The following is a 55,793-nucleotide window of genomic DNA, read 5'->3' as shown; positions in this document are numbered from 1 at the left end:
CCGCCGGGAACAACTCCTCCACCGCATCCCAATTAACAAACAAACCCCCCTCACGCTCAGTCACCTGACAGTCCAGCCACACCTGCGGAGTCTGGGACATGGTCCAGCCGGGTTCGCCGAAGCAGCCGCGTACGTCGGCGCCGAACAGCTCGCCCAGGCTCAGCGCGCTGGTGAAGACGACGGGCGCGGTGACGCCGCGGCCGGCTCCGCTCCTGGCCAGGTCGCGCAGGACCTCGACGCCCGAGTACGCGCTGTGCCGCATGTCGCTGGTGAAGCGCTCCTGCAGCAGCCTGGCCCGCTCGGCGAAGCCCAGCTCGCCCTCCGCGTTCACCTCGAGCAGGAGCAGGTTCGTGAAGTCGCCGACCAGATCGGCCGCCTCCGGGTGGATGGGCCTGCGGTCGTAGAGCGGCAGGTTGAGCACGAAGCGGTGGTTGGTGCTCCAGGCGGCCAGGACCTCGGCGAACGCGGTCAGGAACACCATGGACAGCGTGACGCCGTGCTCACGGGCGCGGGCGGACAACTCCTCCCACTGCTGCGCCGACAGCCAGTGGAAGCGCCTGCCGACGGCCGGGCGGGTGATCTGCGCGGGCGTCTTGTCCAGGGGCAGCTCGGGGCCGGACGGAAGCCCGGGCAGGCGTTCGCGCCAGTAGGCCATGGCGCTGTCGCGGCCGGCCGGCGGGTTGGCGGCGATCGTGGCCAGGTAGCTGGGGTAGTCGATGGAGACGGGCGGCAGCGACTCGCCCCGGTAGGCGGCGGCCAGGTCGGCGAGCAGGACGCGGAAGCTGTGCGCGTCGGCCACCAGCATCTCGATCTTGACGTGCACGCGACAGGTCTCGCCGGGCAGCAGTGACAGCGAGACGTCGAACACCTCGCCCCTGCCCACGTCGAGGCGGGTGTGCGACAGCTCGTCCCGGATCTGCGCCAGCACGCTGTCCACCTGGTCGGCCGGCAGCCCGCGGAGGTCACGCGTGGTCAGGCCGCGCCAGGCCGGCTCGGCCATGATCTGCTGGGTGCCGTCGTCCAGGAAGCGGCAGCGCAGCATCGGGTGCCGGGCGACCAGCGCGGCGACCGCCTCGCCCAGGCGCGCGGGATCCACGTCACGGCCGTCGAACTCGTTGTAGAAGTGCGCGCCGACGCCGCCGAGCACCTGACCGTCCGTTCTGCCGACCCAGTACGCGTGCTGCATCGTGGCCAGGGGGAACGGCTCACCCTGCGCGGCGGTCACGATCGTCGCCTGTTCGGCGGCGCCGCCCGGCGCGCGCACGAGCTGCCACCACTCCCCGAGCGTGCGCCGCTCCATCAGCTCGGCGAACGTCACCCCGGAACCCGCCTTGCGCCACGACGCGGCCAGCCTCATCAGGCTGATGGAGTCGAGCCCGAGCCTGAGCAGGTCGTCGTCGTCGCCTACGGCATCGGCCGCCAGGTCGAGGGCGTCCGCCACGTCGCCGCGCATGCCGTCCAGCGTGAGATCGGTCATCGTCATCCCCTGGTCTGTACGTCGCGGCGGCGGTAGCCGGGACGGATCGAGCGGTCGGCGAACCCCAGCAGGTCGAGCTTGTCCAGCCCGTCCCTGACCTTGGGGGTGAGCAGTCCGATGTTCCCCAGGGACGAGACGACCTTGGAGAAGATGGCCTGCCGGTATTTGATCATCAGGGCGTCGTGCGCGGCGAAGTCCATGCCTTCCTGCGGATCGACCTCGATGCGCTCCCAGACGTCCTCGAGCAGGAAGCGGCGCCGCATCAGCGACGCGGAGGTGAGCACCATGTCCTCGCGGTCGGCCAGCTCGGCCGAGGTCATCTCGCCGTACACGCCCTGCAGCGACATCACGCCGAACGTGACGTGCCTGGCCTCGTCACGCGCGACCAGCCGGGTGATGTCGCAGATGAGGTCGTCGTGGAAGGTGCTGTTGGCCAGCCGGAAGGCGGCCATGGCCAGCGCCTCGACCACGATCTGCATGCCGAGCGCGGTGATGTCCCAGCGGGTGTCGGCCAGCAGGTCGGTCAGCAGCTCGCGCAGCGGCGCGGTGATCGGGTAGGAGTGCGGCAGCTTCTCGCCCAGATACCGGGAGAAGACCTCGACGTGTCTGGCCTCGTCGGCGGCCTGGCTGGCGGCGTAGTACTTGCTGTCCAGATCGGGCACGACCTCGACCAGCCGCGCCGCGACGACCATCGCTCCCTGCTCGCCGTGCAGGAACTGGCTCACCATCCACGACTGCAGCTCCCAGCGGAACGCGTCCCACATCGGCCGGCCGAAGCGCGCCATCGGGGAGGCGGCGAACGAGGTCATGGCGAAGGTCGAGTCGTCCGGCAGCGGCGCCCCGAACGGCACGTCAATCGACCAGTCGACATCCGTGCTCGCGTTCCACTGCGCCTGCTTCGCCCGCTCGTAGAGAGCGTGTATCGCCGGGGACTCGGACTCGTATTTCCACGTAAGTCTCGCGTCCACCGGCACGTTGACACTGAGACCCGACATACGACTCAGGTTAACGACAGAACCAAGAAGACACTAGCCCTCTATCTAGTATTTGCCTGTCTTGTATGTTGTGGGTGTGACTACCCTCCAGGTCCCCGCATCGATAGGTCAACGGCTCCTGGCGATGATCGGCCACTACCGCCCGGACCACGGCGCGCTCAACTGCCCCGTCCTGTGCGCGCTGCGCGGCCCGCTCGACACCGGCGCGCTGCGCGCCGCGCTCGACGGCCTGACCGCCACGCACGAGGCGCTGCGCACCTCCTTCACGGGGCGGGGCCGCAGGCTCACCCAGGTCGTCCACCCCCCGTCGCCGCAGCCGCTCGCCGAGGTGGCGCTCACCGGGGAGGATGAGCTGGCCGCCGCCGTCGACCAGGAACTGAGCACCCCCATCGACGTCGGCCTCTGGCCGACACGGGCGACGCTGTGGCGGCTCGGCACGCAACACCACGTCCTGTGCCTCAACGCCCACCACCTGGTGACCGACGCGTGGTCCGCCGGTCTGCTGTTCGAGAACCTGCGGGCCGGATACGCCCAGGCGCTCGGCTCGCGCTCCCCCGACAAGCCGCCCTGCTGGCAGTACCGCCACTTCGTCGAGTGGCAGACCCGCCTCATCGAGGGCGGCCTGGACCGGCACCGGGACTACTGGTCGCGCCGGCTGGCCGGGCTCGAGCTGCCGCGCCTGCCGTACAGGAAGGGGGCGGGCAAGGCCGCGGCCATCGGGGCCGACCTGTCGCCGGACGTGGTCGCGGGGCTGCGGCAGATCGCGCGGCGGGAACGGACCACGCTGTTCACCGTGATGCTCGCGCTGTTCTACGCCGTGCTGCGGCAGACCTGCGGGCAGGACGACCTGGCCGTGGCCTCGCTGTTCGCCAACCGGTCGCAGCCGGAGTCCAGGAAGACCGTGGGGTTCCTGGCCAACATGGTCGTGCTGCGAACCAGGACCAGCGGGCGCGACACGTTCACCACCCTGATACGGGCGACGCACGACACGGTCGCGGGCGCGCTGGCCTACCAGGAGCAGCCGTACCAGACGCTGCCGCTCGACGGCGTACGGCTGGGCGAGGGGCGGGCCGACGACGTCGTGTTCCAGATGATGACCGACATCGACCACGTCGGCAGCGCGGAGGGGGTGGACTTCGAGCTGCTCGTGCCCGAGGGCATCGGCAGCAGGTTCGAGGTGGAGCTGGCCGTGGCGGCGCGGGAGCGGGACATGCGGGTGGTGCTGTTCCACACCGCGCGGCTGCCCGCGGACACGGCGGCCGACATGCTCGAGGGATACCTCTCCGCGGCGGCCGCGGTGGCCGGCTCCTCCGCGGTGCCGCTGGCTCACCTGGGTGTTTGAACTACTCGTATCTGGTATTCCATGCGACACTGGTTCCTCTACGTCAGCGAAGGAGAAGGCTCATGAGCGGACCGTCGCCCACGATCATTCCGACCCTGCGCTACCGCGACCCGGCCAAGGCCGTCGCCTGGCTCGTCGACGCTTTCGGCTTCACCGAGGCGTTCGTCGCCAAAGGCGACGACGGGTCCGTCGGACACGCCCAGCTCGTCCACGGCACCGGCATGGTGATGCTGGGCCCGGTCAGCGACGGGTCCGACGACAGGCTCGCCGCCGCGCACGGCCCCGCCTGGATCTACGTCATCGTCGACGACATCGAGGCGCACTACGAGCAGGCCAAGGCCGCGGGCGCCGAGCTGATCAGGCAGCTGCAGGAGGAGGGCTACGGAGGAAAGGGATACGCCGTCTACGACTTCGAGGGCAATGTGTGGAGCTTCGGCACCTACCACCCCGAGATGCCGTGAGCGCGGTCGACTATCTGATCGTCGGGGCAGGGGCGGCGGGCGCCGTGCTGGCCGCCAGGCTGAGCGAGGACACCGCCAAGCGGGTCCTGCTGCTCGAGGCCGGCCCCGACTTCCCCGACGCGGCGAGCATGCCGGTCAGCCTGCGCGAGGAGTTCCAGGTCACCGACCCCGCCTACGACTGGGCCCTGGGGGCGCGGATCTGCGCGGGCAACGACTCCTTCCTGGCCCGCGGGCGTGTGGTCGGCGGCTCGACGCAGACCAACGCCAGGGGCGCGATGCGTCCCCCCGCGAGCGACTTCGCCGCCTGGGCCGGGCTCGGGCTGCCGAGCTGGAGCTGGGAGCGGGTGCTGCCGTCGTTCATGCGCATCGAGAACGACCTCGACCACGGCGACAGGCCCTACCACGGGGACAGCGGGCCGCTCCCGATCGTCAGGTGGCGGCAGGAGGAGCTCGTTCCCGGCGCCGCGGCCTTCCTCGACGCGGTCGCGGCCGCGGGCCTGCCGACCTGCGAGGACCTCAACGCGCCCGACGCCGACGGCGTCGGCAGCTACCCGCAGAACCGCCGCGGCAAGGACCGCGTCTCGACCAACCACGCCTTCCTCGCCCAGGCCCGATCCAGGCCCAACTTCGAGCTGCGGTCCGGCGCCGAGGTCTCCAGAGTAGTGATGCGCGGGGGCCGGGCGGTGGGCGTCGAGGTCGACGGCGAGGTGATCGAGGCACGCGAGGTCATCCTCTGCGCCGGCGCGCCGTTCAGCCCGGCCCTGCTGCTGCGCTCGGGCATCGGGCCGGCCGGCGACCTGCGGCGGCTGGGCATCGACGTGGTGCTCGACGCCCCGGGTGTCGGGCAGCGCGTCCTGGACCAGCCGGGGGCGGCGGTGCCTGTCGTGCCCACCCCGGCCGCGGGAGCGGATCTGTGGCCGACGAACCAGGTCGCCGGCCGCCTGACCGGGCCGCCCGGCTTCTCCGCCGACGACAGTCTCTATCTGGTGCTGTTCTCCGGCATCAACATCCCACCGCTGGCCAAGATGGTCGGCAGCGACCTGCTCACGATGGTGAGCATCGGCGACCTCGCGCCGGCCTCGCGGGGAAGCGTCACGCTCCGCTCCGCCGACCCGAAAGAGCCGCCCGCCGTGGACCTGAACTTCTACTCGGCCGACGGCGACCTGGCACGGATGCGCGGCGCGCTGCGGCTGGCGTGGGAGCTGGCCCACCAGGGGAGGTTCCCCGCGACCGTCGAGCGTTTCGCGTTGCTCGACGACGACACCGTCTCCGACGACGACAAGCTCGACGGCGTGCTGCGGATGACCACCACCAGCCGCTGGTCGGTGCTCGGCGGCTGCGCCATGGGGCCGGGGTCCGACCCCATGGCGGTGGTCGACGAGCAGTGCCGGGTGCGCGGGGTCGAGGGGTTGCGCGTGGTCGACGCCTCCATCGTGCCGGTCCCGTTGCGCGCGCCCAACGCGCTGTCATGCATGATGCTGGGCGAGCACGCGAGCACCCTGATCGCCACCTCGGGCTGAGTCTCCCGTCGGTCTCGGGCCCGGTCGTTCAGCCGAACATGCGGCAGAGCATCTGCTGGGCGCCCGTGGCCAGCAGGCGGCCGTCCTGCGTCCAGATGGCCGCCCGGCCCGAGGCCAGCCCGTGCTTCAGCGCGCTGGCGTGCCCGTCGACCAGCAGCCACTCCGATTCGGGCGCCGTGTCATGGAAGATCACCTGCAGCTCCATGGTCGGCGCCACGAACGGCGGCAGGCCGTCCGGGGAGGCCAGCATCACGCTGGGGAAGGCCACGATGTCGCTGTAGAGCACGGATCTGGCCGCGTCGAGCCAGGGATCGTCGTCGAACACCCTGCCCTTGCGCAGCCGCATCCAGCCTCGCTGGTTCGGCTCGCCGAACTGGTCGCTCACCCGCTCCAGCCAGGAGACCGGACGCGTGTCGGAGTGGAAAAGGTGCGGGAACGACGTCTGCCCCCACTCGGCCATCCGCTCCTCCATCGTCGGCAGCTCCTGCGGCGGCGGCGCCTGCGGCGCGGCCGCCAGCGGCAGGCTCGGCCCGTCCAGCGACTCCGCCGCGGCCCACACCGTCGCGTGCAGAACGGTCTTGCCCGCCTGGGTCATCGTGACCCGCAGAGCCTCGGCCCGCCTGCTCGCCCGCAGCGGCTCCACCACGAGCTCGACCTGGTCGAACTGAGCGGCGCGCAGGAACTGGCAGCTCAGGCTGGCCGGCCGGCGCAGCGTGGTGGCCGCGCCCGCGGCCCGTAGCGCCACCGAGGCCACGTAGCCGCCGACCGGACCCCAGACATTCCAGTCCGGCGAGAGCGTGGCGGTGTAGCGCCCCTCGCCGGCGTCAGTAATCGCGGAGTCCACTTCAAGGTCGACCACCTTCGTTCCCCTTTCACGCATCGTTTCGATCAAGACATGAACCGACATTCACGGATGAGTCAAGTGGGCCTCGCACGGGCGGCTCTCCTCCTGGTGCCGGTTTCCTCCCGCGAGGAGAGACCGTATCCGGGCGACCCCCGAGATCTCCGACTCCGGGTCGCCGCCCACGGCGGCGAGGTTGACGTGCCGCACCCCGCTTCGATGTAGGGCCGCAGAAAGTCCGCGACGTCCTCCGGGGTGCCACACGGCGAGTAGCGGGCGAACTTGGCGAAGGGCAGCCCTTGACGTGCTCCTCGCCCCTGAAGAGGCAAGGACTCCCGTGCTGCTTACGCAGCAGTTCATGCCGCGAAGCAGCACGAACTGTGGAACAGGATGCTTGACGCTTCACCGACCCGCCCACCGGCAAGTCTCCACGTCCTGTCACCGCCCGTCCGGCGGCCTCGTTGTACCGATGAATCCAGGAAGTGATCTCACGGCCGGCTTGGTTGTCGCTTGCCAGTTCGATCACGGAAACCTTACCGTACGTGATTGAGACGTCGCAAGCAGTTCCGGTCACTGCACGTTCGCGCCCAAGAGGGCACTCACGCGCGGGCCTGATCACCGCCCGGTCTAGGGAGAAGAACGCGCCGTGCGCGGTGACCGTCTCGCCGGCCAGCAGGCGGTGCAGCAGCTCCAGGCTCTCGTCCATGCGGCGGCCCCTGGTGGCCGGACCGACACCGCAGACCGTCGCCTCGTGGCGGTCCTCGCCGCCGACGCCCACGCCGAGCACCAGCCGGCCCGGCGCCAGCGCCGACAGCGACGCCACCTGGCGGGCGACGAGCACGGGGTGGCGCAGCGGGAGCTGGTAGACGCCCACGTGCACGGGCAGGCGGGGGTGGAGGCCGCAGTACAGCGCCGCCTGGATCAGGCCGTCCGTGCCCGAACCGTTCATGAAGCTCACGTGGTCGCCGACGACGACGTGGTCGATCCCGGCGTCGGCGACCCTGCCCAGCCATTCGCGCGTGCCGCCGCGCGAGCGGGTGGGCAGGATCCCCACCTCGACGCAGCGGCTCACCGCGAGGGGACGACGTTCAGGGCAAGGGTGTCGAAACCGCGGAACATGCCGCTGGTCTTGAATGCCCGCTTGTCGTCGGCGAGCTGGAAGTCGGCGAAGTTGTCCAGGAGCGCGCCGAACGCCAGCACGCCCTCGAGCCTGGCGAGTTGCACGCCCAGGCAGTGATGCGCGCCCCAGGCGAAGGAGAGCGGCGGCTCGACCGAGCCGTCGGCGTAGCGGCCCACGTCGAGCCGGTCGGGGTCGGGAAAACGGGCGGGGTCCCTGTTGGCCGCGCCGATCACCACGACCACCTGGTCGCCTGCGGGCACGGGGGTGCCGTCCGTGAGATGGGTGTCGGCGATGAAGGTCCTGCCGGTGATCTGGATCGGCGAGTCGTAGCGCAGGAACTCCTCCACGGCCGAGCCGAGCAGCGACCTGTCGGCGCGCAGCCGCGCGAGTTCGGCCGGGTTCTCGCACAGCGCCCGGGTGCCCAGGCTGATCAGGTCGGTCATCGTGTGGAAGCCCGCGCTGAACAGCAGCACGACGACCGAGACCAGCTCGCGAACCGACAGCCGGTCGCCGTCGATCTCCACGGCGGACAATCCCGAGATGAGGTCGTCCTTCGGGTTGCGCCGGCGTTCTTCGAGAAGCTCGGCGAAATACTCCTCCATGTCGTACATCGCCTTGTCGGCGTCGCGCAGCATCTCCGGGTTGTGGATGTCGATCGTGTCCACCGCGGCGCTGGCCTTCTTGGTCAGCTCGCGCAGCATCGCCCAGTCCGCCTCGGGCACCCCGACCAGCTCGCCGATGACCGCGATCGGCAGAGGGCGGGCGAAGTCGGCCACCAGGTCGACGACGCCGCCGCCGGGCGGCAACCCGGCGAGCATCGGATCGATCAGCTTGGCGACCTGCCGTTCCAGCTTGGGGCGCAGCTTCTGCACCCGGCGCGGGGTGAAGGCGCTGCTGATGAGGCCGCGCAGCCTGGTGTGTTCGGGGCCGTCCATGAACAGCAGGGTCCTGATCCGCTCGTCGCCGCGTTCCTTGCCGAGTTGGGGCCGCACGCCCGACTTGTCGAGTGCGGGGCTCTTCATGGCGAACCTGCAGTCGTCGTACGTGGTGAGCACCCACCCGTCACCGTGGCCGGGAACGCTCATCCGGTGGTGCGGATCCGCCGCGCGCAGCGCATGGTAGTGCGGATACGGGTCCTCGATGGTCTCGGGAGTCTTCATCATGAGTTCCATGAGGAGCGTCCCGGCGTCCCTGTCCATAACCGCCTCGGACACTACGCCTCCCTGGTATCTTGTCTCGATGGTTATTCGCAAGACTAATGCCAGATAGATGATACGAGTAGGGTCTAGAGCAAAGCTTCCTCTCTCGCGGCACGCCGGGCGCCACCGAACGCGGCGGCGATGCGGCCCGTGACGTCGGCGCGTACGCAGTCGGCGGCCAGCGCGATCGCCTCGGCCAGATCACGCGCAGGCGCCGCGCCGTGGCACACGACGCACACGCCGCCGACCCCCAGCAGCACGCCGCCGCGATCCGCGGCCAGGGCGGCGCGCACCGCCGCCGACACCGCGCGTTTCCCGGCCGCGCCGGCCACGGCGTCGACGGCGACCTGCGCCGTCAGGTCCAGCGTCCGCTCGTACATCTTGAGCATCACATCGCCGGTGAAACCATCGGTCACCGCGACGTCCACCCGGTCGCCGAACACGTCGTACGCCTCAATCTGACCTGCATATCCTGGCAGCGTCGCCAGCAGCAGGTGCGCGTCACGCTGCGCCGGTCCGCCTTTCAGGGCCTCGGTGCCGTTGGAGACCAATCCGATGCGCGGGCGTGGCACCCCGAGCCGTGCCTTGGCGAACTCCGCACCCATGACCGCGAACTCCACCAGCCACTCCGGCTGCGCGACCACGGTCGCGCCGATGTCCAGCAGCACAGTCGGCCCGAGCCCCGGTCCGCGCAGCGTGGTGGCGAGCGCCAGGTTCCGCACGCCCGGCACCCGTCTGAGCCGCACGGCGGCGGCGAGTACGGCGGCGCCGGAGTTCCCGGGTGTGACCATCGCGTCGGCCTGGCCGTTCCTGACCGCCTCGGCCGCCACGAGCAGCGAAGAACGCCGCTTTCCCCAGGTCGCGCTGACCGGATCGTCCCCCATGCCCACCGCGTCCCGCGCGTCCACCAGCCGCACATGCTCAGGCACCGCCCCGAGCCGTTCGCGCAGTTCCGCCTCAGGGCCGACCAGCAGCAGATCGACGTCCGGCGGTCCCGTCCGCACGGCTTCCAGCACGGGCTCGGGCCCGGCATCGCCCCCTACCCCGTCGACAGCGATCACCAGCCGACGACTCATACGAACCCCATATCCTTGTATTCGGAATATGAGAAACAAGATACTAGGTCGGCTCGGCTAGTTCTTGATGCCGGTCAGCGTGACGCCTTCGATGAAGTAGCGCTGCAGGACGAAGAAGAGCACGATGATCGGCGCGATGACCGCCGCCGAGGCCGCCATGAGGTAGCCCCACTGCGTCAGGTACATGCTCTGGAAGGAGGCCAAGCCCAGCGACAGCGTGTAGTTCTCCTCGTTCTGCAGGTAGAGCAGCGGCCCGAGGAAGTCGTTCCAGGTGCCGATGAACGTGAAGATCGTCACCACGATGATCGCGGGTTTGGACAGCGGCATGACGATCGTCCAGAAGACCCGCCACGGCGAGGCCCCGTCGATGTAGGCGGCCTCGTCCAGCTCGAACGGGATCGTCAGGAAGAACTGCCGCAGCAGGAAGACGTTGAACACTCCCCCGCCCGCCCCTGCGAACCAGCTCGGCACGGTCAGCGGCGCGATCGTGTCGAGCGCGCCCAGCTCCTGCCACATCACGAACGTCGGGATGAGCGTCACCGCGTACGGCAGCATCACGCCGCTGAGCAGCAGCGCGAAGACGATGTTGCGCCCGCGCCAGCGCAGCCGGGAGAAGCTGAAGGCCGCCACCGAGCAGGTCAGCACCGTGCCGAGGACGCTCAGCACGGCGATGACGACCGTGTTGACGAAGTAGCGGCCGAAGGGCTGGGCGGTGAGGGCCTCGGTGAAGTTCGACCACTGGAACGGCGAGGGGATCCACTCCGGCGGGGAGAGGAACATCTGCGTGTCCTGCATGAGCGCGCTGCGCACCAGCCACACGAACGGCAGCAGGGTCGGGATGGACCCGGCCACCAGCAGCAGGTACAGCAGGGCCCGCCCATACCTGCGGGGTTTGCGCAGTCCCTCGGTCGGGGCGACGGAGCCGGCCCGCTCGGGGGCGGCGACGGCGGTCATCGGGCACCTGCCATCTCGTAGTAGACCCAGCGGCGGGCGTTCCTGAACAGCAGGAACGTCACCACCATGATGATCATGAACAGGGTCCAGGCGAGCGCGCTGGCGTAACCCATCTGGCTCTCGGTGAACGCCTTGCGGAACAGGTAGTAGACGTAGAAGAGGGTGGCGTGGTTGGGGCCGCCCTCGGTCATCACGTACGCCTGGTTGAACACCTGGAAGGTGCCGACCACGCCGACGACCAAGTTGTAGAAAATGGTCGGCGTCATCATCGGCAGCGTCACGTGCCAGAAGCGCCGCCAGACCCCGCCGCCGTCGATCGAGACGGCCTCGTACAGATGCCTCGGCACGCCCTGCAGCCCCGCCAGGAAGATCACCATGGTGTTGCCGAAGCCCCACGTGCTCATGATGATCAGGGAGGGCACCGCGGTGGACTCGGCGTAGATCCACTGGGAGCCGCTCAGCCCGCCCTGCCGCAGCAGCGAGTTGAGCAGGCCGAAGTCCGGGTTGAAGATCCAGATCCAGAGCACGACGTTGGCGATGGCGGGGACGAGCGTCGGCAGGTAGAAGATCGTCCGCCAGATCGCCAGACCGCGGACCTTCTGGTTGAGCAGCAGGGCCACCGCGAAGCTGACGATGAGCACCAGCGGGACCGAGCCGAGCGTGTAGTAGGCGGTCGTGCTCAGCGACTTCCAGAACAGCTCGTCGTCGAGCATGGCCGAGTAGTTGTCGAGGCCGACGAACGACGGGCTGGCGCCGATGGTCCAGTCGGTCACGCTGAAGAAGGCCGAGGCCACCATCGGGCCGATCGTGAAGATCACGAACCCGAGGATGGCCGGCAGCGCCATGAGAATGCCCCAGCGGGTTTCGAGGCGGCGCATCACAGCTCCTGGGAGTGGTGCCAGCCCTGGAGCATGCCGGTGATCTTCGGCGCGGCGGCCTTGAGGATCTCGCCGGCCGGCCGCTTGCCGGTCTCGATCTCCTGCAGGGCGGGAGTGAGCGCGTCGCTGGCGATGGCGGACATGTTCTTGAGGCGGTTACGCAGGTCGGGGACGCCGTGGTCGCGGGCGTAGTCGACGACCGCGGTCCGGAACTCCGGCGGGTGCTGGTCGTTCTTGGTCCAGGAGTCGATGGCCGCCTGGTCCTCGTAGTACTTCTTCTCCTGCGGCATCCACAGACCCTTGGCGAACAGGTCGACGTTGCGCGGGTCGTTGTGGAAGGCGAGCAGCTCGACCGCCTCCTGCTCGTGCTTGCTGCCCGCGAAGACCGCCGACGCGCCGGCCACCTGGCTGGCGGTGAACGGCTCGTTGTACTTGGGCAGCACGCCCATGCCGTAGTCGACCTTGCTCTCGTTCATGTCGAGCAGACTCCAGTGGCCGTCCACCACCATGGCCACCCGCTTGGTCTTGAGCAGGATGTTGGTGCCGGGCACGTCGTCCCCGGTCGCGGCGAGCTGGCCGGGGCCAGGCGCGACCCGGTGCTTGTAGACCAGGTCCTGCAGGTTCTGGAACACCTGGATCGCCTCGGGGGTGTCCAGCAGGCACTTCTTGCCCGCCTCGTCGGCGAAGTCGACGCCGTTGCCGCGCAGGAACCCGTACCAGGCGGCACCGTAGGTGAAGCTGATGGAGATGCCGAACTGCCTGACCTGCTTGGGGTCGAAGCCGGACTCGTCGGGATGTTTGCCGTTCTGGTCGACGGTGAGCTTGTAGGCGTTCTCCACGAGCTGGTCCCACGTCCAGGCCGAGGCCGCCTCGGCGGGCGGCGTGACCCCGGCCGCGGCGACGGCGGACTTGCTGTACCACAGCAGCATCGACTCGTTCGCCGTCGCGATGGCGTGCAGGTTGTCCTGGCCGGTCCACAGGTAGGCGTCGCGCAGGTAGCCGGCCAGTTGCGGGTACTTCTTCAGGTACGGGAACAGGTTGACGAGCTTGCCCTGCTCACCCAGGCGGAACGACATCGACATCGGCACGTAGCCGGCGTCCGGCAGGTTGTCGCCGGCCACGAGCGTGTTGAGCTTCACGTCGTACTCGTCGGGCGTGAACAGCGGCTTGACCTTCGCCCCCGCGTTCTTCTGCTCGTACTGCTTGAGCATGCCTTCGATGGCCGCCTTCTCGAACGTCGAGCCCCAGAACATGAACTGAAGCTGCGTGGCGTTCCCGGCGGAGCCTGAGCCGCCGCCGCAGGCCGTCGCCGTGGCGCCGAGGGCGGCGAGCCCGCCCAGCTTCAACAGGTCGCGTCTTCTCATCGGGGGGTTCCTTACGCGAGGGGGGTCCAGACGCGCATCGCGCCGCCGTCCCGGTTGTCCCACTGGAAGTAGGGGACGGCCGTGGCGGTCACGCGGGTGCTGGTCGCCGAGGGTTCACTGGTGTACGGCAGGCCGTCACGGGGCTGGACCACGGCGGCGGCCTCGGTCTCGATCAGTACGGTGCGCCCGACGCCGTCGAGGTCGTCCTTGGCGATCACGCGCAGCGGGGCGTCCGGGATGAGGGCGAGGTCGTCCACCTCGACGCCGTCGGCCTGGTCGGCCTGTTCGAAGCAGTAGACGAGCGGGCCGCGCTCGAGCGCGACGCAGCCGCGGACCGCGTCGATGCGGCGGTGCGGGTGGCTGAGCCGGGGCGCGAGGTCGAGCCGGAGCTCGACGCTCTCCCCCGCCTGCCACTGCCGGCGAAGACGGAGGTATCCGTCGTCGCCGGGCTGCGCGGGGCGGTCGTCCACGACGGTGGCGTGGCTCCAGGCGGGGATGCGCAGCGCCAGCTCCCACTCCCGCGGCGGGGCCTGCTCGACGGTGAGGCGGATCAGGCCGTCCCACGGGTAGTCGGTCTCGATCCGCAGCCGGGCGCCGCCGGCCTCGACGGTGCCGGGGACGTACTGGTGCAGCCTGAGCCCGTCGTCGGAGGTCGTGGCCACGTAGCCGCCGAGCGAGGCCACCAGGCGCATGATGTTCGGCGGGCAGCAGGCGCAGGCGAACCACTCCCTGCGCCGCCCGAGGTAGGCGTCCTCGACCAGGTCGTCCCTGCGCTGGAGCGGGTTGACGTAGAAGAAGCGCAGGCCGTCGGCGGAGGTGGAGGCGGCGAAGGCGTTGTAGAGCGTGCGCTCGATCAGGTCGGCGTAGCGGCCGTGGCCGGTGGCCAGCAGCAGCCGCCAGTTCCAGTGGATGCTGGCGATGGCGGCGCAGCTCTCGCTGTAGGCGCGGTCGGGCGGCAGCTCGTACCGCTCGCCGAACGCCTCGCCGTCGTGACGCGAGCCGTGGCCGCCGGTGATGTAGGTCTTGGTCGCGACCATGTCCTCCCACCGGCGCACCGAGCACTCCAGCAGCGACTCGTCGCCCGTCTCCAGGTAGACGTCCACGACGCCGGCCTCCAGGTAGAGCTGGCGCACGGCGTGCCCGACCGGGGTGTCGGCCTCGCGTACGGGCAGATGGTCCTGGGCATACAGCATGCCCATGCCGCTGTTCTTGATGAGGCCCTTGCCGCGGTTGTCGATCAGCTTGGAGGCCAGCTCCAGGTAGGTGCGCTCGGCGGTCAGCCGGTAGAGCTCGACCAGCGCGGTCTCGACCTCGGCGTGGCCGTCGATGCCGTCGTTCCCGCCCGTCACGAACACCTCGACCAGGTGGTCGGCCAGGCGTTCTGCGACCGGCAGCAGCGACTGGCCGATGCCGGCGCGGGCGGCGGCCACCGCGGCCTGGAAGAGGTGGCCCGCGCAGTACATCTCGTGGCTGTACTCGAGCTCGGTGTAGATCTTGTCGGGTTTGACGACCTGGTAGTGCGAGTTGAGGTAGCCGTCCGGCCGCTGCGCCCTGGCCAGCACGGCCGCCGCCTGGTCGGTGAAGTCGGCGTAGGCCTGCTCGGGGGCGCGGATGTGCTCCCAGGCGAGCGCTTCGAGTTGTTTGTACAGGTCGGAGTCCTGGAACCGGTAGCCCTGGAAGGGCCCCTCTCCCTCGCCTCCGGCGCGCCGCAGGTTGGGCAGCGCGCCCGAGTGTTCCATCTGTTCCAGGCCGAGCGGGATGCTGGCCTCGTGGTTGATCCGCTGCCAGCGCGCGAGCGGACCATCGGAGATGACGACGTCGTGAATGCCGATCGGCCGCAACACTGCCCGGCTGGACGGAACCGCGGGACCGAGGATCTGTTCCATCAAGCTCCTCATCCTTGTGAGAAAACGTTGGGAATAGGTTTTCTCAATCGGAGGGTAAGGTGTGATACATCACTGGTCAAGGGGATATGGTGTGACCGCGAAAGGGGACTCGGTTGGCCAGCCCTATCGAAGGGACAGCGAAAACCGTCACGATCAGAGACGTCGCGGCGGCCGCGGAGGTGTCGATCGGCACCGCGTCCAAGGCGCTCAACGGCCGGGGCCGCATGCGCACCGAGACCCGCGACCGGGTGCTCGCCGCGGCCGAGCGGCTCGGTTTCCGGCCCAACCCCCTCGCGCAGGGGCTGCTGGCCGGCCGCACCTACACGGTCGGCCTGGTCACGGGCGACAGCTTCGGCCGCTTCAGCATCCCGGTCATGCTGGGCGCGGAGGACGCGCTCGGCGCCGGGCAGATCTCGGTGTTCATGTGCGACACGCGCGACGACCCGATCAGGGAGCGCCACTACGTCGAGCGCCTGCTGGCCAGGCGCGTCGAGGGCATCATCGTCACGGACCGGCGCACCGAGCCGCGTCCGGGCATCGGCCGCGACCTGCCGGTTCCCGTGGTGTACGCGATGACGCAGTCCACCGACGAGTCCGACGTGTCGATCATCCCGGACGACGAGGGCGGCGGCGCGCTGGCCGCCCGCCACCTGCTGGCCACGGGCCGCACCCGCATCGGCCACGTCACGGGGCCCGAGGGGTTCCAGGCCGCGCGGCTGCGGGCCCGGGGGCTGGCCTCGGTCCTGGCCGCCGCCGGTCTCGAACCGGCGGGCGAGGCGCTGTTCGGGCAGTGGAGCGAGGAGTGGGGCCGGCAGGGCGCCGACATCCTGCTGCACGCGGCACCCGACGTCGACGCCGTCTTCTGCGGCAGCGACCAGATCGCCCGCGGGGTGGCCGAGACGCTGCGCGACCGGGGCCGGCGGGTGCCCGAGGACGTGGCGCTGGTCGGGTTCGACAACTGGGAGCCGATGGTGCTGGGCTGCCGGCCGCCGCTGACCACGGTCGACATGAATCTCGGGGAGATCGGCCGGCTGGCGGCGCGGCACCTGCTGGACGCCATCGCGGGCACGCCCTCCGGCGGCGGGGTGACGATCGTGCCCGCGAGCCTGGTGCCGAGGGAGTCGACGAGGCGGGCGACACCCAAGGGTTGACCAGTGCTGTGTAACACCTTACTGTGCGCCTGGGAAAACCTATTCCCATCCTTCGAGGAGCTCTTTGAGGAGCCCGGATGGACCATCGCCCCGCCCGGCGACTGAGCGCCGCGGCAGTCTTACTCGCCTCCTTACTCACCGGCGTGTCGCAGCCCGCGCACGCCGCCCCGACGGCGCAGGTCGTGGACATGTTCGGCAGAACCGTCAACGACTACGGCGTCAAACTGGTGGACTGGCAGGGATACCTGGCCAACCCCTACGTCGAACTCACCGTCAGACCACCCTCCGAGCTGCGTTTCCCCGTCACCGTCGACCTCAAGGCCGAGGGCACGTCCAGGCTGATGATGGACCTGCCCAGCCAGCTCACCGCCACCGGCGCGACCAAGTCCCTCAGCTTCGCCAGTGCCTCGGAGCAGAAGACGTTCAAGCTGGCGATCCACTCCAAGCGCGGCCCGGGAGCCGATGAAAGTTACACGCTCCGGCTGACGCTCAGGGACGCGGGCGGCGCGACGTACCAGCAGTCCATGCCGATCAGGGTGCAGCAGGACGAGAAGACCGCGCTGCAGCCGAGCCTGCCCATCGCCTTCGACTACCGCTACGACAACATCACCGGCTACTTCAACGACCCGGCCTTCAGAACCGCTTCGGAGGAGGCCGTCAAGGACTGGTTCAGGTTCTTCGACATGGCGCCGTTCGACACGGTGGCCGCGGGTGCGGAGAACAATCACCTGCCGGGCAACAACTGGCAGAACACGATCAACGTGACCAACCAGTCCGCCTACAACGGCATGTACGTGTTCTTCCGCGGCATCCAGACCCCGTACTCGACCGGTTACCCGGCCGCCAACGGCAAGTACAGCGCGCGCGGCGGCCAGCAACTGCCGGGACCGCTGCACCGCTCGACGGCGATGATCTTCGAGTACGACGAGGCCGGCAAGCGGTTGTTCACCTCGCTGGCCGACGAGGACTGGTACAAGACGGAGATCGCGGGCTCGGTGCTCGACGTGCACGGCCTGGTCATGCACGAGTACGGCCACGCCGTCGCCTACCACAGCGACTGGGCCGGGATGCGCTCCTACGTCCAGTCGGGCGGCAACGACCCGGACGTGGTGGCGTACCAGGGCTCCCCCGTCCCGCTGGACGGCAGCTACCACATCCCCGGCGAGCAGCGGTACTGGGACCGGATCAGCGGCCAGAACGGCGGCTGGACCCACCTGTTCCCCACCCGCCGGTGGATGCTGACCAAGCTGGCGCTGCTGGTCGCGGAGAACGCCGGGTGGAAGCTCAACCGCAACCTCACCCCGTTCCTGCCTCCGTCCATCGTCACCACGTCGCTCCCGCAGGCCAGGGCGGGCACCGCCTACCAGCAGACGCTGTCGGCCAAGGGCGGCGTGCCCTTCTACGACTGGCAGGTCACCGCCGGCGCGCTGCCGGCCGGTCTCAGCCTCGACCGCTTCACCGGCGCCATCACCGGCACGCCGACGGCGGCGGGCACGTTCGGCTTCACCGTCCGGCTCCGGGACTACGACCGTCTCAGCACCCCGGTGACCAGGACGTTCCAGCTCACTGTGGGCTCCTGAGACCCGCGGGGTGATCCGGCCGCCCCGGCCGGGTCACCCCTGCGCCCTCACTCATGAAAGGCTTCGATGAGGAAGATCGCCACCGTCGCCGCGCTCACCGCCCTGGCGGGCGCGCTGTCCTTCCCCTCCCCCAGCCTCGCCGCCCGCAGGGACGCGCCCGCGCTGGAGGTCTACGACATCTTCTTCCGCAAGGTCAACGACTACGGCGTGCAGCTCGTGGACTGGCAGGGCTACCTGGCCAACCCGTACGTCGAGCTGACCGTCCGGGCGCCGAAGATCCCCGGCGTCCAGTACCCGCTGACGGTGGACCTGCAGGCCAAGGGCACCTCCAGGCTGATGTTCAACATGCCGAGCGAGCTGACCGCCGCCGGGGCCACCAAGTCCTTCACGCTGACCGGCCCGGCCGACCGTGAGACGGTGCGGCTGGCCATCCACTCCAAGCAGGGCGCGGGCCGGGACGAGCTGCACCAGTGGATCATGAAGACCACCGACGCGGCCGGCGCCACCCTCACCCAGACCATGCCGATCCGGGTGCAGCAGGACGAGAAGACCCCGCTCAAGCCCACCATCCCGATCGACTTCGACTACCGCTACGACACCATCACCGGCTACTTCAAGGACCCCGGCGTGCGCAAGGCCGCCGAGGCCGCGGTCCGCAACTGGTTCGCCTTCTTCGACCTGGAGCCGTTCGACACGGTGGCGGCGGGCGACGAGGTCAACCGGCTGCCGGGCGACGACTGGCAGAACGAGGTCGAGGCCGCCAACGCCAAGCCGTACAACGGGATGTACGTCTTCTTCCGCGGCATCCAGACGCCGTACTCGACCGGCTACCCCACGATCAACGGCAAGTTCCACACCAGGAACGGCAAGCCCACCCCCTACCACCGCTCGACCAGCATGATCCTGGAGTACGACGAGCAACTCATGAAGCTGTTCACCTCGCTGAAGGACGAGGACTGGTACAAGACGGACCTCGGCCAGGTGATCGACGTGCAGGGCCTGGTCATGCACGAGTACGGCCACGCGGTCGCCTTCCACAGCGACTGGAAGGGCATGGCCGACTACGTGGCCTCCAAGGGCAAGGACGACCAGGACGTCATCGACTACCAGGGGTATCCCGTGCCCCTCGACACCAGCTACCACGTGCCCGGCGACGACCCGTACTGGGACCGGATCAGCGGGCAGAGCGGTGGCTGGCGGCACGTGTTCCCGACCCGCAGGTGGGAGCTGACCAAGCTGAGCCTGCTGATCGCCGAGAACGCGGGCTGGAAGCTGAACAGGAAGCTGACGCCGTTCCTCAAGCCCTCCATCGAGACGGCCGCCGTCCCGTCGGCCAAGGCGGGCACCGCCTACGAACAGCGGCTCAAGGCCAAGGGCGGGGTGCCGTTCTACGACTGGCAGGTCACCGGCGGCGCGCTGCCCCCGGGGCTGACCCTCGACCGCTTCACCGGCGCCATCACCGGCACGCCCACCACGGCGGGAACGTATGAGTTCACCGTCCAGCTCAGGGACTACGCCAAGCTGAGCGCGCCCGTCACCCGCGAGTACGGCCTCGGCGTCGGCGCGTAGCGCGAGGGCGGCGGCCGGGCGGTCGCCGCCCTCGCCGGTTCACCGGCCGTAACGGCTCTTCAGGTGCCGCCACCAGTCGCGGAACATCCACGCGTCGAAGTCCGTGATCTGGGCCGCGCTGCCCGCCTTCATCAGGAAGCCGCCCACCCCCGTCGGAGTCCAGTCGTAGAAGTCGTCCAGGCCGAACGAATGGCCCATCTCATGCAGCAGGATGTGCACATTGTCGGTGTTGAGGTTGGACATGTAGTACTCGCTGCCGATCCGCTGCCCCCAGTCGCCGCCCGCGCCGCCGCCGAACCCGGCCGTCAGCCACAACGACATGTCGTAGTGGTGTGAAGGGCCGCCGGGGCAGTTCGGGTAGGTGCCGTTCTGGTTGAAGAAGCGGCCGCACGGCTCGGAGCACTGCGGCGCGTTCTCGCGGATGTTGCCGACGTAGATGTCGACGGAGTTGTCGTTCCACTGGAGCTGGGCGCGGTCGCGGACGGCCCAGCCGACCACCTTGAGCGGCACGTTGGTGTAGGGCCAGTTGTTGTGGCCGGCCATCAGGTCCATCCACTTCTTGAACTGCCGGGCCAGCGTGGCGTGGATCTGGTCGCGCTGGGCCGCGGTCACCGTGGCTCCGGTGTCCCACCGGACGCAGTAGTTGATCGAGCCGCCGTTGGCCATGACCTGGTCCCAGCCGTAGTTGCGGAACCCGTACAGGTTCGGGTACGTGCTCTCCTGGTGCTGCCAGACCTCGTTGAGCGGGGTGACCAGGTTGCCCGGCGGGTTCCAGCCGGAGCCGCTCGGCGGCGCGTCGGCGGCGAACGCCCTGACCTCCAGCAGGCCCACCGACCCCTGGCCGCTCTGCAGGACGACGCGCAGCCGCGTGGTGCTGACCTGGGTGAAGCTGACCTTGTTGTAGGTGTTGGCCGCCACGGGGTAGGAGGCGGAGATGTCGGCGTAGGCGCTGCCGGTCCAGTACTGCAGCTTCCACGAGCTGGGCACGCGGACGCCGCCGCCGTCGTCGAAGAAGTAGACGTCGGCGGATCTGAGGCCCTGGGCGGAGGTCCAGGTCAGCTCGGCCCACTGGGAGCCGGTGTTGGGCCAGGTGCCCCAGCGGCGGTTGACGGTGTCGTTCGAGCTCGGCGGGTCGATGCCGTCGTTGATGGCCGCCACGCTCTCCCATGACGAGGTGTACGACGCCGAGGCGGTGGCGCTCCCGGCCACGTTCGTGTCGGCCAGGGCGGATTGGAGGGGCCAGAGGAAGGTGACGACGAGCAGGATCGGCAGGAGGGCCAGGCGTTTCATGCGCACCTCTCACTTTCTGGTAGCGCTAACATTTGTGAGCCTTGAGGAAGGGCGCGCTCCCTCAAGGCTCGGCTCGGGTCAGCGGATGGTGATGTCGGAGGAGGAGTAGAGGCAGTTCACGCCGTCGGCGCCGGAGCCGATCTTCACCGGCTCGCTGCCCTTGGGCACGCCTCTGTACTTCTCGCAGATCGTGGTGCTGCTGCCGTACACGGTGATCCTGGTGAAGCGGGCGGTGTCGCCCCAGTTCGTGTTGATTCCGGCCAGGACCTTGGTCGTACGGGCGGTGACGTTGTCCATGACCACGTGCCGCTTGTAGGAGGTCGAGCAGTTGCCGCAGGCGCGGTAGAGCTTGCCCGAGCCGTGCACCTGGAAGTTCCTGATGGTCACCGTGCCGGCGCCGTTGTGCTGGAACACCTTGTCGGAGCCGGACTTGGCGCCGCCGCCGTCCACCAGGTACGTCGCGGACGAACTGGAGGACTTGAACGTGGCGGCGTCCTCGCCCACGTCGTTCCACCACACGTTGCGGATGGTGCACGAGCCCTCGCAGTGGACGCCGTCGCCGGCCGGGGCGTCGATGATGACGTTCTGGATGGTGCCGCCGTTGGGCACCACGAACATGGGGTCCTGGTCTTCGCCCTGACCGCCGTCGCCGATGCCGTAGTAGCGTTTCATGCCGCCGTCGAAGAACGAGCCGGTGTTGCGGGTCTGCGTGATGTGCACGCTGCCGGTGTCCGTCGGCCAGTCGGCGGCCTGCGCGGCACGCGGCGTCACGATCGTGGCCAGCGCCATGGCGGCCAGCGTCACGGCCGCGCGCCGTCCTCGGGGTGTCAAGATCGTCCCACCTGCCCTTCTGCTGCTGGTAAGCGCTTTCCCTTTGGCTGGGCTGCTGTGCCGGACCGGAAAAGTGGCTGGGACGCCTTGATCGCACGCCCCGGGACAGGCGTCAAACCCGGTGCGGCCCCGTCCGCGCCGACCTGCGGGTTCCCGCTGAAACTTTCATCACTCCACCCGGGGTGCGCGCTCCGCCTCGCCGTGCGCTATGGCGTGCACGGCGGGGCGCAGGACGCCGACGATGTCCTCGACGTCGGCGTCCCGCACGCCTTCGAGCCGGAGCAGGTGGCGGGCGATGACGGTGCCGAGGGTGAGCGCGCCGACGAGCCCCGCGCGCAGCACCGCGTCGTCGGCGGGCATGGAGCCGGCCACCTGGCGCTGCTGCTCGGTGAGCGCGGCGCGAACCCCCTCGCCGGCGTCGGGGTGGGTGAGCATCGAACGCAGCATGGCCAGCGTCGCGGACATGTCGGCGGTCAGCTTGTCGCCGAGCGCGGCCAGCAGCAGTTCGGCGACCTCTTCCGGGGTGCCGGCCACGGGCTCGTCGGGCTCGATCGCGGCGACGCGGGCGAACAGCTCGTCCTTGGAGCCGAAATAGCGCATGACGAGGCCGGGGTCGGTGTCCGCGGCGGCGGCGACGGCCCTGATCGTGGTGCGGTCGTAGCCGGAGTCGGCGAACAGGCGGCGCGCGGCGGCGAGGATTCTGGCCTCGGTCTGCCTGCGCTGCTCGGCGCGTGATGGGCTGGCTGGCATGCCGCTCAGTCTACAGCCGTTGACTCAATCTCGGAGCACCTGCTACGGTCCACTCAGTCAACAACTGTAGACCGAAAGGTGGGACCGTTGGACACGGACACCACTCCACTCGCGCTGCTGGAACGCGCGCAGAAGCTCTTCCTGGCCAAGGACCTGGGCCGGTTCGCCGACATGTTCGCTGAGGACGGAACGCATGAGCTGCCGTTCGCGCCGCCAGGAGTGCCGAAGTTCCTCCGTGGACGAGAGGAGATCCGCCGGTATCTGACGTCCATCACCTCCACCCCGTTGGAGATGACCAGGTTTCACGGGCTCTGCGTTCATGAGACCGTCGATCCGGAGGTGATCATCGCCGAGTACGAGGGGCACGGGCGGGTCACCAGCACAGGGAAGCCTTACCGGATGCCCTACATCCAGCTTCTCCGGGCGCGGGATGGGGAGATCGTCACCTGGCGCGACTACTGGAGCCCGTTGGCGGGGTTCCAGGCGTTGGGGGTGCGGGGGCTCGTACGAACTGTGGGCGGGCGGTTGCGCCGGCGGGTCCTCGCCTGAACCTCGGCGCCCCGCCTTGAAAGGCACGACCCCGTGAATTGTCGGCCGGTCCCCGTAGGGTTCCCGCATGGCGATCCTCATCGGACGAGACCGGCCCGCCGCGATCCTGCGTGGCGAGGTCGAGCGTGCGCTGGTCAGCCATGGGTCGCTGATCCTGGTCACCGGCGAGGCGGGCATCGGCAAGACCACCCTGGTGGCCGAGGCCGCGCGGGAGGCGGTGCGGGGCGGGGCCCGGCTGCTCGGCGGGGCCTGCTGGGAGGGCGAGGGGGCGCCGGGTTACTGGCCGTGGGTGCAGGTGATCCGGCGGCTCGCGCCCGGGGCCACGCCGCAGAGCCTGGCGGGGGCCGGCGTAGAGGCGTTCCAGCTCTACGACGCGGTGACGGGGCTGCTGGTGGGCGCCTCCCGCGAGCAGCCGGTCGTGGTCGTCCTCGAAGACCTCCACTGGGCCGACGCCGCCTCGCTCAGGTTGCTGGAGTTCGTGGTGCGGCACGCCTGGTTCGAACGCCTGCTGGTGATCGGCACCTACCGCGACGCCGAGATCGACGGCCCGCTCAGCCTGCCGCTGGAGGCCAAGGCCACCACGCTGACGCTGTCCGGGCTCTCCCGCGACGAGGCCGGCCGCCTCGTCGCCCTCACCACCGGGCTCGAACCCGGGGCAGACCTGGTCGCGGAGATCCACCAGCGCACCGGCGGCAACCCGTTCTTCGTGGAACAGACGGCACGGCTGTGGCAAGGAGGCAGCCGGCTGGCCACGATCCCGCCGGGCGTGGGCGCCGCGATCCGGCGTCGTCTGTCACGGCTGCCGAACGTGGTGCTCGACGTGCTGCGAATGGCGGCGGTGCTCGGCCGCGAGTTCACCGAGCAATCCCTGGCCGACGCCCTCGACCACCTCACCCGTGCCCCGTCCAGCCCGGAGGGCCCGCGGAGCGGCGCACCCGGGCCAGGTCTTCGGTCCCCCTCGGAGGGGGCCTTCCTGGAGCGGGAGGGGCCTTCCCCAGAAGTGTCGCGGCTGAGACCTGTCGCTGCTGGGCCTGGGCAGGAGATGGTGAGCAAGGCGCTCAACCAGGTGGTGTCGGCCAAGCTGGTCACCGCTCTCGGCTCCGGGCGCTACGCCTTCGTCCACGACCTGGTGCGCGAAACCCTCTACACCGAGCTCGACGAGAGCGCGGCCCGTTCCCGCCACGCGGCCGCCCTGCACGCCCTGGGCCCGGCGATCCCCGCGACCCGCGCCCATCACGCCTCCCTCGCCGCCGTCCCCGAGGCCCCCGACCTGCTCCTCACCGCCGCCAAAGACGCCGAAGCCCGCTTCGCGGACGAGGAGGCCGTCGGGCACTACCGCCGTGCCCTGGAGCTGACCCCGGCGTCCGAGCCCCGCAAACGGGCCACGATCGCGCTGGACCTCGGCGTGGCACAACACCGCGTGACAGACACCGCCGCAGGAGCCCGCACGCTCGACGCCGCCATCGCGATCAGCCACGACCTCGACGACCCCGACCTGCTGGCCCTCACCGCGCTCAAGCTCCACGACCTCTGCTACACCGCCCAGGCTCCCCACTGGACCGCCTTCGTCCACGAGGCCCACCACCGCCTGGTCCACCACCCCGACCGCCTTCGGCCGAAGCCGGCCGGCGACCTTCAACCGGATGGGCCGACCCAACCCGGCGACGACACCTTCCCCTCGGCCTCGCTGCCTCACTCCGGCATCGGCACCCTCTCCCCGATCCAACCCGGCGACGGCACCTTCCCTTCCACCCGGCTGCCTCACTCCGGCATCGGCGCCCTCCCCCCGATCCAGTCGGCAACGGGGACCGAAGTGACCCGGCTTGCCGAGGCTGCGCGTGATTTGAGCAAGGTGGCCGCCGATCGGGCCAGGCAGGGGGCGGATGACGAGACGCTGGCGTACAGTCTGCTGGCCAGGCTCGGCGCCATCTGGGGTCCGGGCACCACGGCCGAGCGGCTGGGCATCACCGAAGAGCTGTCGGCGGTGGCGCGGCGCACGCAGGACGTCCATCTCGGCCTGACCGCGCGAGCGTGGCGCGTCGGAGTGCTGCTGGAGCTGGGCGACCCCCGCTGCCTGGCCGAGCAGCGAGCGTTCGTCGCCGACGTGGAGGGCTCGCAACTGACGCTGTTCCAGCATGAGGCGACGGTCATGAAGGCCATGTTCGCCACGTTCACGGGCCGTTTCGACGAGGCGGAGACGTCCATCGGCACGGCCTTCGAGCTCGGCGAACAGCCCGGCATCAGCAGGCATGACCTGCGCTGGATGCAACGCTGGTCGGCCGCCCTGCTCAGGGGCCGTTTCGACGACGCCGACGCCGTTCTGACCGAGATGGAGCGCGCGGGCAGCCGCCACTTCCCGCTCTACCACGCGGTGACGGCGGTCCAGAGGGGCGACGGCAACGCCATGCGCCACCTGGCCGAGATCATGGCAGGTGGCGAACAGTACCTCCGCTGGATGGCGCCTCTGTGGCTGAGGTTCCAGGCTCAGGCCGCCGCGTTGTCGAAGGATCCCGTGCTGTGCGAACACGCCAGGGCCGCGATCGCCCCTTACCTCGGCCAGTGGGGGGTGACGGCCACGGTCGTCGTCGAGGGCCCGTTCACGTACTGGGCGGCCGTGCTCGACGCGGCCCAGGAACGCTGGGACGACGCGGTCGGCGGCTACACCGCCGCCGCCCGCGCCGCCGACCTCCTGGGCGCGCGTCCGTGGGCGGTCGAGGCCCGCGCCCGCCTGGCGGAGGCGCTGCGGGCGCGCGGAGACGACGCCACGGCGCTGATCGAGCAGGTGGAACGGGAGGCGGCGGAGCTCGGCATGCTCGTACGCCTCCCGCGCCCCGGATCGAACGCCTTCTCCTTCGACGGCGAGGTGTGGACGCTGACGTACGCCGGCAGGACCGCGCACCTGCCCGATTCCAAGGGCCTGGCCGACCTGCGCATCCTGCTCGGCCGCCCCGGCACGGAGGTTTCCGCGGTCGAGTTGCTCAACCCGTCGGGAGGGCAGGCCGTGATCGCCGCACGGAGCATGGGCGGGGACGACGTCCTCGACGAGGAGGCCAAGAAGCGTTACCGAAGACGCCTCGACCTGCTCGACGCGGAGATTGACCGGGCCGCCGGCCGCGGCGACGACCGTCGTGCGGCCGAACTCGACGCCGAACGTCAAGCCCTGCTCGACGAGCTCCGCACGGCCACCGGCCTGGGCGGCCGTCCGCGCCGCCTGGGCGACGAGGCCGAACGCGCCCGCAAGGCGGTCACCAACCGGATCCGCAACACCCTGCGCCAGCTCGACCAGCGCCACCCCGAGCTGGCCGCCCACCTCCGCGCCTCCCTCTCCACCGGCGCCACCTGCCGCTACCAGCCCACTTCTGAGACCCACTGGACAAGCTGACAACCCTTCGTTACGAGGCCGCCGCCTGTCGCCGTCCAGCGGGTGTGGGCCGGCCTCGTCACCAAGCCGCCCCGACCGTCCGATCACGGCTGGTCACCGAGGTCGACCGCTCCTGCCCGCATACGTCATGAAATCCACCCGTACCGGACTGTGCAATTACAGTGACGGTCATGGATCCCGCCGCCCGGCCGCGCCCGAACGGAAGCAGCATGATCAGTGACATCTCCACCGTGGACTACCACGCAGGCGGCGAGCCGTTCAGGATCGTCACCAACGTGCCCGAGATCTCCGGGGCGACGGTGGCCGAGAAGCGGGTCGCGGCGATGACCGATCCGGAGGTCAACGGGCTGCGCCTGCTCCTGTGCTCGGAGCCGCGTGGCCATGCCGACATGTACGGCGGCTTCATCGTGCCCCCCGACGACCCCGGCGCGCACTTCGGCGTGCTCTTCTGGCACAAGGACGGGTTCTCGACCGCGTGCGGGCACGGCACCATCGCCCTCGGCGTGTGGGCGGTCCAGAGCGGTCTGGTACCGATCGACCCCACGGGCGTCACGAACGTGGTGATCGATGTCCCGTCGGGCCGGGTCACGGCCCAGGTCTCGACCACCGGCGCCAAGGTCACCTCGGTTGACTTCGTGAATATCGCCAGCTATGTCCTGCACGACGAGGTCGAGGTGCCGACGTCTCGCGGGCCGGCCCGATGCGCGATCAGCTTCGGCGGCGCGATCTACGCCCAGGTGCCCGCCTCGGCGTTCGGCCTGGCCGTCGATGTGGCCTCGCTGCCCGCCCTGATCGAGCTCAGCCGCGAGATCAAGACCTGGCTCAACCCGAGCGCCTACGCCGCGCATCCGCTCGACCCACGGCTGAGCGGCATCTACGGCGTGATCTTCTTCGATGAGCTCGGGGCCGACTCCGACGGGAACCTCCGGCAGCGCAACGTGACCGTGTTCGCCGACGGCGAGGTCGACCGTTCGCCCTGCGGGTCGGGGACGTGCGCGCGGATCGCCACCCTCCACACGACCGGACGGCTCGAACGGGGCAGAACCTTCGTCCACTCCTCGATCGTCGACTCGACCTGGCTCGCCCGCGTGGTGGCCACCGCCGAGGTCGCCGGCCGGGACGCCGTGATCCCCGTGGTGACCGGGCGGGCCTTCCGCACCGGGGAGCACAGGTTCCTCGTCGACCCCGACGACGACATGGTTCCCGGCTTCGTACTTCGCTGACAGTGGCCTCCTGACCAGCTCGGCAGGATGTCCGGCCGGCGAGATGGTCAGGCCGGCGCCCCGCAGAGTGCCGCGGCGTTTTCTGACGCGGCCGTGGCGATCACGGTGTCGACGGTGCCGGGTGGGCCGCGAGACCACGAGACCCGGGACCTGCGCATGCCCAGGTCCCGCAGAGATATGATCCATTTGCCGCAGCGAGCGTATCCCGCTCGACGTCGCCTACTGACGGCTCAGCCCCAGAACGCATGCACAACCTCTACACGCACCTGTACAACACGGCGGTGTTCGAGGTGCTGGAGGAGCGGCGCGGCCGGGGCGAGGCGGTGCTGTTCGCGCGGTCGGCGACCGCGGGCGGCCAGCGGCTGCCGGTGCACTGGGGCGGTGACGCGGGATCGACGCATGAGTCCATGGCCGAGACCCTGCGCGGCGGCCTGTCCCTCGCGTTCTCCGGCTTCTCCTTCTGGAGCCACGACATCGGCGGGTTCGAGGGCACCCCTGACCCCGGCGTGTTCAAGCGCTGGGTCGCCTTCGGGCTGATGTCGTCCCACTCGCGGCTGCACGGCTCGTCGTCCTACCGGGTGCCGTGGGCCTTCGACGAGGAGGCCGTGGAGGTGACCCGGCTGTTCACAAAGCTCAAGCTGCGGCTGATGCCGTACCTGTTCCAGGCGGGCGTCCAGGCGCACGAGAGCGGGACGCCGGTGATGCGGCCCATGGCGATGGAGTTCCCCGGCGACCGCAACGTCGCCTACCTCGACACCCAGTACATGCTCGGCCCCGACCTGCTCGTCGCACCCGTCTTCACCCCTGACGGGACGGTGGAGGTCTACCTGCCCGAGGGCACGTGGACGAACTACCTGACGGGCGAGCGCGTCGAGGGCGGCCGCTGGCGCACCGAGACGCACGGCTTCACCTCGATGCCGATCTACGTGCGCGAAGGCGCCGTGCTGCCCGTGGGCGCCAGGGACGACCGGCCGGACTACGACTACCTCGACGGCCTGACCCTGCGCGTGTACCCGGGACCGGACGGCGAGACCACCCTGACCGTCACCGACCACGCCTGCGGCGAGCCCACGCCGTTCACCGTCACCCGCTCCGGCGGGGAGGTCTCGGTCTCCTCCTCCCTCGCCTCCGGATGGAGGTACGAACGCGCCTGACCCGGAGACGGTGATCGTCAGCGTGGGCCGGGCAGGGCCGAGCCGGTCAGGCGGCCCTCGCGGCGGTAGACGGCGCACATCACGTCGCGGTCGCCGTCGGCCCAGGTCTCGGCGGTCGGCATGATCGGGTAGTAGGCCAGGTCGTCCCGCCCGCCGCCCCACAGCTCGGCGTAGCGCTCACCGCAGCTCTTCCATGCCTGCGCCGACAGCCCCGCCCGGTCGTAGGGGCCGTCGGGCAGGTGGGTGAAGCCGTACGACTGGTTGTCCGCGCCGCCGGCGCAGGGCGTGTAGAGCACAGTCCGCTCGGCCGCCCCCGGCGAGTAGGCCGGGTCGCTGAAGCACTCACCGCCCTCGATGAGCAGGATCCCGGTCGTCTGCGCGGTGATGAAGGTCTCCGTCTTGACCACGGGCCGCACCGGCGGCACCACGAACAGCGTGCCGAGCGCGGCGACGGCGGGCAGCAGCCCCCAGCGGCGGCTCGTCGCCATTCGTTCACCCCCCGCGTTCACGCGCATTCCGCGGGCCGATCGTAGACGGGGAAGGGGAAACGCCAGGCCAACCTCCGATGTCCGGCACATTGCCGATCCCGAATTCATGTGCGGGACAGCCGCCGGACAGGCGGGCGTCAGCGGTACCTGGATGAATTCGCTCGCGTCCGCCCGCGATCCGCGGGTGGGCGAGTCCGCTTCTCAATGGAGTGAACCAGAAGTGAATGAGCCCAGAACGTCGTGGCCGCTGCGGTCGCGGCAGGCGAAGCTCGCCGCCATCGGCGCGGGTGCGCTGCTGCTCGGCGGGTTAGCCTTCGGCCCCGCGGCCATCGGCGCCGCGGCACCCCCCGTGTACCCCGCCGCCGAGGTGCACAAGCCCTCCCCCATCCCGGACCGCATCATCCTCATCCCCACCGCCGCCCCCGCGACCAGCCAGCGCGTGTCGTGGCGGGCCGAGGCCGCCGCGCAGAACGCCCAGGCCGAGATCCTGGAGGCGCCCCGCGCGCTCGGCCAGGTCCAGCCGGCCGCGGGCGCGGTGACCAACGTCAAGGCGAGCGCCAGCACGCCGGTGAACACCACGCTCGGGTACGCCTCGACGTACCACACCGTGGAGTTCGGCAACCTGAAGCCGAAGACCCGCTACACCTACCGCGTCGGCGACGGCACCAACTGGAGCGCGTGGACCGACTTCACCACGGCTGCCTCCGGTTTCGAGCCGTTCTCCTTCATCTACTACGGCGACGCGCAGAACTACATCGACTCCGCGGTGCCGCGCGTGTTCCGCCAGGCGTTCGCCGACCGGCCGCAGGCCAAGGCCATCGTCAACGCGGGCGACCTCATCGACTCCGCCAACAGCGAGGAGCAGTGGGGTCAGTGGTTCAAGGCCGGCGGCTTCATCGACGGCCAGGTCAACAACATCTCGATCCCGGGCAACCACGAGTACAGCGGCGGCCTGTCCGCCTTCTGGCGGCCCCAGTTCCCCTATCCGGACAACGGGCCGGGCAACGCCGAGCTCAAGCAGACCGTCTTCAGCCTCGACTACCAGGGCGTGCGCTTCATCGGCCTGGACTCCAACCACCAGAGCAACACCGCGCTGATGGCCGCGCAGACCACGTGGCTTGAGGGCCTGCTCAAGGACAACCCGAACAAGTGGACCGTGGTGACCTTCCACCACCCCGTGTACTCCACCACCGGCACCCGCAACAACCCGAACGTCCGCGCCCAGTGGGCGCCGCTGTTCGAGAAGTACGGCGTGGACCTGGTGCTTCAGGGCCACGACCACTCCTACGGGCGGGGCAACCAGACGGCGGCGCGCAAGTCGGCCACGGTGCACAACGGCGTGGCGTACGTCGTGTCGGTCTCCGGCGGCAAGATGTACGCGCTCAACAACGGCGAGAACTGGACCGGCAACGGCGCGCAGGTGCGCAGCACCAGCCAGAACACGCAGCTCTACCAGTTGATCGACGTGGCCGGTGACACCATCACCTTCGAGGCCCGCTACGCCAACGGCGAGCACCACGACGGATTCACCATCCGCAAGAACGACAAGGGCGAGCGCAGCGTCAACGAGATCCGCACCCCCGAGAACACCGTCGGCGAGCAGGTCACCGTCGACAAGACCTCGGTGCGCAAGCAGGAGCAGGTCAAGGTCTCGGCCTACGGCTACGACCCGGGCGAGAAGGTCGCCGTCTGGTGGCGTGAGCGGCAGGACGACGACGCCCGGAACGGCGGCGGCAGGAACGGCACGCTGATCGGCTACGAGAAGGCCGACGAGCTGGGCCGGCTGGAGGAGACCATCCGGGTGCCCTCCTCCGCAAAGCGGGACAACACGTACGTGGTCTACCTGGACAGCGAGAACCAGAAGATCACCAGCCCCGCCATCACCGTCACCAAGTGACACCTCCCCGGGTGGGGCCGTCCCGGCCTCACCCGGCTTTCCCCCCAGCGCAGGAGCCGCCTCGTGACCCGTACCCTCATCGCACGCGCCTGCGTGCCGCTCGTCGCCGCCGCGCTGGCCCTCGCGCCGGCGGCCGTCGCGGCGGCGCATCCGTTCGGGCCGCCGAGCATGGCCAGGATCGGCGTCGAGGGCTCGCGGGTGAGCCTCGCCTGGCTGCCCGCCGAGGACGACTGGGTGGCGCTCGGCCGTTCGCTCGGCGCGTTCGAGAACCCGGCCGCCGGCACCGACACCACGCTGACGGGCGAGCAGAAGCTCGCCCGTTCCGCCGCCGTACGCGACTACCTGCTGGCCAGGATCGCGGTGACCCAGGCGGGACGGCCCTGCCAGGCCGAGTTGGAGCCGCTGGAGCGGCTGGTCGCCGAGGGCGCCAGGTTCCGCTTCGAGTGCGCGGACCCGGTCGTCGACGTCGACGTCAGGATCGACGCGCTGACCGACCTGAACGAGGCGTACCGGACGGTGCTCACCGCCCAGACGCCCGCCGAGCCCGCGCAGACGGTGCTCACCGCGGCGACCGGCACCCGGCGCCTGCGCTTCGACCCGGCGGCGGCGGGCGGGGTGCCGCTCGCGGTGCCCATCGTCGCGCTGCTGGCCGTGCTCGGCGTGCTGGCCGCCTTCCTGGTACGCCGCCGTCGCACGGACGCCCGCGACCCGCAGGGCGCCCATGACGTGGCGCAGCGGCACGACGCGGGCGGCAGCCGATGAACGGCGCCACCGAGCAGGAGAACTACCTGATCGCGCTGTTCGACGGGGCGGGGGCGTTCTGGCTGGTGCTGGCCGTCGCGCTGGGTGTGGGCGCGCTGCACGCGGTCGCGCCGGGGCACGGCAAGAGCGTGACGGCGGCGTACCTGATCGGCACCCACGGCCGCTACCGCGACGCGCTGCGGCTCGGCGTGGTCGTCGCGCTGATGCACACGGTCTCGGTGCTCGCGCTCGCGCTGGCCTGGGTGGGTCTGACCAGCGCCGCTGTGGGCACCAAGGTCGTCACCGCCTGGCTGCAGGCGATCGCGGGCGCGGTCGTGATCGCCGTCGGCGCCCACCTGGCGTACCGCCACTTTCACAGCCTCCGCCACCAGAAGGCACACGGCCACGGGCATGGGCATGGGCATGGGCATGGGCATGACCAGTTGATGGATCCGTGGTCGCGGCGGGGGCTCACCGCGCTCGCGTTGTCCGGCGGGCTGGTCCCCTCACCCTCGGCGTTCATCGTGCTGGTCAGCGGCCTGCTCACCGGACGGGCGCTGGACGCCGTCGTGCTGGTGCTGGCCTTCGGCGTCGGGATGGCGGTCACGCTGACCGCCGTCGGGATCGTGACCGTGCGCGGAGCCACGCTGCTGGGCCGTCGCGCGCCGAGGCTGCGGCCGCTGCGCACGCTGACGGCCTGGATGCCCGCCCTGGCGGGCGTCGCCGTCGCCGTCGGCGGCTGCCTCTATCTGGCCACCGCCGTCACCGCGCTGGTCCCGTGACCGCCGCAGCGCTGTTCGCCCCTTCACCGAACTCCACATAACATCACATCAGTTTGATGTTGAAAGCGAGCCCATGCTGGTCGGAACTCTCACCACAACCGTCGTCTCCGTGGTCCGCCGCTGTGTGCGACGGCTCCGTGGTCCGAGGGTGATCGGCGCCGTAGCGCTCCTCGCGGCGTTCGCCGCGATCGCGCTGTTCGTCCCGTATCCGGACGTCGGGCAGATCCGCGACTGGGCACGGACGGCCGGTCCGTGGCTCCCCTTCGTGTTCTTCGTCACGCACGCGCTGGTAACCGTCGCCTTCCCGCGTACCCCGTTCACGCTCAGCGCCGGGCTCCTGTTCGGGCCGGTCACGGGCATCGCGATCGCGATCTCCGCCGCCACGGTGAGCGCGGCGCTGGCCTTTCTGCTCGTGCGTGCGATCGGCCGCGACGCGATCGCCGCGCGGCTGACCCATCCGGCGGTCGCGGAGGTCGACCGCCGGTTGGCCCGTCGTGGCTGGCTCGCGGTGGGGTCGCTGCGGCTGATCGGGCCGGTTCCCTTCCCGCTGGTGAACTTCTGCGCCGGCGTGTCGTCGATCCGGCTCGTGCCCTTCCTGATCGCGACGGCCGCCGGTGTGCTTCCCGGCACGATCGCCGTCGTCGTTCTCGGCGACGCGCTCACCGGACGCACCGATCCGGCCCTGCTCGTCGTCTCCGTGATCTGCGCGACGATCGGATTGGCCGGCCTGCTGGTCGACGCCCGTCTCGGCGTCAAGGAGCCGCAAGCGGGAGATCGGGACGAGTCAAGCCCCCGCGTCTGACCCGCCTGATCCGGGGTGTGTCAGCGGCGCGAGTTGCGGATGATCAGGCGGCCGTAGGTGATTTCTCCGGTGACTTCCACGTGCAGATTGCCCAGACGTGGACGGCCGGCCGCCTTGCAGGCCACCCTGCCCCATTCGCTGCGCACTTTGTCGGTGTTCGCGCTGGCTCCTGGCGGCAGGACGATCCTGGCGGAGCCGTAGGGGAGGTGGAGGTCGATCTCGATCACGGGGTGCCGGACGACGGCGTGGGACAGGTCGAGCCGTACCTGGCCGTACTCGGAGGCGACGCGCAGCCGCCGCGGGACCTGCCAGTCGCCCGCCCGCCTGATGATCCCGCCGACGGAGGCGAGCTGGATCACCTCCTCCGGGAGGCCGGGCAGGTCGGCGGTGACCGCCACCAGGTCGCCGTGGGATGCGGCGGTAAGGGCCCGTTCGAGCCGCTGTTCCAGTTCGGCGGTCTCGAGCCGTCCATCGGCGTACGCCTGCTGCAGCCGTTGGACGGTCATCTCGCGGTCGCCGTCGGAGACCCGCGCCGACGCTTCGTGGGAGATCATTGGCTGACCGCCCTCTTGTACAGCCGCGTGGCCATCGGCACGAACACCACCAGGAGCAGGAGCGACCACAGCAGCGTGGCCGGCACCGCGTGCCGCAGCGGCCAGGAGTCGGGCACGGGCATGGCCGCGCTGGTGTTGCCGAACAGTTCGCGGGCGGCCTGGATGAGCGTGGAGATCGGGCTCCATTCGGCGATCAGCTTCAGCGGCCCGGGCAGGCGCGCGCTGTCGACGAAGGCGTTGGACAGGAAGACCAGCGGAAGCGACACGAGGGTGGCCACGTTGTTGAACACCTCGGGCGTGCGCAGGGCCAGCGCGACCGTCGCCGTCACCCAGGAGAAGGCGTAGGCGAACAGCAGCAGCACCCCGAATCCCAGGGCCGCTTCGAGCGGTGAGGTGTGGATGCGCCACCCGACGAGCAGCCCGACAAGCGCCATGGTGACGATGCTGGTCACGTTCATGATCAGGTCGCTGGCGGTCTGGCCGGTCAGCACCGCCGAGGGCGACATCGGCAGGGTGCGGAACCGGTCGAAGATGCCCTTCTGCAGGTCCTGCGTGAGGGTGTAGCCGGTGATCTGGGCGCTCCCGGCGATCGTGAACACGAAGATGCCGGGAATCAGGTATTCCGTGTAGGACATGCCGGGCAGGTCGACCATGCTGCCGAAGACGTAGGTGAACATCAGCACGAACACGATCGGCAGCAGAACCACGCCGCCCAGCAGGTCGGGTGCTCGCTTGATCTTCAACGCGTTGCGCTTGGTGATCGTCATGCCGTCGGCGATCGTCAGCCGCAGGGTGTTCATCGGACGGTCTCCTTGGTCTTCTGGTCGGCCTGGTGTCCCGTCAGGGTCAGGAAAACGTCGTCCAGGGTCGGGCGGCGCAGCCCGGCGTCGCGTACGGTGACGCGCTCGGCGGTCAGGTGGCCGAGCGCCCTGGTCAGCGCGACCGCGCCGCCGGTGACCGGGATCGTCGCCTGCAGGGCGGTGGCGTCGGTCTGGATCTCTCCTGCGGCCATCGGCGCCAGCGTCCGCCTGACGGTCTCCAGGTCTGCCGCGCTCGTCACCGACAACTCGATCCGGTCGCCGCCCACCTCGTCCTTGAGTTCGTCGGCGGTGCCGAGCGCGATCACGTGGCCGTGGTCGACCACCGCGATACGGTCGGCGAGCCGGTCGGCCTCCTCCATGTACTGGGTGGTGAGCAGCACCGTCGTGCCCGCCGTGACGAGGTCGGAGATGACGTCCCACAAGCCCGCCCTGGCCCGAGGGTCGAGGCCGGTCGTGGGCTCGTCGAGGAACAGCACCGGCGGGTTGGCGACCAGCGCGCCGGCCAGGTCGAGCCGGCGCCGCATGCCTCCCGAGTAGCCCTGCACCGGGCGGTCGCCCGCCTCCGTCAGGTCGAAGCGTTCCAGCAGCTCGCGGGCGCGCCGCTTGGCACGCCCGACGCCCAGGTGGTAGAGGCGGCCGACCATCTCCAGGTTCTCGGCGCCGGTGAGGTGGTCGTCGACGGCGGCGTACTGGCCGGAGGCGCCGATGTGGGCGCGCAGCCGGTGCGCGTCGCGTACGACGTCGAACCCGGCCACGGTGGCGTGCCCGGCGTCCGGCTTCAGTAACGTGGTCAGGATCCGCACGGTGGTGGTCTTTCCCGCGCCGTTCGGGCCGAGCAGCCCGAACACCGTGCCTTCCGGGACGGTCAGGTCCAGCCCGTCCAGGGCCACCACGTCGCCGTACTTCTTGGCCAGGCCCTCGGCCACGATCGCGTCTGGCATGACGATCTCCTTGGTTGTCAGGAACGATGGATGACGATGTCGCCGTAGGCGGTGTGCGCCCGGACCTCGACGACCTGGTCGGACTCGCCGGGGCCGTCGCTGGGGGCCAGGGAGACGTCCACGGTGCCGTATGTCGAGCTCACGTCCAGCCACGCGGCGCTGCCCTCCCGGATCCCGAGCTCCAGCCCGCCGCCGGTGGTCTCCAGGACGACCGAGCCGGACACCACCTCGCCGATCCGGACGCTGCCGTAGGCGGTCTTGGCGGCGACGCCGGCCAGGGCGCGCTCGACGGTGCTGTCGCCGTGGGCGGAGTTCAGCCGCAGCTCGCCGGTCACCTCGCCGAGGCGGACCTCGCCGTGTGAGGACTTGACCACCGCCGTGCCGTCGATCTCGCCGATGCGGATGTCGCCGTTGGTCGTGCTGACCTCGGCGTGCCCGGCCGCGCGGGTGACCTGGATGTCGCCATGGGTGGAGTTCAGCCGCAGCCGGCCGGCCTGCGCGACCTGGATGTCGCCGTAGGAGGTGGTGAAGCTGACCTCGCCGAGCGCGCCCCGGCAGCGCAGGCTCGCCGCCGTCCTGGCATCGACGTGGGAGCCCGCGGGCAGGTCGATGGTCACCTCGACCGAGCCGTTCCCGAGCAGCAGCGAACGCGCCCAGTCCGTGGGCGATTCCATCAGCTTGTCGAACGACAGGCCCCAGCCGGACGTCCAGCCGGCCCGGTCCTGGTCCGCGCGGACCAGGAGCCTGCCGTCGGCGTACTCGACCCGGGTGTGCTCGGCGGCCTGCACGTCGGCGTCGTTGAACTCGTCGCTCGGGCGGATCTCGACGACGGTGTCGGCGCGGTCGCCGGCGTTGATCCTGACGTCGGCGGTCGCCACGTCGATGACGGCGAGAATGGGTTCCGGGGTGTCGAACGTCGGCATTGCACTCCCCTGTTCAGATGTCGTCGTGGTCATCAGCGCACCCAGCCGCTGTAGCGCTTGCCGCTCTGCTGAGTCGTGCGCGGCCCGGAGCGGCGGCCGGCGTCGCCCGGGTCGAGCGCGGCGGAGACGGCCCGGACCAGCCAGGCGTTGACCGACAGCCCATCGCGGGCGGCCGCCGCCTCGATGCGCGGTTTGAGCTGCTCGGGGACCCGGAGCGAGATCCGCGACGTCCCGCCGTCGTCGGTGTCCGGGGGCGGCGGCGGGGCGGGCGGCTCGTCGAGCCGTTCGGCCTGGCCCTCCTCCTCGAACGGCCGGCCGGCCGATGGTGTCACGACGAAAGCGGGGTCGCGTCCGCGCAGGCGCACCTCGACCGAGCCGGGCGCGAGGTCTCGGGTGATCTCGTCCGCGGCGGTGGACAGGGCTTCCAGCAGAACGAGGCGGGTGGCCGGCTCCAACGTCGCGGCGAGGCGCTCGGCCAGCGCGCGAGCCTCCTCGTCGCCCGCTCCGGCGGCGATGGCGAGTTCGCGTCGAAGGTGATCGACGTACGGCGCAAGGTCCATGACGCCACTATGACATCATAGTGGCGTCACCACAATTCGATATGACGCCGAAAGCCATCACGATGACGTCAAGCCGGTCAGAGGAAGCTGACGTCCTGTGTGGGGAAGCTAGAGCCGGCTCCGCACCTGGCGCAGCGATTCACGGCTTTTCTCGGCGTAGAGGTCGGCAGGGTCGTGAACGGTGCGTTCCAGGACGTTCGCCATCCAGCGCGCATCCCGCCCGGAGCCCTCGGCGGTGACGTCCCTGGAGCCGTTCCCCGCGAGGTTGGACTGGAAGATCCCGGCGGCCGAGCGCGGCAGGAAATCCTCGTAGACGATCGGCTCCACACCGATCCAGCCACCGCCGATCAGCCCGGCGAGGTCGGAAGGGGGCCGCCGCCCGTCCCTGGGCCGCTCCAGCAGGTGGTAGCGGAAGAAGCCCAGCTCCCGCGCGGCCAGCTCGGCCTCGCTGTCCGGCAGCCGCTCGGCCCACACGGCCCGCGCGACGTCCTGCCTGCGGGCGCCGGGTGTGGCGGCGAGCCTGGCGTCGACCTCGGCGAGCATCGCGTCGTACAGGTCCCGGCCTGACGGGGTGAGCGCGATGCCGCGCGCCTCCACCTCGCCGAAGCGCACGCGCAGCGCGCCGGGCTCGACCCGCCCGTCCGGCAGCACGAAGCGGCGCGGTTCCGCCAGCGCGCGGAAGGGGGTCTGCCGCAGCAGCACGTCGGGCCCGTGCCAGCGTGGCGGCCCCTGGATCTCCTCGATCATCCGGATGCCCCGGCAGGACATCCGCCGGTACAGCTCGTCGATGTCGAGCACCCGCGGCGTCAGGTGATTGATGTGCGTCGAGGTGAGGCCGCCGATGTCGGCGGCGACACCGGAGACGGCTTCCAGCCGCCGGTACCAGGCCCGGTCGACCGGTTCCGCGGAGAGTTCGAAGGCGGCCGTGGCCAGCTCGAGGAAGCGTCCGGCCGCCGCCGCGGGCAGCTCCCGCTCCCGCTCGGCCCTTTCCGCCAGCGCCAGCAGCTCCGGCGGAAACAGGCGCCTGCGCTCCAGGAACGCCTCCAACCCCTCCTGGAGCTCGGCGTCGAAGAAACGGCGGTCGTCCGGCGTCAGGATCGAGGTGAACATCCTGAACGGGTTGAGCGCCAGTTCGGCGGCGTCGACGGGCCGAAAAGCCGTCGAGACCACCGGGATCGAACCGACGGGCGCCTCCCGCAGGTCGTAGAACCCGACCGGGTGCAGGCCGAGCGCGGCGAACACCTGGCTCACCTGACGCAGCTCGCGCGGCGTCCCCACCCGGATCGCGCCGTGCCGTTCGGCCGTCACCCGTTCGATCGTCCCAAGGCGTTGCGCCGCGGCGCCTTCGCGACGCAGCACGTCGGAGTTCACCTCGGAGGTGACCTCGACGAGCGTGGTGTAAGCCGGCACCTCTTGCCCGTACATGTCCGACAACGAGCGGGCGAACGCCGCCCGCAGCCGCCAGGTGGGAACGGGCGTCATGACCGCGTCCTGTCCGTCGCGCGGGCGTCGAAGCAGTCCTCGACGGACCTCGGCAGCCTGCTCTTGATCACCCGTTCGCTGGGCGTGCGCGGGAAGTCGTCCACGACGGCGATGTAACGCGGCATCTGGAAGTCGGCCAGCCGCTCGGCGCACCAGTGGAGCAGCTCGTCGGCATCGACCCTGGCACCCGCCGCGGGCAGGATGAACACCTTGATGTCCTGCTCGCCGATCTCGGCCGGCACGCCGATCATGGCGCTCTCGGCCACCGCCGGATGGGTGTTGATGACGGTCTCGACCTCCCAGGCGGACACGTTCTCGCCGCGCCGCCGCACCGAGTCGTCCGCCCTGCCGATGAAGTGCAGGTTGCCGTGCTCGTCGAAACGGCCCAGGTCGCCGGTGCGCCACCAGCCGCCGCGGCGCGCCGCGGCGGTCCTGTCCTCGTCGCGGAAGTAGCCGGGCGTCACGACCGGCAGTCCCTCGGCCCTGACCACGATCTCGCCGCTCTCCCCTGCGGGCACCTCGGCCCCGTGTTCGTCCTGTACGGCGGCCCGCAGGTACGGCAGCACCCGCCCCACCCCCGCCTGCGGCCCCTCGGTGTTGACGGTCAGGAAGCTCGACGCCTCGGTCTGGCCATAACACTCGGCGACCCGCAGGCCGAAACGCCGCTCGGCCTCCTGCCAGGTGCGCGTGGTCACGCCGCCGCCCCAGGCCATCCGCAGCCGGTGGGAGTACTCCGCCTCCGACGGCGGCCTGTTCAGCAGCACCTGCAGGATGCCGCCGAGCTGGTGCACGTGGGTCGCGCCCGACGAGCGCACCTGATCCCAGAACCGGGAGGCGGAGAACCTGTCGACCATCGCGAGCCGGACCGGACGCAGCAGCGGCACGAACACCATCTGGGCCCCGCCGACATGGCACAGCGGCTCCCACAGGAAGTACACCTCGCCCTCGCGCGGGTCCGTGGTGAACAGCACGCCGAGCGCCGCGGTCCGCAACATCCGGTCGGTCACCTGGACGCCCTTGGCCGGTCCCGTGGTGCCCGAGGTGTAGATCAGTGCCACCACGTCCTCCGGGTCGCCGTGCCGTACCGCGAACGCGCCGTGGGCCTCGCCCAGCCAGCTCGGATCGGCCCGCTGCCCTGCGCGGTCTCTGACGATGACCGGCGGGCCCGGCTCGCCGACCAGGCCCGCGTGCGAGCTGTCCACCAGGATGAGCGAGGGGTCGCCGTCGCTGAGCACGTGGCGCAGGGCCGCCCCGCGCAGCCGGGGGTTGACCGGCACCCAGGTGGCGCGCAGCACGATGAGCGCCAGGATCACCACGATGTGGTCGGGATGGTTGGGCAGCAGGACGGCCACCCGATCCCCCGGCCGCACGCCGAGGGCGGCCAGGCGTGCCGCCGCCGCCTCGACGTGGGCGGCGAGCTCGCCGACCGTCGTCACGGACCCGCCGAACTCGCAGTAGGGCGAGCCCGGCCGGTCCTCGGCGGCCCGCGCGAGCAGCCCGGGGATGACCGCGCCCGCGATGATCTCCTGCCAGTCCGCCGGGCCTGTCACCTCTTCCGCCTCGCCGCGAAGAAGTCGCGCATGACCTGCTGGGGCTGGCCGGAGGCCCACGCCTTCCTGTCGATGGCGCGGGCGGCCTCGAACGCCTCCCACAGGCTGGGAGTGATCAGGTCCCGGTAACGCTGCTTGGTCAGCGCGATCGCCACCGACGGCTGCTCGGCCAGCTGCCCGGCGATCTTGACGGCTGTGGCGAGCACGTCGCCCTGCGGGACCAGGTGATGGACGAGGCCGGCCTGCTTCAGCTCGTCGGCCTCCATGAGCCTGCCGGACATCATCAGTTCCAGCGTGCGCGAGCCGCCGAGCGCCCGCATCGTGAGGTACATGCCGGTGATGCTGGGAATGCCGGACGACACCTCGGTCTGGCCCATCCGCACGCCCGGGTGCGCCACGCGTACGTCGCAGAGCAGGGTGAGCTGGTAGCCGGAGCCCGCGGCGACGCCGTTGATCGCGGCCACCACCGGCTTGTCGATCTCCAGCACCGCGCGGTAGAGCGAGCGGAAGTTGTCCAGCCAGGCGTCCACGTTCTCCGGCCCGAACCCGGCCGTCTCGGCGAGGTGCTGGCCGGCGCAGAACGCCCGCTCGCCGGCCCCGGTGATCACCACGGCCCTGGTGCGCTCGTCGGCGGCGAACTCGCCGAATCGCCGCCGCACCGTGTCCTGCATGGCCATGTCCCAGGCGTTCAACGAGGCGGGACGGTTCAGGGTGAGCACGGCGACCTGTCCGTCGTGCCGTACGAGGACGTCGTCCTCGCTCATGGTCGGCTCCTTCGCATTTCGGTGTTGTCGCCGCGCAGCATCGTGACCCGCGACGTCTCGGGAAGGCGCAGGATCGGGACGAGCGCGAGCAGCGACAGCACGATCAGGTAGTAGGCGGGCATGATGCTGGAGCCCGTGGTCTCGACCAGGAACTGGCCGATGAACGGCGCGGTCCCGCCGAAGGCGGCGTAGGCGATGTTGTAGCCCAGCGCCGCGCCGGTGTAGCGGACCGCCGCGGGGAACAACTCGGCCTGCGCCACCGCCACGACCGATGCCACCGCCACCAGCGGCACCGTCAGCAGCAACTGCCCGAGCACCGCGGTCCCCATCCCGCCGGTGCCGGCGATCAGGTATCCGGGCAGGGCCAGCGCGGCCAGCGCGATCGCGCCGGCCAGGATGACGCGGCGTCTGCCGTGCCTGTCGCCGAGCAGGCCCATCACGGGGATGAGCGCGCTGTAGGCGCACAGGGCGATCGCGTTGGAGAACAGCGCGGTGGTTTCGTCCAGCCCGGCGACCTCGGTGAGGTACGTGCTCATATAGCTGGACATGGTGTAGAAGGCGACCGCGTTCAGGGACGCGACGCCGATCAGCGTGAACAGCTCCGGCTTGTAGCCGCGGACCACGTGGCGCAGCGGCGCGTGCTCCACCGTGCCTGAGTCCTGCAGCTTCTGGAAGACGGGAGTGTCCTCCAGCCTGAGCCGGACGTACAGGCCGACCAGCGCGAACGGCGCCGCCAGCAGGAACGGGATCCGCCATCCCCAGGACAGGTAGGCGTCCTCGGGCATGCCGGTGCTGATCGCCAGCACCAGGATCGCGGTCACCGCGAAGGGGAGGGTCTGGGTGCTGTTGGACAGGCCCGACCACATGCCGCGCCGGTTCGGCGGGGCGTACTCGCTGAGGAACGTCGCGCCGCCGGAGGACTCACCGCCTGCCGAGAAGCCCTGCACCAGCCGCAGGAGCGCCAGCAGGATCGGCGCGGCGACGCCGATGGCGCCGTAGGCCGGCAGCAGGCCGATCAGCGTCGTGGCCGCGCCCATCAGCAGCAGGATGATCGACAGCGTGTTGCGGCGGCCGATCCGGTCACCGAGCCTGCCGAAGAAGACGCCACCGGCCGGACGGGACAGGAAGGTGACGCCGAAGATGGCCAGGGTGCCGAGCAGCGCGGTCACCGGGTCGGCGTCGGGGAAGAACAGGGTGGCGATCGCCTTGGTCGAGTACGCGTAGACCGCGAAGTCATACCACTCGACGAAATTTCCGACCGCTACCCCGGACAGCGCTCTGACCGCCATCCTGCGATCGCGCGGACCCTCGGGACCGGGGGTGGACGACGAGGTCGTCGGCTGAGCCATGTCGCCTCCTCACCAGAGCCAGCGGCCGGTGTCGGTGAACTCCCAGACGTCCACGCCGTCCCGGGAGGCGAACGAGGCGGCCACGTGCCCGTTGAGCATCCGCGTGGCCATGCTGTGGAACTCGAAGAACGCCGATCTCAGCTCCGCCGGGCCGTCGGCGCCGAAGGGCTGGGTGCCGCGCACGACGACCCGGAAGGTCGTGGCGTCCACGCGTTCGAGCGCGGCCTCGCGGCGGGTGGCGCGCACCAGCGTGTGGTGGAAGGCGGCGATGTCGGCGACCGACTCGCCGCCGATTCCCGCCGCGAGGTCCGGCGTGAGCTGGGTGGCCAGCATCCGCATGGCGGAGCGGACCAGCTGATGCGTGGTGAGCTCGCCGTACCGTTCGTAGAGGCAGTCCACCGTGGAGCGGACGTAGCCGGAGGAGAACTTCGGGCGGGCCTTGAGCACGCGGGCCTCGGGCCACAGTTGGGGGTCGAGCACGGGGGCGGCGGCGGGGTCGAACTCCGGCGTGCGGGTGACCACCTCGAACCGAAGCGTCTCCTCCTCGGCCAGGTCGCGGTCGTGCTCGATGAAGTAGCCCTCGTCGTACGGGTCGCCCTCCATCGAGAACTTCGTGCCGACGTAACCGAGCCTGGGACAGCCCATGTAGCGGCCGTTGCGCGGATGCCAGGAGCTGAACACCGTGCGGCGCACCGAGGCGGGCATGGCGATCAGGGCGACGCCCGAGTACATCCACATCGGGGCCAGATAGCGGACCCACGCCTTGCGGGGCGACTCCTCGACGTACTCCATCTTCAGGCCGCCGATGATGTTGGTGAAGTAGTGGTACTTGGCGGCGGCGACGGCGGGCGGGGCCTTGTGGATGCCCAGCTTCTCCAAGCCCTCCATGTACCGCTCGCCCTGGTGGCCGGTCAGCACCCGGAACCAGAGGTCGTTGACCGCGGCCTCCCCCTTCTCCCGGTAGGTGATCGCGGTCAGCGCGGAGAACATCTTGCTGTAGTACGTGGTCGCCAGGGCGGAATCCGCCCTCAGCCGGGCGAGATCGGTGGTCACGGAAGGTCCTTTCTCAGTACTCGGCGCCCGGCCGGCGGGCGCGCAGCGGGGCGCGGCTGACCTTGCCCGACTGCGATCGCGGCAGGTCGTCCACGAACTCGATCACTTTCGGGTAGCCGAAGGCGGAGTGGTTGGCCCGTACGAACTCCTTGATGTCCGCGGCGAGTTCGGCGCCGGCCTCCCGGCCCGGTTCCGGGATCACGAACGCCTTGACCCGCTGGCCGCGCTCGGGGTCGGGAACGCCGATCACGGCGGCCTCCAGGACAGCCGGGTGCGTCGCGCAGGCCTCTTCGACCTCGGCCGGGCTGATGCGATATCCGGACGACTTGATCAGGTCGTCCCTGCGGCCGAGGTAGAACAGGTAGCCGTCCGCGTCGGCGTAGGCCGCGTCGCCGGTGTGGAACCACTCGCCCCCGAACGTCCTGGCCGACTCCTCCGGCCTGTTCCAGTAGCCGAGCGGGTACTGCGGATTGGTCCCGGCCCGCAGGCAGATCTCCCCCGGCGCGCAGGGACCGAGCTCCCGCTCGTGCTCGTCGAGCACCCTGACGTCCCAGCCGGGCACGGGCAGGCCCATCGAGCCCGGCTTCACCGGGACGCCGAGGAAGTTCCCCGCCATCGGGTACGCCTCGGTCATGCCGTAGTTCTGCAGCACGGGAATCCCGAACTGCTCGGTGAACCAGGCGCTCTCGGCCTCGCCGAGCGGCTCGTTGGCGCTGCAGCACACGCGGAACGCCTGGGGGAAGCGCCTGCCCGCGTCGGGCACCTCGCGCATCATCAGCCGCAACCCGGTGGGGTTGACGAACAGGTTGCTCACCTGGTGGCGTGACAGCGCCGCCAGCAGCCCTTCCGGGTCGTAACGCCGCTCGGTGGCGTAGACGAAGTTGACCGCGCCGTACCGCCACGGGCCGAGGATCTTGTAGACGCCCCAGGCCCAGTCCCCCATCCAGTACGAGGTCTCGCCGTCGCGCAGGTCCTGGCAGTAGCCGAACTCGTTGTGGCCGATCAGTCCTCGGTGCGGGGACACCACTCCCTTGGGGTTTCCTGTCGAGCCGGAGGTGTAGTAGATGAGCGCCGGGTCGTCCGCGCCGGTGTCGGCCGTCTCGAACGCGGTGGAGCAGCCGCTGACCGATTCGGGCCCGCTGACCACGAACGTCGACTCGGCGTGGCCGGACAGGCCGCGGGCGGCGTTCTTCTCGTCGGTGACCAGCAGGCGCACGCCGGCGTCGGAGAGCCGGTAACGCAGCGAGTCGTCGCTCCACAGCGGCGCCATGGGGACGCCGATCGCGCCGAGCTTGAGCACCGCGACGATCGCGGCGGCGCTCTCCGGGCGGGGCGGCAGCAGGATCGCCACCCGATCGCCTTCGCCCACGCCCATCTCCGCGTAACGGTTGGCGAATTGGGCGGCGAGGTCCTGCAATTCTCCCCAGAATATGCGGCGGTCGGCGCCGCCATTGTCGGTCCAGATCATGGCGAGTTTGTCGCGGGGATGTTTGTCGGCGACGTCGGCGGCCACGTTGTAACGTTCGGGGACGACCCATTCGTGGGCCCTGATCATTTCCTAATATCGGGACAGGTCAACCACGCTACTTCCTCGATACTGCGGGGGGATGGAGTGGCGGCGGCCGGTGGATTCACGGCACGAATCAAAAGGCGAGCGCGGTTCCTCGCCGAACCGGATTCATGGGTTATAGCGGTGAATTGATGCTAAACAGCAATTAAGCAACCGCACAAGGCGGGCCAGTGCGAGAAAAACTTGCCAGGGCGATAAGCGGCGCTTGGGCTGGCGCTCAGATCTCCTCCTGGATTTTCCGGCAGGCCTGCCGCAGCGCCCGCAGCGCCTCGCCCAGCAGCGGGTTGGAGTTCGCCGTGCGGTGCAGGGCCAGCACGTGACGCCGCGTGCGGGGCGAGGAGACAAGCCGCTGGGCGCGGACCGCCGGATCGGGCATGTGCGCCAGCGCCGGCACCACCGCCACCCCCACGCCCGCGGCCACCAGCCCGCGCACCACGTCGTAGTCGTTGCTCCTGAAGGCGATCCTCGGCTCGAAGCCCCTCGCGGCGCACAACCTGGCCAGGCACGTCGAGCCCGCGGTGTCCGCCTGGCTGGAGATCCACTTCTCCGACCGCAGCACGCCCACATCCTCGATCGGCCCCTGGATCCGGTAGCCGCAGGGCAGCAGCAGCACCAGGTCCTCCACCAGCAGCTCCACCGGCGTCAGCTCGACCGGCCACGTCATCGGGACCAGGTCGTAGGCGTACACCACGCCCACGTCCGCGCTCCCCGCAGTCAGCAACTCCAGGATCCGCTCCGGCTCCCCCTCGTCGAGCTGCACCTCGATCCCGGGATGCGCCCTCACCAGGTTCGCGATCACCAGCGGCACCACCCGGGCGTTGGCCGTCGGGAAGCTCCCCAGCCGCAGCGCCCCCGCCCGCCCGGCCACCACCGAGGCGATCTCCTCCTGCAGCTCCTCGATCGCCACCAGCAGATCCGCGCCGCGCGCCGCGATGAACTCCGCCGTCGCCGACGGGCGGATCCCGTGCGCCTCCCGCTCGAACAGCTGCGCTTTCACGGTCCGCTCCAGCGCTGCCATCTGCTGCGACACGGCCGAGGAGGTGTAGCCGAGCCGCCGCGCGGCCTCGGCGAACGAACCGGTCTCGATGACCTCGGCCAGGGTGCGCAGATGGCTAGGGTTGAGCATTTCGCTACGTTATCGTCCTGTGTATCCCCTTTTACCGGTAAACCGGCGTCGCGCAAGGCGCGGCGGCGGCCCGTCAGGCCGCCGCCGCGCCTGCCCTGGTTACTTGGGCACCCTGGTGGACCTGCTGCACAGGTTCATGTCGGGGACACGCTCGTAGTTGCCCCCGCCGGAGACCATGGTCGCGGGGAACCAGCCCCAGCCCCCGTCCGCGTAGGCCGTATCGCCCTTGGTGTAGAGCCAGTAGTTGTTGCGCGCGCCGCCCACCGCCGGGTTCTCTCCGCCCTTCGCCTGGCAGGCGAACCAGTTACGGCCCGCGTTGAGGTGGCCGACCTTCCCCGTCGCGCTGTAGAGCGCGCCGCCCACGTAGTTGCGGCAGTAGGTGGTGGGGGAGCGGAATCCCCAGGGGTCGGTCACGACAGGACCGTTCCCGCCGCAACTCCGGGCCACGGCGCTCGTGCCGAACATTCCCACTCCACCGATGGTGAACGCCCATTTCGACGATCCTCGAAGGCTCCTCCGGCCGCTCCCCCGCCGAACGAAGCAATCGCCGACCTCACCCGACGTTTGTGGAAACCGTATGAGTCTAGGAGCAGCCCTCGAACTGCGGCACAGAGACCACCGACAGGTCGATGCCCGAATTGCCGAACCACTTGTCCAGCAACCTGCGCGCCGTGCCGTCCTGGTACATCTGGGTGATGGCCCGGTTGAGCTCCTCGCAGCCGGCGACGTCGCCCTTGCGAACGCCTATCGACGTGCGTTGCTCGTTGAAAGTCGCGCCAACCAGGTGCAGGTCGACACCCGGCTTGGTGAGCAGCCCCGCCAGGATCTGGCTGTTGGTGGAGATGGCGTCGATCCTTCCGTCCTTCATCATCTCCAGGCAGGCGTCGTAGTCGGGCGCCGGGACGGCGGTCGCCTTGACCTGGCGCTCGTCGATGATCCGCTGAGCGATATTCGTGCCGCGTACCCAGCAGATCTTGCGGCCCTTCAGGTCGCGGACGTCCCGGATGACGCCTTTGTCGGCCGGCCGTACCGCGATGTCCTGGAAGTCGACGTGGTACGGCCCGGCGAAGTCGATCACCTTCTTCCGCTCCGGGGTGACCGACAGGTGGGCGAAGACCAGGTCGGCACGGTTGTCCGTGAGCACGGTGAGCTGGTCGTCGGCCTTGATCTCCAGCCAGCGGATCTGCTTGCCCAGCCGGGAGATGAGATATTCGGCCACGTCGATGTTGAAGCCGTCGTAGGCGCCGTCCTGCCCCCGGAAACTGATCAGCGGGACGTCGGAACGAATGGCGACGATCACCTCATCCTTGTCCACAAGGGATTCCGGTCGTGCGGCGCTGCAGGCGGTAAGCAGCAGCATCAGGCAGATCAGCGGTTTTCTCATCGGTACTCCCTGAGATGAGCAGGGCGCCTGCGGCCAGTCCGGCGGGGATCGACCGCCCCGCAAAAGCAACTATCGGTAGCAATGCCGAAGAGATCAACGGTTTTGTCGGGAGATCAGCCCGACGTCCGTCCCCGGAAGGTTCGGAGAGCCTCACGGAGGGTAGTCGAAATGAAACCCTGGGTGTCGAGAGGAGGGCACAGCGATGCGTCCCATCGCCTCTGCCGTCATCGTCATGGCGCTGGCCGCCACCGGCTGCGCGAGCGTGGGCACCTACCCCTCGAACTCGGTTCCTCCGAACCCGGGCGCCAACGCCAACGCCACCACCCAAGGCCGGCTCTACCTGCGCAACATCTTCCTCCTGAACGGAAGCGACCCGGTCTCGCCCAGCCCGCTGCTCGCGCTGTACGGGGTGCTGATCAACGGCGGTCAGAAACCCGATCAGCTCGATCGGATCACCATCGAGGGAGGCGGCACGGCGCAGTTGCCCGGCCCCGTCGCCCTGCCGCCCAACCAGCCGGTCGGCACCGGGGAGAGGCCGCTGTCCATGGTCAGCGGTGTGCGCGGGACCGTGGTGCCGATGACGTTCACGTTCAGGTACGCCGGGCCTGTGCGCCTGTACGTGCCGGTCAAGTTGCGGGTCGGGGAGTTCGCCCACCTGCCCGAGCCCGGAGGAGCACCGTCCCCGCCAAGTCCTGCCGCAACGAGCGGCCCCAGCCCGATTCGGACGGGGCCCGCGCCGCCCAGCCCTCCTCCGACGGGCATCGAAATGGTCCCGCACGGGGAATGATCAGGCGTCCCAGCCCCCCAACCAAGATCAACGCTAGATTGACGGCATGACTTCGGACGACCTCATTCCGTCTGCCGGCGAGTCGCCGCTGGCATCGCGGCCGGTGACCCAGGCCGTGATCCTCGCCGGTGGCCATGGATCACGCCTGCGTCCCTACACCGACACCCGGCCCAAGCCGATGGTCGAGATCCCGGGTACCGGTCTTCCCATCATCGGCCACCAGTTGCAATGGCTGGCAGCGGAGGGGGTGACCGATGCCGTCATCTCCTGCGGCTACCTTGCCGAGGTGGTGCTCGACTGGCTCAGCACGGCGAACCTGCCGCTCAACGTGATCCCCGTGGTCGAGGCGGAAGCGCTCGGGCGCGGCGGCGGATTGAAGTTCGCCGCCGCTTCACTGCCCCGCCGGAGCGAGCCCTGGTATGCCACCAACGGCGATATCTGGACCCGCTTCGACCTGCGGGCCATGGCGGCTTTCCACCATGAGCGTGACGCGCGCGCCACCCTCGCCCTGGCCCGCCCCCGGCTCCCCTGGGGCACCGTCGATGTCGATCGTTTCGGCAATGTCTTGGACTTCGTCGAGGCTCCGCCCTCGCCTTATCCGGTCAATGCCGGCGTCTACGTCTTCTCCGCCCAGCTCACCCCGATGCTTCCGGATCTTGGTGACCACGAGCGCACCACGTTCCCCCACCTCGCGCGGCAGCGTCGGCTCGCGGGTTACGAATTGCCGCAAGGCGTGTACTGGCGAGCCATTGACACGGCCAAGGACCTGAACGAGGCCGCCAAGGAACTGGCCGCCTTCCGCGCGAAGGGCACGACATCCTGACCTGGGGCTCGGGCGTTCTCCACGGAACCAGCCGATGCTGACAGCTCCCCCATACACGACATGTCGCATTGAAGACGCGACATGAACTTACCTTGTATGACGTGTCAGCGTTCGTCGCTTATCTGCGATGATGATCAAGTCGCGACAGCGGCATGAGTTGATCACCCACAATCGGAGGTAAAGATGGCGGTTGCCGCCAATCTGGACAAGCTTCTCGACAAGGCCTACGAAAGCACCCCGCTGGAGCAACTGCCGGACGCACCGGTCGCCGGGCTGGCCGGGGTAAGCGAGGCGGACGCCGAGGCGCTGGCCAAGGCGTTCGGCGTCAAGACGATCGGCGACCTTGGCCGTAACAAGTACTTCCGGGCGGCTGCCGCCATCGTCGACCTCGCTGAGGCCAGCAAGTAATTCGTTCACCACGGTGATGCGTGAGGGGGCGCTCGTCGCAGCGCCCCCTCACGAGGCAAGAGTGAACCGCGGCCCGGCGAGCGCATCGTGGGTGCCGTTGTGGAGCGCGAGGCAAGCCGGGCGTCGCGATCCGCCTGACGGCGGCGGAGTCCAGTGATCACGCAATCTCTTCCGATCGAGGGCGGCTTCCTGCCTGCTCGACCCTTGTCGCGGCGTGAAAGTGCCTCTATGGGCCTTGCGGGTTTCTGAGGAGTTGGAGGCTGATGCCCCGGGCGGCGGCCAGGACGGCGGGGACCGTGCCCGGCAGGGGCGCGCCGGCGCGGACGACGACCGACAGGGCGGCCACCACCTCGCCCGCCGCGTTGCGTATGGGGGCCGCCACCGAAACCGCATCGAGCGTGACCTGGCGGTCGCTGAGGGCGTAGCCGGTGCGTCTGACCTCGGCCAGCATCCGTCGCAGGGCGCCCGGATCCACGATGGTCTTGCTCGTGAAGGCCGCCAGCGGACCGGACAGGGCCTGCTCCTGGGCCGTCTGCGGCGCGTTCGCGAGCAGCACGAGGCCGACGCCCGTCGCGTGGGCGGGCCAGCGTCCGCCCACGCGGCTGTGGACGTGGATGGCGTCGCGGCTGGAGATGCGCTCGATGTAGACGACGTCCAGACCGTCGAGTACGGCGAGTTGGACGTGCTGGCGGGTGGCGGCGAACAGATCCTCCAGGTACGGCATGGCCACCTCGCGCAGTCCCAGGCCGCGGGGGGCCAGCACCGCGACCTCCCACAGGTGGAGGCCGATCTGGTAGCGGCCGTCACGGTCACGTTCGAGGGCGCCCCAGGAGACCAGTTCGCCCACCAGGCGGTGGGCCGTGGTCAGAGGCATCCCGGTCCGACGGCTGATGTCGGACACGGTCAGACGGCGGCATTCGCCGGAAAAGGCGTCCAGGACGCTGAGGACCCGGCTGGCCACCGATCGGGTGGGGTCCGGTTGCCTGGACGAGGTGAACGTGGCTGCGCTGGTCAAGGTCATGGGCAGTGCCTCCGACAGTCGCTCGCGCTTCGAGATGCCCGCATTCGTGATGTACGCGACCTCACAGGTCGGGTGAATGTTGTCTGCGGCAACGTAATTCGTGGAGGCGGGCTGGTCCAGCCTCTCAGCGGGGCCAGTTTGTTGTGGTTCATAACAATCTTGAAACATCGCCGTCATCTCGCCTGCTCATGGCATGCGGCGCTTGAGAGTGCCGAGGACAGCAGAGAGCCGGGCCCGGCGCGCGCGTCCGCCAGGCCCAGCGATTCACGAGCGGAAGCCGGTCAGAACGGGCAGGTGTCCGTCCACTGGGTCACGAGAGAGGTGTTGTTCTTGTCGGCGTCGCGCTGGGTGCCGCAGAGGAACGGGGTGAAGCGGGTGTCGTTCCGCAGCCACCTACTGAAGAACGACACGATCCACTTGCCTTGTTTGGCCTTGTTGCCGTAGCCGGTCATCGGGCAGAGATGGTCGCCGGGAACCTCGATGTACAACTTCTCGGCCTGGGTCATGCTGTTGTACCAGGGCCTGGCGTACGTGCTGCCGGGCGCCGCGACGTCGCTCGCGCAGGTCAGGAAGAACGTCGGCTTGGCCACGGCGGCGAAGCTCCCGCTCGGGTGGTATGGCGCCAAGGGCACGCCCGCCCTGAAACGGGTGTCGTCGCGCAGCGCCACCATCGTGCCGCCACCTCCCATGGAGTGGCCCGACACGCCCAGGGTGCCGTTCACCTTGCCGGAGACGGGGTTGCCTGTGGCGTTGCTGAGGTTGATCAACTGGGTCCCGGCGGCCCTGATCTGGGTACCGCGCTGGTCAGGGCTGTCGGTCAGCGTGTTGGTGTCGACGTTGAGCACGACGAAACCCCAGGAGGCCAGGCGCGGGCCGAGCCAGCTCAGGTTCTGCTGGGTGCCCTGGTAGCCGGGCATCAGGATGACGCCGGGGTAGGAGCCTGCGGCGGTCGGGTACGTGATCGTGCCCGCCCGGTAGCCGCTGGGGCTGGGGACGGTGTAGGCGGAGGTGGTCAGCGGTCCGTTGGTCGCCTCCAGGGACTGGATGGTCGGGTCGGGGATGGTGCCGCCGGGATTTCCGCCGCCCAGCGTGCCGTAGATCTGGAACTCCCACAGCGAGTAGCCGTACGGGGTGGCGCGGGTGGTGCCGTACAGCCGCACGTACCGTCCGGTTCCGGTCAGGCTGAGGGTCTGGGTGCCTCCGGTGCCGGCGGTGGTCGAGTACACGGTGGTCCAGGTGACGCCGTCGCCGGACGTCTGGATCTGGAACGCCCGGGCGTAGGCGGCCTCCCAGTTCAGGACGGCCTGACTGAGGGTGGCGGAGGCGCCGAGGTCGACCTGTAACCACTGCGGGTCGCTGAAGGCGGTCGCCCAGCGGGTGGTGGCGTTGCCGTCGACGGCCGCCGCGGCGGGCGTGGTGGCGTTCTCGACGGAGGAGGCGGTCACCGGCTTTCCCTGAGAGAGCAGGTCAGCGGCGGCGGAGGTCGCCTGGGCGGGCAGCGCGCCACCGCCGAACAGCGCGGTTACGGCGGCGAGGGCCAGCGACACACAGGCCACCGGCCAGGAGGTCCATGTGCGGGAGCGGTGAAGAGGGCGGGGTGGGTGAAGAGAAGAGCGCATGGTCTTACCTCTGCGTTCCGGGCACGGCTGTCGCCGGCACGAGGACAGGGGAAACACGGCTCTACGCTGAGCCGGCCATGAGAGAGCGCTCTCGTACACCTTGGCGCGTGAACGATATGCGGCGCTTCATGACCGCGAAAGCAGCACACCCACTGAACGGAAGACCAATGCGACCACCGCGCTCAGGTCGACCGGCGGGCGCGTGCGCCGCAGGCCCGGACGCGGCGGGTCGGTGAAAGCCGGGTGCGGCGCGGGTGCGACAGGCTGGCTCGACCAGGCAAGCTGCTGTGACGCACAGAGGAGTACCTTCATGTCGGCTGTCGTGATCGTCGTGATGGCGGTCTTCTTCCTCGGGATGGGCCTTTACGGTCTCCTCTCGCCTGCCGCGCTGATCAGGCCGTTCCGGATCGTCGCCGACTCGGCCGAGGCACGCACCGAGATCCGCGCCGTGTACGGCGGCTTCGGCGTGGCCGTCGCGGGCCTGCTGCTGGCAGCGGCGGCCGACACGGGCGGGATACGGACGGGCGTGGTCGTGGCCGTCGCGGTGTCCCTGCTGGGCATGGCCTTCGGACGGCTGGTGGCGCGGGCGGTCGAGCAGCCGTCGGCGTTCTATCCCTCGTGGTTGTACTTCTGGGTGGAGGCCGTCGGCGGCGGCGCGCTGCTGGCCGCCATCACCTGGTGAGCCCCACGGGATCCAGGCACCGGATTGTCAGGCTCCGGGAGAGCAGGGCGCTCGGGGGAAGGCCGAACATCGCATGGAAGGCGGTGCTGAAGTGGGACGGGCTGGCGAAATAGCCGTCGGCCGCGGCGCGGGTGAGGTTCGCGCCCTCGGCCAGCGCACGGGCGGCCCGGTGCATCTGCGCCCACAGCCGGAACCTGCGGTACGAGGTGCCCGTACGCTCACTGAACAACCGCAAAAAGCGCGACTCCGACAGTCCGAACTCGGCTGCCAGCAGCGCGGCGGGCAACGGCTCGTCCGCGCCGATCAGACGGCGCATGGCGGCGGCGATCCGGGGGTCGGTGAACGACGCCGCCACATGCCCGGTGGCCTCGGCCGTCCAGGCGGCGATCTCCTGGTCAGGGCTGTGCGCGGAAATGGCCGCCGCCCGGACCAGCAGGCCGGCCTCGCTTTCGTGCCCGGTCAGGACGCCGTGGTCGCCGGCCGCGAACCTGGCCCGGCACGCCCGATCCTCGGCCGAACCGGGGTCGAGGTAGAGGAAGGCCATGCGCTCGCCGCCCGCGATGAGGTGGTGCCGGACCCGTGGCGGGACGAGAGCGGTCCGCGCCCGCACTTCGCCGTCGGGTGTGCGCCGTACGGTGAAGGGCGCGTCCACGCCGACGGCCACGCATGCCACCGCGCCGGAGTGCGGGCCCAGCCGCAGAGACGGCCCCGCGTACAGGGCGCGGCCCGGCCACAACCACACCGCCGCCTGCCCGTCCGGAGCTTCCCGGCCCTGGGGTGACGCCGTGTCGCGGCAGGTCCGTGAAAGCGCTGACATCGACGTCTCCCGCAGGCTTACCGGATTCGGAACGTTCATTGGAGGATACGGTGCGCTCGTTCACCCGCGGGATCGGCATGGCGTTGTTCGGCGTCGTGGGAATGCTCAACCTCGCCCCGGGCCTCATCGTGTTGATGCCGTCGAAGCTGGCCGGCGTCTACGGCGTCGTGGCCGCTGACGCCACCAGCACCCTGCTTCTGCGGCACCGCGCGGTGATGCTGGCGTTGCTCGGTGCGGCGCTGCTGGCCGCGGCATTTCTGCCGAGCCTGCGGATCCCGGTGCTGGCCGCCGCCACGGTCGGCAAGGTGTCGTTCATCCTCCTGGTGTTCACGAGCTCGGACGCGCACCCGAACCTGACCCCGGTCGCACTCGCCGATGTGGCGGCGCTCGTCGCGCTGGCCGTGGCCGCCGTCATCATCCGCCACCCGAGGCGACCTGCGCCGCCCTCTGACCGGGCCGGCGCCCGGGAGAGCGATGGGCGCCTTTTGCCCTGATCAGGGCTCGCGGGCGGCATCGGCCCTTACGAAGCCATCACCTTCGGCTCCTCCTACTGGGACGCCGACCCGCAACCCGCGATCGCCCGTATCGCCGAGGACCACTTCGGATGGCGCGAAGCGCGCACACCTCAGGAGATCATCGACGACGCGGACAGTGAGTACTCCGACCTCATGGACCGCGTCGACGCGCTCAGCATGTACTGAGGCCCGAGCGCGCGTGCGTCGAATGCGGGCAGTCGAAGGACCCGGACAGGAACGCGCGGTGTCGGTGCAGGTCAGGGCCAGCCGTAGCGCTGGTCACAAGCGTAGAGGGGTGAGTCGGCGTCGGGGGGCGGTGAACGGGGTGGTCATGTGGCTTCCCCGGCGGCGAGTTCGGCGCGGCGGCCGTCTTTGAGTCCGCTTCCGCACTGGTCGATTGCAGGTCTGGAAAGATCCATCCGTGCCGGGGCCGCTCACAATCTGATTCCAGCACCGCTTTACAGGCCCCTGGCCGTCGCGAACGCTGAACCGTCGCGGGTCCAGGCAGCTGCCCCGTTCGTCTGGGAAACACAGCGTTTGGCACTGACCGTTGGTTCACTGACAACAAGACGCGAACAACTCCACCCGAGAACGTCCGAATCAACATGTCCCGCGGCAGTTCAGCGCGGGTCTCTTCCGACAACTTCATCCGCAAGGAACATCCCGCTTCAGGCGGTGGTCTGGTTCGGCGTGCTGGGGTTTCCAGTAACAGCGGCAAACAGCGTGGGGTTCGCGTTGTTCGCGCTTCTTCTGCTGGAGGGGGCCGGGTATTGGTTCGTCAAACTCCGCCAGATCGCCACGCGAACCAGATCCCTACGCGGAGCCGGAGCCTTCGTTGTCGCCCGCAGGGGCAACGTTGCCGTGCTGGTCGCCGGGCTGCTGTTCATCGGCTGGGCGGTGGTGACCGATCCGGGGGGGCGGGAAGCTGGCCGGGTCTGGGGTTCGGGCTGTTCGCAGTGCTGGAACAGGTGAATTACCGAGAAACCGCAGAAGGCCCCGTCCTTCAGCTTCGGGGCGGGGATGGATGCGTCCCCTGCAGGGGATGGCCCGCCGGGGGCGGGACAGACCGGAGCGCGTAGCGCGGACGCAGGGTGTCAGACTGGTCGGCGCTGCTGTTCGATGTACTGCTTGATGATCGATGGTGGTGCTCCGCCGCAGGACGCGGCGAGGTAGGACGGGGACCAGAAGTGACCGTGCATGATGGCCCGGTTGACCCGTCCGGTGAACTCTTTGCGCAGGTAGTGGGAGGAGACGCCCTTCAACGAGTTGACCAGTTTGCTGATGGCGACCTTCGGCGGGTAGTGCACGAGCAGGTGAACGTGGTCGTCCTCGCCGTTGAACTCGCGCAGCTCGGCCTCGAAACTGTCGCATACCTCGATCATGATGTCTTCGCATCTGCGGAGCATCGCGTCGTCGAACACGTTTCTGCGACATTTGGTGACAAAGACCAAATGGACATGCATCGCGGAAACCACGTTCCTGCCTCGCCAATATTCCACTTCCTGGCTCATAGACCAGATGCTAAAGTGTTCGACCAACGGCTGGGGTGATCGTGGCTGGCGGGTCGGAGGTGGCCAAGGTGAAGCTGCGTTACAACTACAGGCTCTACCCCGACGCCCCTCAGCGGCAGCTGCTCGCCCAGACCTTCGGGTGTGCCCGCATGGTGTGGAACGACGCTCTGGCCGCCCGCAAGGCCGCGCGCAAGGCCGGGCTGCCGTTCATCGGGGACGCCGAACTCCAGC

53 protein-coding genes are annotated in these 55,793 nt (G+C 69.9%); 21 read left to right on the top strand and 32 right to left on the bottom strand.

Features of this window, described 5'->3' with window-relative positions; all coding sequences use genetic code 11:
- Together ACFOY2_RS52665 and ACFOY2_RS52660 are read right to left on the bottom strand one after the other, a co-directional pair.
- Nucleotides 1-1,477 (bottom strand): condensation domain-containing protein (locus tag ACFOY2_RS52665; RefSeq protein WP_379535742.1); only part of this gene is annotated, 1,477 nt, incomplete at its 3' end.
- 2 nt (nucleotides 1,478-1,479) lie between these two features.
- On the bottom strand, nucleotides 1,480-2,472 hold the full coding sequence (locus ACFOY2_RS52660) for a ferritin-like domain-containing protein (protein WP_379535741.1): 993 nt from the start codon (nucleotides 2,470-2,472) through the stop codon (nucleotides 1,480-1,482).
- Nucleotides 2,473-2,548: 76 nt separating this feature from the next.
- Between ACFOY2_RS52660 and ACFOY2_RS52655 the strand changes: the two genes are divergently transcribed.
- The 3 genes from ACFOY2_RS52655 (at nucleotide 2,549) to ACFOY2_RS52645 (ending at nucleotide 5,795) form a co-directional block, all read left to right on the top strand.
- Nucleotides 2,549-3,814 carry a condensation domain-containing protein gene (locus ACFOY2_RS52655; protein ID WP_379535740.1) on the top strand — a complete coding sequence of 422 codons (1,266 nt, stop codon included), beginning with the start codon at nucleotides 2,549-2,551 and terminating at the stop codon, nucleotides 3,812-3,814.
- Nucleotides 3,815-3,876: 62 nt separating this feature from the next.
- Nucleotides 3,877-4,275 (top strand): VOC family protein, encoded by a 399-nt coding sequence (locus ACFOY2_RS52650; RefSeq protein ID WP_357818909.1) that lies wholly within the window; start codon nucleotides 3,877-3,879, stop codon nucleotides 4,273-4,275.
- Nucleotides 4,272-5,795, top strand: coding sequence for a GMC family oxidoreductase (locus ACFOY2_RS52645; protein ID WP_379535739.1), 1,524 nt, complete (start codon nucleotides 4,272-4,274; stop codon nucleotides 5,793-5,795). Before ACFOY2_RS52650 ends, ACFOY2_RS52645 begins: the two co-directional genes overlap by 4 nt.
- 28 nt (nucleotides 5,796-5,823) lie before the next feature.
- Here the strand turns inward: ACFOY2_RS52645 and ACFOY2_RS52640 are convergent, their stop codons facing one another.
- The 8 genes from ACFOY2_RS52640 to ACFOY2_RS52605 all read right to left on the bottom strand — a co-directional run bounded on the left by ACFOY2_RS52640 (nucleotide 5,824) and on the right by ACFOY2_RS52605 (nucleotide 15,113).
- Complete coding sequence (locus tag ACFOY2_RS52640; RefSeq protein WP_379535738.1) at nucleotides 5,824-6,654, bottom strand: thioesterase family protein; 831 nt, start codon at nucleotides 6,652-6,654, stop codon at nucleotides 5,824-5,826.
- A 13-nt stretch (nucleotides 6,655-6,667) separates the two neighbouring features.
- A complete protein-coding gene (locus tag ACFOY2_RS52635; RefSeq protein ID WP_379535744.1) occupies nucleotides 6,668-7,594 on the bottom strand; it encodes an LLM class flavin-dependent oxidoreductase in 927 nt (308 codons plus the stop codon).
- A 110-nt stretch (nucleotides 7,595-7,704) separates the two neighbouring features.
- Complete coding sequence (locus ACFOY2_RS52630) at nucleotides 7,705-8,970, bottom strand: cytochrome P450 (RefSeq protein WP_379535737.1); 1,266 nt, start codon at nucleotides 8,968-8,970, stop codon at nucleotides 7,705-7,707.
- Nucleotides 8,971-9,041: 71 nt separating this feature from the next.
- On the bottom strand, nucleotides 9,042-10,031 hold the full coding sequence (locus ACFOY2_RS52625; RefSeq protein WP_379535736.1) for a hypothetical protein: 990 nt from the start codon (nucleotides 10,029-10,031) through the stop codon (nucleotides 9,042-9,044).
- A gap of 57 nt (nucleotides 10,032-10,088) precedes the next feature.
- Entirely contained in the window at nucleotides 10,089-10,985 is an 897-nt protein-coding gene (locus ACFOY2_RS52620; protein WP_379535735.1) for a carbohydrate ABC transporter permease, read from the bottom strand.
- Nucleotides 10,982-11,863, bottom strand: coding sequence for a carbohydrate ABC transporter permease (locus ACFOY2_RS52615; protein WP_379535734.1), 882 nt, complete (start codon nucleotides 11,861-11,863; stop codon nucleotides 10,982-10,984). The genes ACFOY2_RS52620 and ACFOY2_RS52615 overlap by 4 nt, the downstream gene beginning before the upstream one ends.
- Complete coding sequence (locus tag ACFOY2_RS52610) at nucleotides 11,863-13,227, bottom strand: extracellular solute-binding protein (protein ID WP_379535733.1); 1,365 nt, start codon at nucleotides 13,225-13,227, stop codon at nucleotides 11,863-11,865. The genes ACFOY2_RS52615 and ACFOY2_RS52610 overlap by 1 nt, the downstream gene beginning before the upstream one ends.
- 11 nt (nucleotides 13,228-13,238) lie before the next feature.
- Nucleotides 13,239-15,113 carry a glycoside hydrolase family 127 protein gene (locus ACFOY2_RS52605; protein ID WP_379535743.1) on the bottom strand — a complete coding sequence of 625 codons (1,875 nt, stop codon included), beginning with the start codon at nucleotides 15,111-15,113 and terminating at the stop codon, nucleotides 13,239-13,241.
- Between the two features lie 113 nt (nucleotides 15,114-15,226).
- On the opposite strand from ACFOY2_RS52605, the gene ACFOY2_RS52600 reads away from it, so the two are divergent.
- The 3 genes from ACFOY2_RS52600 (at nucleotide 15,227) to ACFOY2_RS52590 (ending at nucleotide 19,413) form a co-directional block, all read left to right on the top strand.
- Entirely contained in the window at nucleotides 15,227-16,264 is a 1,038-nt protein-coding gene (locus tag ACFOY2_RS52600; protein ID WP_379535732.1) for a LacI family DNA-binding transcriptional regulator, read from the top strand.
- A 77-nt stretch (nucleotides 16,265-16,341) separates the two neighbouring features.
- Nucleotides 16,342-17,844 carry an Ig domain-containing protein gene (locus ACFOY2_RS52595; protein WP_379535731.1) on the top strand — a complete coding sequence of 501 codons (1,503 nt, stop codon included), beginning with the start codon at nucleotides 16,342-16,344 and terminating at the stop codon, nucleotides 17,842-17,844.
- Nucleotides 17,845-17,910: 66 nt separating this feature from the next.
- Entirely contained in the window at nucleotides 17,911-19,413 is a 1,503-nt protein-coding gene (locus ACFOY2_RS52590) for an Ig domain-containing protein (protein ID WP_379535730.1), read from the top strand.
- A 39-nt stretch (nucleotides 19,414-19,452) separates the two neighbouring features.
- On the opposite strand, the gene ACFOY2_RS52585 is transcribed toward ACFOY2_RS52590, so the two are convergent.
- The 3 genes from ACFOY2_RS52585 to ACFOY2_RS52575 form a co-directional block, all read right to left on the bottom strand.
- Nucleotides 19,453-20,703 carry a hypothetical protein gene (locus ACFOY2_RS52585; RefSeq protein ID WP_379535729.1) on the bottom strand — a complete coding sequence of 417 codons (1,251 nt, stop codon included), beginning with the start codon at nucleotides 20,701-20,703 and terminating at the stop codon, nucleotides 19,453-19,455.
- Between the two features lie 78 nt (nucleotides 20,704-20,781).
- Nucleotides 20,782-21,534 carry a pectate lyase gene (locus ACFOY2_RS52580; RefSeq protein WP_379535728.1) on the bottom strand — a complete coding sequence of 251 codons (753 nt, stop codon included), beginning with the start codon at nucleotides 21,532-21,534 and terminating at the stop codon, nucleotides 20,782-20,784.
- Between the two features lie 168 nt (nucleotides 21,535-21,702).
- Nucleotides 21,703-22,284, bottom strand: a complete 582-nt coding sequence (locus ACFOY2_RS52575; RefSeq protein ID WP_379535727.1) for a TetR/AcrR family transcriptional regulator — start codon at nucleotides 22,282-22,284, stop codon at nucleotides 21,703-21,705.
- A gap of 87 nt (nucleotides 22,285-22,371) precedes the next feature.
- Between ACFOY2_RS52575 and ACFOY2_RS52570 the strand changes: the two genes are divergently transcribed.
- The 4 genes from ACFOY2_RS52570 (at nucleotide 22,372) to ACFOY2_RS52555 (ending at nucleotide 28,592) form a co-directional block, all read left to right on the top strand.
- The gene (locus ACFOY2_RS52570) at nucleotides 22,372-22,833 is read left to right on the top strand and encodes a nuclear transport factor 2 family protein (RefSeq protein WP_379535726.1); all 462 of its coding nucleotides are present in this window, start codon (nucleotides 22,372-22,374) and stop codon (nucleotides 22,831-22,833) included.
- A 67-nt stretch (nucleotides 22,834-22,900) separates the two neighbouring features.
- A complete protein-coding gene (locus ACFOY2_RS52565) occupies nucleotides 22,901-26,215 on the top strand; it encodes an ATP-binding protein (RefSeq protein WP_379535725.1) in 3,315 nt (1,104 codons plus the stop codon).
- Between the two features lie 209 nt (nucleotides 26,216-26,424).
- Nucleotides 26,425-27,438, top strand: coding sequence for a proline racemase family protein (locus ACFOY2_RS52560; protein ID WP_379535724.1), 1,014 nt, complete (start codon nucleotides 26,425-26,427; stop codon nucleotides 27,436-27,438).
- Between the two features lie 245 nt (nucleotides 27,439-27,683).
- Nucleotides 27,684-28,592, top strand: coding sequence for a TIM-barrel domain-containing protein (locus ACFOY2_RS52555; protein WP_379535723.1), 909 nt, complete (start codon nucleotides 27,684-27,686; stop codon nucleotides 28,590-28,592).
- Between the two features lie 17 nt (nucleotides 28,593-28,609).
- On the opposite strand, the gene ACFOY2_RS52550 is transcribed toward ACFOY2_RS52555, so the two are convergent.
- Nucleotides 28,610-29,080: a hypothetical protein gene (locus ACFOY2_RS52550; RefSeq protein ID WP_379535722.1), complete on the bottom strand. Its 471-nt coding sequence runs from the start codon at nucleotides 29,078-29,080 to the stop codon at nucleotides 28,610-28,612.
- 220 nt (nucleotides 29,081-29,300) lie between these two features.
- Between ACFOY2_RS52550 and ACFOY2_RS52545 the strand changes: the two genes are divergently transcribed.
- The 4 genes from ACFOY2_RS52545 to ACFOY2_RS52530 all read left to right on the top strand — a co-directional run bounded on the left by ACFOY2_RS52545 (nucleotide 29,301) and on the right by ACFOY2_RS52530 (nucleotide 33,302).
- On the top strand, nucleotides 29,301-30,977 hold the full coding sequence (locus ACFOY2_RS52545; protein ID WP_379535721.1) for a fibronectin type III domain-containing protein: 1,677 nt from the start codon (nucleotides 29,301-29,303) through the stop codon (nucleotides 30,975-30,977).
- Between the two features lie 63 nt (nucleotides 30,978-31,040).
- On the top strand, nucleotides 31,041-31,739 hold the full coding sequence (locus tag ACFOY2_RS52540) for a hypothetical protein (protein WP_379535720.1): 699 nt from the start codon (nucleotides 31,041-31,043) through the stop codon (nucleotides 31,737-31,739).
- The gene (locus ACFOY2_RS52535) at nucleotides 31,736-32,500 is read left to right on the top strand and encodes a nickel/cobalt transporter (protein WP_379535719.1); all 765 of its coding nucleotides are present in this window, start codon (nucleotides 31,736-31,738) and stop codon (nucleotides 32,498-32,500) included. Before ACFOY2_RS52540 ends, ACFOY2_RS52535 begins: the two co-directional genes overlap by 4 nt.
- A 148-nt stretch (nucleotides 32,501-32,648) precedes the next feature.
- Nucleotides 32,649-33,302, top strand: coding sequence for a TVP38/TMEM64 family protein (locus ACFOY2_RS52530; protein WP_379535718.1), 654 nt, complete (start codon nucleotides 32,649-32,651; stop codon nucleotides 33,300-33,302).
- 20 nt (nucleotides 33,303-33,322) lie between these two features.
- Here the strand turns inward: ACFOY2_RS52530 and ACFOY2_RS52525 are convergent, their stop codons facing one another.
- From ACFOY2_RS52525 to ACFOY2_RS52460, 14 genes are all read right to left on the bottom strand, one after another.
- Nucleotides 33,323-33,856 (bottom strand): DUF1707 SHOCT-like domain-containing protein, encoded by a 534-nt coding sequence (locus tag ACFOY2_RS52525; RefSeq protein WP_379535717.1) that lies wholly within the window; start codon nucleotides 33,854-33,856, stop codon nucleotides 33,323-33,325.
- Nucleotides 33,853-34,656: an ABC transporter permease gene (locus tag ACFOY2_RS52520; RefSeq protein WP_357818857.1), complete on the bottom strand. Its 804-nt coding sequence runs from the start codon at nucleotides 34,654-34,656 to the stop codon at nucleotides 33,853-33,855. Before ACFOY2_RS52520 ends, ACFOY2_RS52525 begins: the two co-directional genes overlap by 4 nt.
- Nucleotides 34,653-35,618 carry an ATP-binding cassette domain-containing protein gene (locus ACFOY2_RS52515; RefSeq protein WP_379535716.1) on the bottom strand — a complete coding sequence of 322 codons (966 nt, stop codon included), beginning with the start codon at nucleotides 35,616-35,618 and terminating at the stop codon, nucleotides 34,653-34,655. The genes ACFOY2_RS52520 and ACFOY2_RS52515 overlap by 4 nt, the downstream gene beginning before the upstream one ends.
- A 17-nt stretch (nucleotides 35,619-35,635) precedes the next feature.
- On the bottom strand, nucleotides 35,636-36,541 hold the full coding sequence (locus ACFOY2_RS52510) for a DUF4097 family beta strand repeat-containing protein (RefSeq protein ID WP_379535715.1): 906 nt from the start codon (nucleotides 36,539-36,541) through the stop codon (nucleotides 35,636-35,638).
- 32 nt (nucleotides 36,542-36,573) lie between these two features.
- Complete coding sequence (locus tag ACFOY2_RS52505) at nucleotides 36,574-37,101, bottom strand: toxin-antitoxin system HicB family antitoxin (protein ID WP_379535714.1); 528 nt, start codon at nucleotides 37,099-37,101, stop codon at nucleotides 36,574-36,576.
- A 108-nt stretch (nucleotides 37,102-37,209) separates the two neighbouring features.
- On the bottom strand, nucleotides 37,210-38,583 hold the full coding sequence (gene hglS, locus ACFOY2_RS52500; RefSeq protein ID WP_379535713.1) for a 2-oxoadipate dioxygenase/decarboxylase: 1,374 nt from the start codon (nucleotides 38,581-38,583) through the stop codon (nucleotides 37,210-37,212).
- On the bottom strand, nucleotides 38,580-40,133 hold the full coding sequence (locus ACFOY2_RS52495; RefSeq protein WP_379535712.1) for an AMP-binding protein: 1,554 nt from the start codon (nucleotides 40,131-40,133) through the stop codon (nucleotides 38,580-38,582). Before ACFOY2_RS52495 ends, hglS begins: the two co-directional genes overlap by 4 nt.
- Nucleotides 40,130-40,897, bottom strand: a complete 768-nt coding sequence (locus ACFOY2_RS52490; protein WP_379535711.1) for an enoyl-CoA hydratase/isomerase family protein — start codon at nucleotides 40,895-40,897, stop codon at nucleotides 40,130-40,132. The genes ACFOY2_RS52495 and ACFOY2_RS52490 overlap by 4 nt, the downstream gene beginning before the upstream one ends.
- Nucleotides 40,894-42,246 carry an MFS transporter gene (locus ACFOY2_RS52485; RefSeq protein ID WP_379535710.1) on the bottom strand — a complete coding sequence of 451 codons (1,353 nt, stop codon included), beginning with the start codon at nucleotides 42,244-42,246 and terminating at the stop codon, nucleotides 40,894-40,896. Before ACFOY2_RS52485 ends, ACFOY2_RS52490 begins: the two co-directional genes overlap by 4 nt.
- Nucleotides 42,247-42,255: 9 nt before the next feature.
- Nucleotides 42,256-43,299 carry a hypothetical protein gene (locus tag ACFOY2_RS52480; protein ID WP_379535709.1) on the bottom strand — a complete coding sequence of 348 codons (1,044 nt, stop codon included), beginning with the start codon at nucleotides 43,297-43,299 and terminating at the stop codon, nucleotides 42,256-42,258.
- Between the two features lie 13 nt (nucleotides 43,300-43,312).
- Entirely contained in the window at nucleotides 43,313-44,854 is a 1,542-nt protein-coding gene (locus ACFOY2_RS52475) for an acyl-CoA synthetase (protein ID WP_379535708.1), read from the bottom strand.
- Nucleotides 44,855-45,086: 232 nt separating this feature from the next.
- Entirely contained in the window at nucleotides 45,087-45,995 is a 909-nt protein-coding gene (locus ACFOY2_RS52470) for a LysR family transcriptional regulator (RefSeq protein WP_379535707.1), read from the bottom strand.
- Nucleotides 45,996-46,094: 99 nt separating this feature from the next.
- Entirely contained in the window at nucleotides 46,095-46,409 is a 315-nt protein-coding gene (locus tag ACFOY2_RS52465; RefSeq protein ID WP_379535706.1) for a hypothetical protein, read from the bottom strand.
- Between the two features lie 169 nt (nucleotides 46,410-46,578).
- Nucleotides 46,579-47,379: a transporter substrate-binding domain-containing protein gene (locus ACFOY2_RS52460; RefSeq protein WP_379535705.1), complete on the bottom strand. Its 801-nt coding sequence runs from the start codon at nucleotides 47,377-47,379 to the stop codon at nucleotides 46,579-46,581.
- Nucleotides 47,380-47,581: 202 nt separating this feature from the next.
- Here ACFOY2_RS52460 and ACFOY2_RS52455 point away from each other — a divergent pair, with 202 nt between their 5' ends.
- The 3 genes from ACFOY2_RS52455 (at nucleotide 47,582) to ACFOY2_RS52445 (ending at nucleotide 49,397) form a co-directional block, all read left to right on the top strand.
- Nucleotides 47,582-48,166 (top strand): hypothetical protein, encoded by a 585-nt coding sequence (locus tag ACFOY2_RS52455; RefSeq protein ID WP_379535704.1) that lies wholly within the window; start codon nucleotides 47,582-47,584, stop codon nucleotides 48,164-48,166.
- Between the two features lie 46 nt (nucleotides 48,167-48,212).
- The gene (locus tag ACFOY2_RS52450) at nucleotides 48,213-48,989 is read left to right on the top strand and encodes a nucleotidyltransferase family protein (protein WP_379535703.1); all 777 of its coding nucleotides are present in this window, start codon (nucleotides 48,213-48,215) and stop codon (nucleotides 48,987-48,989) included.
- Nucleotides 48,990-49,172: 183 nt separating this feature from the next.
- The gene (locus ACFOY2_RS52445) at nucleotides 49,173-49,397 is read left to right on the top strand and encodes a hypothetical protein (protein ID WP_357818836.1); all 225 of its coding nucleotides are present in this window, start codon (nucleotides 49,173-49,175) and stop codon (nucleotides 49,395-49,397) included.
- A 226-nt stretch (nucleotides 49,398-49,623) separates the two neighbouring features.
- Here the strand turns inward: ACFOY2_RS52445 and ACFOY2_RS52440 are convergent, their stop codons facing one another.
- Both ACFOY2_RS52440 and ACFOY2_RS52435 read right to left on the bottom strand, forming a co-directional pair.
- Complete coding sequence (locus ACFOY2_RS52440) at nucleotides 49,624-50,418, bottom strand: IclR family transcriptional regulator (protein ID WP_379535702.1); 795 nt, start codon at nucleotides 50,416-50,418, stop codon at nucleotides 49,624-49,626.
- A gap of 281 nt (nucleotides 50,419-50,699) precedes the next feature.
- The gene (locus ACFOY2_RS52435) at nucleotides 50,700-51,965 is read right to left on the bottom strand and encodes a poly(ethylene terephthalate) hydrolase family protein (RefSeq protein WP_379535701.1); all 1,266 of its coding nucleotides are present in this window, start codon (nucleotides 51,963-51,965) and stop codon (nucleotides 50,700-50,702) included.
- A gap of 382 nt (nucleotides 51,966-52,347) precedes the next feature.
- Between ACFOY2_RS52435 and ACFOY2_RS52430 the strand changes: the two genes are divergently transcribed.
- The gene (locus ACFOY2_RS52430) at nucleotides 52,348-52,719 is read left to right on the top strand and encodes a DUF4345 family protein (RefSeq protein WP_379535700.1); all 372 of its coding nucleotides are present in this window, start codon (nucleotides 52,348-52,350) and stop codon (nucleotides 52,717-52,719) included.
- Here ACFOY2_RS52430 and ACFOY2_RS52425 read toward each other — a convergent pair.
- The gene (locus tag ACFOY2_RS52425) at nucleotides 52,709-53,536 is read right to left on the bottom strand and encodes an AraC family transcriptional regulator (protein ID WP_379535699.1); all 828 of its coding nucleotides are present in this window, start codon (nucleotides 53,534-53,536) and stop codon (nucleotides 52,709-52,711) included. The genes ACFOY2_RS52430 and ACFOY2_RS52425 overlap by 11 nt on opposite strands.
- 50 nt (nucleotides 53,537-53,586) lie before the next feature.
- Here ACFOY2_RS52425 and ACFOY2_RS52420 point away from each other — a divergent pair, with 50 nt between their 5' ends.
- Together ACFOY2_RS52420 and ACFOY2_RS52415 are read left to right on the top strand one after the other, a co-directional pair.
- Entirely contained in the window at nucleotides 53,587-54,030 is a 444-nt protein-coding gene (locus ACFOY2_RS52420; RefSeq protein WP_379535698.1) for a hypothetical protein, read from the top strand.
- Nucleotides 54,031-54,726: 696 nt separating this feature from the next.
- Nucleotides 54,727-55,023, top strand: a complete 297-nt coding sequence (locus ACFOY2_RS52415) for a hypothetical protein (RefSeq protein ID WP_379535697.1) — start codon at nucleotides 54,727-54,729, stop codon at nucleotides 55,021-55,023.
- Nucleotides 55,024-55,145: 122 nt separating this feature from the next.
- On the opposite strand, the gene tnpA is transcribed toward ACFOY2_RS52415, so the two are convergent.
- Complete coding sequence (gene tnpA / locus ACFOY2_RS52410; RefSeq protein ID WP_379535696.1) at nucleotides 55,146-55,562, bottom strand: IS200/IS605 family transposase; 417 nt, start codon at nucleotides 55,560-55,562, stop codon at nucleotides 55,146-55,148.
- A 41-nt stretch (nucleotides 55,563-55,603) separates the two neighbouring features.
- On the opposite strand from tnpA, the gene ACFOY2_RS52405 reads away from it, so the two are divergent.
- Nucleotides 55,604-55,793, top strand: a 190-nt coding sequence (locus ACFOY2_RS52405; RefSeq protein ID WP_379535695.1) for a helix-turn-helix domain-containing protein, incomplete at its 3' end; no start/stop codon positions are given.

Origin of the sequence: Nonomuraea purpurea, from assembly GCF_042650645.1 — a bacterium.
Classification (GTDB): Bacteria; Actinomycetota; Actinomycetes; order Streptosporangiales; family Streptosporangiaceae; genus Nonomuraea; species Nonomuraea purpurea.
Note: the sequence above shows the minus strand (reverse complement) of the source record. Positions and strands in the feature narration are given on the sequence as shown.

Coding starts and splice junctions, on each gene's coding strand:
- ACFOY2_RS52660 (WP_379535741.1), bottom strand. CDS start 2,472: ATGTCGGGTCTCAGTGTCAACGTGCCGGTGGACGCGAGACTTACGTGG.
- ACFOY2_RS52650 (WP_357818909.1), top strand. CDS start 3,877: ATGAGCGGACCGTCGCCCACGATCATTCCGACCCTGCGCTACCGCGAC.
- ACFOY2_RS52625 (WP_379535736.1), bottom strand. CDS start 10,031: ATGAGTCGTCGGCTGGTGATCGCTGTCGACGGGGTAGGGGGCGATGCC.
- ACFOY2_RS52620 (WP_379535735.1), bottom strand. CDS start 10,985: ATGACCGCCGTCGCCGCCCCCGAGCGGGCCGGCTCCGTCGCCCCGACC.
- ACFOY2_RS52615 (WP_379535734.1), bottom strand. CDS start 11,863: ATGCGCCGCCTCGAAACCCGCTGGGGCATTCTCATGGCGCTGCCGGCC.
- ACFOY2_RS52610 (WP_379535733.1), bottom strand. CDS start 13,227: ATGAGAAGACGCGACCTGTTGAAGCTGGGCGGGCTCGCCGCCCTCGGC.
- ACFOY2_RS52605 (WP_379535743.1), bottom strand. CDS start 15,113: ATGGAACAGATCCTCGGTCCCGCGGTTCCGTCCAGCCGGGCAGTGTTG.
- ACFOY2_RS52595 (WP_379535731.1), top strand. CDS start 16,342: ATGGACCATCGCCCCGCCCGGCGACTGAGCGCCGCGGCAGTCTTACTC.
- ACFOY2_RS52590 (WP_379535730.1), top strand. CDS start 17,911: ATGAGGAAGATCGCCACCGTCGCCGCGCTCACCGCCCTGGCGGGCGCG.
- ACFOY2_RS52585 (WP_379535729.1), bottom strand. CDS start 20,703: ATGAAACGCCTGGCCCTCCTGCCGATCCTGCTCGTCGTCACCTTCCTC.
- ACFOY2_RS52575 (WP_379535727.1), bottom strand. CDS start 22,284: ATGCCAGCCAGCCCATCACGCGCCGAGCAGCGCAGGCAGACCGAGGCC.
- ACFOY2_RS52565 (WP_379535725.1), top strand. CDS start 22,901: ATGGCGATCCTCATCGGACGAGACCGGCCCGCCGCGATCCTGCGTGGC.
- ACFOY2_RS52560 (WP_379535724.1), top strand. CDS start 26,425: ATGATCAGTGACATCTCCACCGTGGACTACCACGCAGGCGGCGAGCCG.
- ACFOY2_RS52555 (WP_379535723.1), top strand. CDS start 27,684: ATGCACAACCTCTACACGCACCTGTACAACACGGCGGTGTTCGAGGTG.
- ACFOY2_RS52550 (WP_379535722.1), bottom strand. CDS start 29,080: ATGGCGACGAGCCGCCGCTGGGGGCTGCTGCCCGCCGTCGCCGCGCTC.
- ACFOY2_RS52535 (WP_379535719.1), top strand. CDS start 31,736: ATGAACGGCGCCACCGAGCAGGAGAACTACCTGATCGCGCTGTTCGAC.
- ACFOY2_RS52525 (WP_379535717.1), bottom strand. CDS start 33,856: ATGATCTCCCACGAAGCGTCGGCGCGGGTCTCCGACGGCGACCGCGAG.
- ACFOY2_RS52520 (WP_357818857.1), bottom strand. CDS start 34,656: ATGAACACCCTGCGGCTGACGATCGCCGACGGCATGACGATCACCAAG.
- ACFOY2_RS52515 (WP_379535716.1), bottom strand. CDS start 35,618: ATGCCAGACGCGATCGTGGCCGAGGGCCTGGCCAAGAAGTACGGCGAC.
- ACFOY2_RS52510 (WP_379535715.1), bottom strand. CDS start 36,541: ATGCCGACGTTCGACACCCCGGAACCCATTCTCGCCGTCATCGACGTG.
- ACFOY2_RS52505 (WP_379535714.1), bottom strand. CDS start 37,101: ATGGACCTTGCGCCGTACGTCGATCACCTTCGACGCGAACTCGCCATC.
- hglS (WP_379535713.1), bottom strand. CDS start 38,583: ATGACGCCCGTTCCCACCTGGCGGCTGCGGGCGGCGTTCGCCCGCTCG.
- ACFOY2_RS52490 (WP_379535711.1), bottom strand. CDS start 40,897: ATGAGCGAGGACGACGTCCTCGTACGGCACGACGGACAGGTCGCCGTG.
- ACFOY2_RS52485 (WP_379535710.1), bottom strand. CDS start 42,246: ATGGCTCAGCCGACGACCTCGTCGTCCACCCCCGGTCCCGAGGGTCCG.
- ACFOY2_RS52475 (WP_379535708.1), bottom strand. CDS start 44,854: ATGATCAGGGCCCACGAATGGGTCGTCCCCGAACGTTACAACGTGGCC.
- ACFOY2_RS52470 (WP_379535707.1), bottom strand. CDS start 45,995: ATGCTCAACCCTAGCCATCTGCGCACCCTGGCCGAGGTCATCGAGACC.
- ACFOY2_RS52460 (WP_379535705.1), bottom strand. CDS start 47,379: ATGAGAAAACCGCTGATCTGCCTGATGCTGCTGCTTACCGCCTGCAGC.
- ACFOY2_RS52455 (WP_379535704.1), top strand. CDS start 47,582: ATGCGTCCCATCGCCTCTGCCGTCATCGTCATGGCGCTGGCCGCCACC.
- ACFOY2_RS52450 (WP_379535703.1), top strand. CDS start 48,213: ATGACTTCGGACGACCTCATTCCGTCTGCCGGCGAGTCGCCGCTGGCA.
- ACFOY2_RS52445 (WP_357818836.1), top strand. CDS start 49,173: ATGGCGGTTGCCGCCAATCTGGACAAGCTTCTCGACAAGGCCTACGAA.
- ACFOY2_RS52440 (WP_379535702.1), bottom strand. CDS start 50,418: ATGACCTTGACCAGCGCAGCCACGTTCACCTCGTCCAGGCAACCGGAC.
- ACFOY2_RS52430 (WP_379535700.1), top strand. CDS start 52,348: ATGTCGGCTGTCGTGATCGTCGTGATGGCGGTCTTCTTCCTCGGGATG.
- ACFOY2_RS52425 (WP_379535699.1), bottom strand. CDS start 53,536: ATGTCAGCGCTTTCACGGACCTGCCGCGACACGGCGTCACCCCAGGGC.
- tnpA (WP_379535696.1), bottom strand. CDS start 55,562: ATGAGCCAGGAAGTGGAATATTGGCGAGGCAGGAACGTGGTTTCCGCG.